Below are 55,614 nucleotides of genomic sequence, written 5' to 3'. Positions count from 1 at the left end.
CCCCAGGCGGCGCGGTCGGTGGGCAGGCACAGCATGGCCATGCCGTCGGTGGGTTCAAGCCGGGCACCGGGCAACAGGCGGATGCCGGCGTGGCGGGCCGCCCCGTGGGCGCGCACGATGCCGGCCACCGAATTGCGGTCGGTGACCGCCAGCGCCGACAGCCCCAGGGCGGCGGCGGCACTGGCCAATTCGTCGGGATGCGAGGCGCCGTGCAGGAAGCTGTAATTGCTGGTGACCTGCAATTCACAATACGGGGTCAAGACACCAACCCATGCAGGAACCAGCGGGGCGGCGGGTCGGCGCCGAACCAGCCTTCGCGGTACAGCCAGAAGCGCTGGCCGGTCTCGTCCTCGACGCAGTAATAGTCGCGGGTCGGCGCATGCTGCTTCCACCAGGCATCGGCGATGCGCTCGGGTCCGTCGGCCACGCGGATGCGGTGGGTGGTGCGCCGCCAGCGAAACAACACCGGCGGGTTGTCGGGGATGGGGGCGACGGCCTCGACCGGCTCGGGCGGGTCGAACAGGCGGATCGGACGCCGGCCCACCGGCCAGCCTGCCTGCGGGTCGAAGCCGGCCAACGGCGGCCGGCGCAGCACCGCCTGTTCCGGCACATGGCTGGCATTGGGCAACAGCCGCGCCACCCGTCCGTCGCCCAGCCGGGCGGCCAGGGCGTCGAACAGGCGGGCGCATCGGGCCTGGCCGTCGGCGGCGGCGGCGCTGGCGGCGCCCAGCCGGGTCTGTTCCGGAGCCAAGGCGGCCAGACCCAAGGCCGCCACGGCGATGGTCTCGACGCCGAAGCCGGCATCCAGGCTGTCGAGCTGGGGGCGCAGCAATTTCAGCAGATGGGGCGCGTCGCGGCTGGGCCGCCCGGTTCCGACGGCCAGGCGCAGCACCGCCGCATCGACTCGGAACAGGCTGACCTCGATCCGCCTAAGGCCCATCCCCTCGCCATCCAGGCGGCGGCACAATTCGGCCAACAGGCCTTCCAGCGCCGCTTCCACCGCCTCGGTGCGGCCGATCGGCTCGGCGAAGGATCGCTGGACCCGGTGGGGGGCGACCGGGGCCAGGGGCGAGATCGGCTCGGGCAGGTCGCCCAATGCCTGGTCCAGGCGGCGGCCCGGCTCGGGGCCGAAGCGGGCGGTGAGCGGTGCGCGGGCCATGCCCAACAGGTCGCCGATCACCCGCAAGCCCACCGCCTCCAGCCCGGCGACGGTGGCGCCGTTCAGCCGGAGCGCGGCCAGCGGCAGCGGCGCCAGCGCGTCGCGCGGCCGGCCGGGCGGCAGGATCGGGGAATTACCCCGGCCGTGATGCGCCCAGGCCCAGGCCGCCCCGGGAGTGTCGGCGATGGCGGCCCGCACGCTGAAGCCCTGGCGCGTCAGCCGGGCGGTCAGGTCGGCCAGCAATGGGGCCTCGCCACCCCACAGATGGGCGCAGCCGGTGATGTCCAACCACAGGCCGTGATCGGCCGGGGCCGCCAGCGGGCTATAGCGGGTGGCCCAGTCGGACAGTCCTTCCAGCAGGCGCTGGTCGGCCATCGGCTGGGCCGGGCGGCTGATCAGGTCGGGGGCCAGGGCCAGGGAATCGGCCAAGGTGGCGCCCGGGCGCAGCCCGGCATGACGGGCCAGCGGGTCCACCGCCACGACGCGCTGGACCTGGCCGGCGGCCATCGTCAGGGCCAGCGGCCTATCCGGCGGCGCGCAGCCAGTGCGGCGCAGCCGCTCGGTCGCCAGATCCGGCAGCCAGACGAAGATTACCCGTCGCATCACACCACTCCACATCCCAGGACAAGGCGGAATCGGCGGCCAGGGCGGTGCCCCGGCAGCGGGTCAGGGCCAGCCGCCACACCGCCCGGCCCGGCGCCGGGGCACGGGCGTCGGTCGGGCGCGGATCGACCCGCCAGCGGGTCAGGGCGTTGGGCACCGGCGCGCCGCGATTGAGCAGCACCAGCATGGTGCCGCCGGCCTGGGCGGCCAGGTGCAGGCGCCGCGCCGCGATCAGGTCGGGCACCGCCAGTTCGGCGATGATGGCGGCCAGGCCAGGGCAGCGCGCCGCTTCCTCGGTCGCCCACAGGGCGTCGGCGGGGCGCCGGGCCTGAACCGTCACCAATCGGCGCGGCGGCAAGCCCAGGGCGGCCAGGGCCGGGGCATAGGGCAAGGAACCGGCCGCCAGCCACAGGACCGGACGGCGCAGCGCCTGGGCGGCCCGGCCCGCCAGCCAGGCGCAAAAGCCCGGCGCGCACGCATCGCCCGGATCGGCGACGTCGTGCAGCCCCCCCAGCGCCAGCCCGCCCCACGGCAGGGCGCGGTCGATCGCGGGCAGGCCCAAGGGCAGGGCCTTGTGATCGTCGCCCCGGTCCTGGGGCGCGAAGCGGGCGCGCAATTGGGCGAAATCGGCATTCGGCATGGCGGTTCACGAATCTGTTCACGGAACATTCTGCGAACAATTCGACTTTCGAGTCAAGGGGGCTCGACACGGGCGCCCTTGACCGGAACCGGGGGGCTGGTTAGGGTTTGCCAGTCCTTTCATCCACTTTCCGAAAGACGGCGATTCTCATGGGCCACAGCGGTACGAAGAAGCCCAGCTTCCAGCAACTCATCCTGACCCTTCAGAATTTCTGGGCCGAGCAGGGCTGCCTGATCCTGCAGCCCTATGACATGGAAGTGGGCGCCGGAACCTTTCATCCGGCGACGACCCTGCGGGCCTTGGGGCCGAAGCCCTGGAAGTGCGCCTATGTCCAGCCGTCGCGCCGGCCCAAGGATGGCCGCTATGGCGAGAATCCCAACCGTCTGCAGCATTACTATCAGTATCAGGTGCTGCTGAAGCCCAGCCCGCAGAATTCGCAGGAACTGTACCTGGAAAGCCTGAAGCGCCTGGGCATCGACCCGTTGTCGCACGATATCCGCTTCGTCGAGGACGATTGGGAAAGCCCGACCCTGGGCGCCTGGGGTCTGGGCTGGGAAGTGTGGTGCGACGGCATGGAGGTGACGCAATTCACCTATTTCCAGCAGGTGGGCGGCATCGAGTGCGACCCCGTCGCCGTCGAGCTGACCTATGGGCTGGAGCGTCTGGCCATGTACATCCAGGGCGTCGAGAACGTCTATGACCTGGATTTCAACGGCGACGGCGTTTCCTATGGCGACGTCTTCCTGCAGGCCGAGCAGGAATATTCCGCCCATAATTTCGAACATGCCGACACCGACATGCTGTACCAGCACTTCGTCGATGCCGAAAAGGAATGCCAGGCCCTGCTGCGGGCCAATCTGGCGCTGCCGGCCTATGACCAGTGCATCAAGGCGTCGCATCGTTTCAATCTGCTGGACGCGCGCGGCGTCATCTCGGTGACCGAGCGGCAAAGCTATATCGGCCGGGTTCGCGCGCTGGCCAAGGCTTGCTGCGAAGGCTGGCTCGCCACCCAGGCGAAGGGGGCCTGACCGATGGCTGAATTGCTGCTGGAAATCTTTTCCGAGGAAATCCCCGCCCGCATGCAGGCCGGTGCTTCCGAGTCCCTGCACAAGCTGGTGACCGACGGGCTGGCCAAGAACGGCCTGACCTTCGACGCCGCCAAAAGCTTCGTCACCCCGCGCCGTCTGGTGCTGGTGGTCGAGGGACTGCCGCTGGCCGGCCCCGACGTCAAGGAAGAGCGGCGCGGCCCGCGCGTCGGCGCGCCTGAGCAGGCGATGGCCGGCTTCCTGGCTTCGACCGGCCTGACGCTGGAGCAGCTGGAAAAGCGCGACACCGGCAAGGGCGAGTTCTGGTTCGCCAATATCGAGAAGAAGGGCCGCGCCACGCCCGAGGTGATCAAGGAAGCGGTCGAGACGGCGATGGCCGAGTTCCCGTGGCCGAAATCCATGCGCTGGGGCGCCAATTCCGTGCGCTGGGTCCGGCCGATCCAATCGATCCTGTGCCTGTTCAATGGGGCCGTGGTGCCGGTGTCGTTCGGGCCGATCCAGGCTGGCGACAGCACCGAGGGCCATCGGTTCCTGGCTCCGGCCCGCTTCGCGGTCAAGGATTTCGCCGATTATGCCGCCCGGCTGGCCAACGCCAAGGTGATGCTGGACCCGTTCGAGCGCCGCCACGACATCCTGCGCCAGGCCGAGGCGGCGGTGGCCAAGGAAGGCCTGACCCTGAAGGTCGATGACGGCCTGCTGGCCGAGGTCACCGGCCTGGTCGAATGGCCCACCATCCTGGTCGGCACCATCGATTCCAAGTTCATGGGCGTGCCGGCCGAGGTGCTGATCACCTCGATGCGGGCGCACCAGAAGTATTTCTCGGCCCTGAAGGCCGACGGTTCTCTGGCGCCGCGCTTCCTGGTGACCTCGAACATGGTCACCGCTGATGGCGGCGCCCAGGTGGTGGCCGGCAACCAGCGGGTCCTGCGCGCCCGTCTGTCCGACGCCGCCTTCTTCTGGGACACCGACCGCAAGGCCCGGCTGGATTCGCGCCTGCCCAAGCTGGCCGAGCGGCTGTTCTATGCCAAGCTGGGCACCATGGCCGACAAGGTCGCCCGCATGGTCGAACTGGCGCGTCACCTGACCGCCTTCGTGCCTGACGCCCACGCCAACGATGCGGCGCGCGCAGCCCAACTGGCCAAGGCCGACCTGTCGACCGAGATGGTCGGCGAGTTCCCCGAACTGCAGGGCATCATGGGGCGTTACTACGCCCTGCATGACGGCGAGAAGCCGGACATCGCCGACGCCATCGCCGCCCATTACTCGCCGCAAGGCCCAAGCGACGGCGTGCCGACCGCGCCGCTGTCGGTGTGCGTCGCCCTGGCCGACAAGATCGACAGCCTGGTCGGCTTCTTCGGCATCGACGAAAAGCCGACCGGCTCGAAGGACCCGTTCGCGCTGCGCCGCGCAGCCCTGGGCATCATTCGCCTGGTGGTGGAAAACGGCCTGCGCCTGCCTTTGTTCCAGCTGTTCCAGTTCGCCCACGCCCAGTATTCGCCGGGCCAGTTGAACGGCGAGGCCAAGATGGTCGCCAACGACCTGTTGGACTTCTTCGCCGATCGCCTGAAGGTGCACCTGAAGGAAAAGGGCGTGCGCCACGATCTGGTCAACGCGGTGTTCAGCCTGGGCGACGAGGACGATCTGGTCCGCCTGCTGGCCCGGGTCCAGGCCTTGTCGGATTTCCTGGCCTCGGATGACGGCTCGAACCTTCTGGTGGCCTATCGCCGCGCAGCCAATATCGTGCGGATCGAGGAAAAGAAGGACGGCGTGTCCTATGTCGGTTCGGCCGATGCCAAGGCCCTGAAGCAGCCCGAGGAAACCGCCCTGGCGGCGGCCCTGGCCGAGGTTCGCCAGGCGGCGGCCCTGGCCTTGAAGGCGGAAGATTTCTCGACGGCGATGGCGGCTCTTGCAAGGTTGCGCCGTCCGGTGGATGCTTTCTTCGAAAGCGTGACGGTCAATGCCGACGAACCGGCATTGCGCGTCAACCGTCTGAAGCTTCTGGCCGAGATCGGCGCCGCGCTGGGCGAGGTGGCCGATTTCTCGAAGGTCGAAGGCTGATCATAATATCGGATGCGGGGGAACCAACCCCCGCCACCCCTTGGGACGCCGGATAACGCTTAAGGAAGGGACGTACCATGAGCAGTAAGTGGGTCTACAGCTTCGGTGGTGGCCGCGCCGAGGGGCGCTCGGACATGAAGAACCTGCTGGGCGGCAAGGGGGCCAATCTGGCCGAAATGGCCAATCTGGGCATCCCGGTGCCGCCGGGCTTCACCATTCCCACCGAGGCTTGCACCTTTTACTACCAGAACGGCAACACCTATCCCGAGGGATTGCAGGATCAGGTGATGGCGGCGCTGGCCACCGTCGAGCAGATCATGGGCGCCAAGTTCGGCGACCAGGTCAATCCGCTCTTGGTGTCGGTGCGCTCGGGCGCCCGGGCCTCGATGCCCGGCATGATGGACACCATCCTCAATCTCGGCCTGAACGACGTGTCGGTCGAAGGTCTGGCCAAGCGCTCGGGCGATGCCCGCTTCGCCTATGATTCCTATCGCCGCTTCATCCAGATGTATTCCGACGTGGTGTTGGGCGTCGACCATCACCATTTCGAGGAAATCCTGGAAGAGGCCAAGGACGACCGGAACGTCAAGCTGGACACCGAACTGTCCGCCGACGATTGGAAGAAGGTGGTCGCCAAGTACAAGGACAAGGTCAAGGCCGCCCTGGGCCGGCCGTTCCCGCAAGACGTCCATGAACAATTGTGGGGCGCCGTCGGCGCGGTGTTCGGCAGCTGGATGAACCAGCGCGCCATCACCTATCGCCGCCTGCACGACATTCCCGAAAGCTGGGGCACCGCCGTCAACGTCCAGGCCATGGTGTTCGGCAATATGGGCGAGGATTGCTGTACCGGCGTGTGCTTCACCCGCGACCCCTCGACCGGCGACAACGATTTCTATGGCGAGTTCCTGATCAACGCCCAGGGCGAGGACGTGGTCGCCGGCATCCGCACGCCGCAGCAGCTGACCATCCACGGCCGCGAGCTGCAGCGTTCCGACCTGCCCAGCATGGAAGAGGCGATGCCGGTGGTGTTCAAGGAACTGAACGCCATCCGCCACAAGCTGGAAGCCCACTACAAGGACATGCAGGACATGGAGTTCACGGTCCAGCAGGGCCGCCTGTGGATGCTGCAGACCCGCACCGGCAAGCGCACCACCAAGGCGGCCTTGAAGATCGCCGTGGACATGGCCCGCGAAGGCCTGATCACCCGTAAGGACGCCATCGGCCGCATCGATCCGGCGGCCTTGGACCAGTTGCTGCACCCGACGCTCGACCCCAAGGCGTCGCGCACCATGCTGGCGCGCGGCCTGCCGGCCAGCCCGGGCGCGGCTTCGGGCAAGGTGGTGTTCTCGGCCGAGGACGCCGAGAAGTGGGTCAAGGACCGCAAGGAGAAGGTCATCCTGGTCCGCATCGAGACCAGCCCGGAAGATATCGGCGGCATGCATGTGTCCGAAGGCATCCTGACCACCCGGGGCGGCATGACCAGCCACGCCGCCGTGGTGGCGCGCGGCATGGGCACGCCTTGCGTCGCGGGCGCCGGCGATATCCGCGTCGATTACGCAGCCAAGAGCTTCAAGGTCGCCGGCAAGGTGGTGGCGGAAGGCGACGTCATCACCCTGGACGGCGGCACCGGCGAGGTGTTCCTGGGCGCGGTGCCGACCATCCAGCCGGAACTGACCGGCGATTTCGCCACGCTGATGGAATGGGTCGATACCATCCGCACCATGAAGGTGCGCACCAACGCCGAGACGCCGTTGGACGCCGCCACCGCGCGCAAGTTCGGCGCCGAGGGCATCGGCCTGTGTCGCACCGAGCACATGTTCTTCGCCCCCGAGCGCATCCTGGCGGTGCGCGAGATGATCCTGGCCGCCGACGAAAAGGGCCGCCGCGCTGCCCTGGCCAAGCTTTTGCCGTTCCAGCGCCAGGACTTCATCGATCTGTTCACCATCATGCAGGGCCTGCCGGTGACCATCCGCCTGCTGGACCCGCCGCTGCACGAGTTCCTGCCCCACACCGACGCCGACATCGCCGAGATCGCCAAGGCGGCCAATGTCGATGTGGCGGCGGTCAAGGCACGCAACGCGTCCTTGCATGAATCCAACCCGATGCTGGGCCATCGCGGTTGCCGGCTGGGCATCACCTATCCGGAAATCTACGAGATGCAGGCCCAGGCCATTTTCGAGGCCGCGGTCTCGGTCTCGCAGGAAACCGGCCGTACGGTGACGCCCGAGGTGATGATCCCGCTGGTCGGCGCCAAGAAGGAACTGGACCTGATGAAGGATGCGGTCGACAAGATCGCCGCCGAGGTGTTCGCCGCCATGGGCCAAAGCGTCAAGTACCATGTCGGCACCATGATCGAGCTGCCGCGTGCGGCGTTGATGGCCGGCGACATCGCCAACACCGCCGAATTCTTCTCGTTCGGCACCAACGACCTGACCCAGACCACCTTCGGCATGAGCCGCGACGATTCCGGCCCGTTCCTGGAAGTCTATCGCGCCAAGGGCATCTACGAGCACGATCCCTTCGCCCAGTTGGACCAGGACGGTGTGGGCGAGCTGATCAAGATCGCCGCCGAGCGCGGCCGTGCCACTCGGCCCGGTCTGAAGCTCGGCATTTGCGGCGAGCATGGCGGCGACCCCAGCTCGGTCGGCTTCTGCCAGAAGGTCGGGCTGGATTACGTGTCGTGCTCGCCCTATCGCGTGCCGATCGCACGGCTTGCCGCCGCCCAGGCGGTGCTGGGCAAGGAAGGCGGCAGCGGGACGAAGTAAGGCGGCCGTCGCCCGGAAACGAAGAAGCCCCGGCCGCAAGGTCGGGGCTTTTTCGTTTGGTGTGTAACGTTGACACTGGCGGCGGCGCCGTGTAGCGTCAGGGGTCATGAAAAGCGCCGAGCTGATCCGCCTTCTGGAAGGCGATGGATGGGTCCTGGACCGGGTTCGGGGCTCGCATCATGTGTTCCGGCATCCGATCAAGTCCGGCATCGTGGTCGTTCCACATCCGAAGAAGGATCTCGGGACCGGGCTGGTCGTGGCGATCCGCAAACAGGCAGGTGTTTGATGCGCTATCCCATCCTGATCGAGGAAGGCTCGGACAATGCGGCGTTTGGCGTGGTCGTTCCCGATCTGCCGGGCTGCTTCTCGGCCGGCGACACCCTGGACGAGGCGATGGAGGTGGCCGTGGAAGCGGCGGCGGCATGGATCGACGCGGCTCTGGATGCCGGGGTGGAAATTCCCGCGCCGTCTCGGCTGGCCGACGCGCGCTCGCTGCCGGGTTACGAGGGATGGAGCGTCGGCATCATCGAGCTCGATTCCGCCTTGTTCGATGACAGCATCGAACGGGTCAACATCACCTTGCCCAAGCGGGTCTTGCGTCGGCTGGACGATCTGGCGGCCGCGCGCCACCAAAGCCGGGGCGCGTTCATCGCCGAACTGACCATGCACAAGCGCTAATCCGCCCCCTCAATCCCTAAAATTGACGAATTGCAGCGGGCGGTCATGCTCGCCCTTGCGCAGCAGGGCGATCACTTCCTGCAACTCGTCGCGCTTCTTGCCGGTGACCCGCAATTCGTCGCCCTGGATGGCGGCCTGGACCTTGATCTTGCTGTCCTTGATCAGCTTGACCAGATTCTTGGCCAGGTCCTTGTCGATGCCTTCCTTGATGGCGATCTCGTGCCGAAGCGTGTTGCCCGAGGCCTTTTCCGGCGCCTTGGTGAAATCCAGCGACTTGGGGTCGACGTTGCGGCGGGTGAAATAGACCTTCACCAGTTCATGCATCTGCTTCAGCTTCAGATCGTCGTCGGCGATGATGGTGATCAGCTGTTCCTTGCGCTCGATGGTGCATTTCGAGCCCTTGAAGTCGAAGCGGGTGGCGACTTCGCGGACGATGCCGGCCAGGGCGTTGTCCACCTCGGCCATTTCGGTCTTGGAAACGATGTCGAACGACGGCATGGATCTGGCCTTCCTCTCTGGCAAGTTTTCAGCACGATGGGCGAAGCGGGCGGCTTGATCAAGTCCGCCATTCGCGCCAGGCGTGGCCCAGCACCTGGATTGATCCCCAAAGCGCCAGCGCCGCCATGATGGCCGCGACCGCGAAGTCGGGCCAGCCCGTTTGCGAGGCCAAGACGCCGCCGGCCGCCGCCATCACCGCGACGTTGCCCAAGGCGTCGTTGCGCGAACAGATCCACACCGAACGCATGTTGCTGTCGCCTTCGCGGAAGGCGTACAGCATCACCGCCACGCCGACATTGGCCATGAAGGCCAGCACGCCGATGGCGCCCATGACCGGGGCCTCGGGCACGGTGCCGGCGACCGCGTGCATGAGGGTGTTGCCCGCCACCCACAGACCGAACGCCGCCATGGTGGCGCCCTTCAGCATCGAGGCCGCCGCCCGGCGGCGCAGGCTCATGCCCAGCACGAACAGGCTGACGCCGTAATTGGCGGCGTCGCCCAGGAAGTCCAGGGCGTCGGCCTGCAGCGACGAGGATTCCGAGGCGATGCCCGCGCCGATTTCCACCAGGAACATCAACGAGTTGATCGCCAGGGCCACCCACAGGGCCCGGCGGAACCGCCCCGAGCCGGACGGGGGCGGGCTGCCGCATTGATCGCCGCAACAAGATCCCATGGCTGCCTCCGCTATTGGCCGAAGCTTGGCATGAATCCCATCAGGGTCAAGATTCCCAGCAGAACGAAGATCGCGGCCGCGACGGCATGGACCAGCTTCAGGGGCAGCTTCTCGGCGGCGACGTTGCCCAGCAGCACGGCCGGGACGTTGGCGATCATCATGCCCAGCGTGGTGCCCATCGCCACCACCACCACATCAAGATAGCGCGCCGCCAGGGCGACGGTGGCGATCTGGGTCTTGTCGCCCATTTCCAGGGTGAAGAAGGCGATGGTGGTGGCCAGGAACACCGACGCATGCGAGCGTTTGACCGGGTCGTCCTCGTCATCGACGCTGTCGGGCACCAGCATCCACAGGCCCATGGCAATGAAGGACAGACCCAGAACCCACCGCATGATCTCGGGCCCCACCGCCATCGACACCACTTGCCCGACCAGGGCGGCCAAGGCGTGATTGGCGATGGTGGCGACAAAGATGCCGGCGATGATCGGGATGGGGCGACGGAACCGCGCCGCCAGCAGCAGGGCCAGCAACTGGGTCTTGTCCCCGATTTCGGCGATGGCGACGATGGAGGTCGAGACGAGAAAGGCTTCCACGGGGCAGGTCCCTGATTGTTCCCCGCGAGAAGGGGCGGGCGGAGACTACCGCCCGTCCATGCTCTTGCGCAAGAAGGCGATGGAATCGGCCAGCGAGCGGTCGCGCACGGTCAGGGCCAGAATGCGCATGCGGTTCACCCAAGGTTAAGGGGCTGTGTGCTATAACCGGCGGAAGGAATGTCAACACGCCTTTGATTGGGGTTTTTCATGGCTGAAATCAACCGTGTCGGTGGTTCGTCCACCGGTTCGGGTCTGGAATCGATCCGCCAGTCGTTGGGCCTGGGCACGCCGGTCGCGCAGGCTCCAGCCGCCAGCGGGCGGAATCTCGGGGTGGCCGCGATCGGCGGCCGGGTCGATCCCGGCGCCATCGGCGGACCGCGCGGCAACCGCATCCTGCCGGCCGATTTCCCGCTGGATCAGCTGGATCGCCGCGCCGCCCGCGGCACCTATCTGGATATCCTTGTTTAGACCGATACGCCTTGCCTGATGGGCGGGGCTTGGTCACACTGACGGCCATGCAGTTCCAAGGACCCACTTCCCGTCTGGTTCCCGAAGGCGACGACCGCGAGCGTCTGGTCTGCCGCGATTGCGGCTTCGTGCTGTACGAGAACCCCAAGGTCATCGTCGGTGCCGTCTGCACCTGGGAAGACCGCTATCTGCTGTGCCGGCGCGCCATCGCGCCGCGCATCGGCTTCTGGACCATGCCGGTCGGATACATGGAACTGCACGAGACGACCGAGCAGGGCGCCATCCGCGAAGTATGGGAAGAGGCCCGCGCCACCATCGAGGTCGATGCCCTGCTGGGCCTGTACGCCATTCCGGAAATCAGCCAGGTCCACATGATCTATCGCGGCCGGATGACCAACCCCGATTTCGCCGCCGGCCCCGAAAGCCTGGAGGTCGGGCTGTTCACCTGGGACGAGATCCCGTGGGACGAACTGGCCTATCCCAACGTGCGGTGGTCGCTGGAATACGAACGCGAGATGAAGGGGCGGTCGGGCTTTGCCCCGCGCGGCCGGCCCGAGCGCCATGCTGCGACGCAAAAGGTTGACAAGGACAGCCCTGCGGTGTTGATACAGCCGTGATGTTTCACACCTTGGAAGGGCTCTGATGCGTAACGCGTTCCTTGCCGCCATGCTGGCTGTTTCCGTCGCGTCTCCGGTTCTGGCCGACGACACCAAGCGTCTGGTCGCCGTCGGTGCGTGGGAGGCCTATGCCTATACCGACCAGACCGGCAAGGTGTGCTATGCCGCAGCCAGGGCCGATCGCACGGTGGGCGGCGAGCGCGAGCGCCAGGGAACCGCTGTGGCGGTCAGCCACCGCCCGAAAAGCCCGGGCGAGGTCAGCATCATGGCCCCCTACGGCCTGAAGAAGGATTCCGAGGCGGAACTGCAGCTGGGCGCCATGAAGCACAGCTTCGTCCCCAAGGGCACGGTGGCCTGGGCCAAGGATGCCAAGGCCGACCCGGCCATCCTGGCGCAGATGCTGAAGGGCCGCGAGGTGACGGTGAAGGCGGTGCCGGCCAAGGGCCAGCCGATCACCGACACCGTCCCGCTGCGCGGTTTTCCCGAGGCCCTGGCCGCCATCGACAAGGCCTGCGGCGTCAAGCGCTGAGCGCATTTCGTTGATTTCCCGGCGCGGAATGCTTATCTGTCCCCTTCATGACCGATAGCACCTCCAAGATCGACCTGATCGGCCTGTCGCGTGAGCAGCTGGCCGCCGAGATGACCGCCATCGGCGAGAAGCCGTTTCGCGCCAAGCAGCTGTGGCACTGGCTGTATAATCGCGGCGAGACCGACTTCTTCAAGATGAGCTCGATCTCGAAGACCATGCAGGCCGCCCTGGACGAGCGCTACACGGTCGGCCGGCCGCTGGTCGAGCGCGACCTGATCAGCGTCGATACCACCCGCAAGTGGCTGCTGAAATTCCCCGACGGCAACGAGGCCGAAACGGTCTATATCCCCGACGAAGGGGAGGCCAGGGGGGCGGTGTGCATCTCGTCGCAGGTGGGCTGCACGCTGACCTGCAAGTTCTGCCATACCGGCACCCAATTGCTGGTCCGCAACCTGACCAGCGCCGAGATCGTCGGCCAGTTCCTGGTGGCGCGCGATTCCTATGGCGAGTGGCCGACGCCCGACGACAGCACCCGCCTGTTGTCCAACATCGTCATGATGGGCATGGGCGAGCCGCTTTATAATTTCGACAATGTCGCCACCGCCTTGAAGATCTTGATGGATGGCGACGGAATCGGCATCTCGAAGCGGCGCGTCACCCTTTCGACCTCGGGCGTGGTGCCGATGATGAAGCGCTGCGGCGAGGAACTGGGCGTCAACCTGGCGATTTCCCTGCATGCGGTGACCGACGAGGTGCGCGACCGCATCATGCCGATCAACAAGAAGTACCCGCTGAAGGAACTGATGGCCGCCTGCCGCGATTATCCCGGCGCCTCGAACGCCCGGCGCATCACCTTCGAATACATCATGCTGAAGGGCATTAACGATTCGCTGGTCGATGCCCGCCAATTGCTGAAGCTGGTCAAGGGCCTGCCGGCCAAGTTCAACCTGATCCCGTTCAATCCTTGGCCGGGCTCGGAATTCGAATGCTCGGACATGAAGATTGTGCGGGCCTTCTCGGATTTCCTGCAAGATAACGGCTATTCGGCGCCGATCCGGAAATCCCGGGGCCAGGACATCCTGGCCGCCTGCGGCCAGTTGCGCTCGGAAAGCCAGCGCCAGAAGCAATCGCGCATGGCGGCCCGCATCGCGGCGGGTATTCCCGACGACCACGCGGTATAGCACCGAGCCCGGAATGGACGCGAGTCGTCGCCCCACACTCCGTCATGCCCGTGCTTGACACGGGCATCCATGTGGCGCCGCGCAAAAATCGAATGGAAACAGCGCGTTATGCGGATACGCGTGGATGGCCGGGTCAAGCCCGGCCATGACGACGAGCGGTGTGGATGGAGCCGCGAAAATTTAACCGAACAGAAGTGGATCAAGTTCGGGGGCGGCGCCCTAATTCGTCAGTGACCCCGGCTTGGTCCCGCTGGCCATGGCCAGGCGGGACGAGGGCGGAATCTTGGACATCAGCGTCTCGGTGTCCTTCTTGATGCCCTTGAAGCGGTCCAGCTCGCGGCCGGCCAGCTTGGTGTTGGTCGGCATCTTGACCGACAACGGGTTGATCTGGGCGTGGCCCTGCAGCACCTCGTAATGCAGGTGCGGGCCGGTCGAGCGGCCGGTCGAGCCGACGAAGCCGACGATCTGTCCTTGTGACACGCGGCGCCCGTTATGGACGCCCTGGGCGATGCGGCTCATATGGGCATAGGCGGTGGCGAAGCCCGAGCCGTGGCGGATGCGGACGTAATTGCCATAGGCGCCGTTGAAGCCGGCCATCTCGATGGTGCCGTCGCCGGCGGCCTGGATCGGCGTTCCCACCGGCACCGCGAAATCGACGCCCTTGTGCATCTTGGTGAAGCCCAGGATCGGATGGTTGCGCATGCCGAAGCCGGAACTGATCTTGGCGCCGTCGACCGGGGTCTTCAGCAGGGCCTTCTTGATGCTTTCGCCCTTCTCGTTGAAATATTCGACGGTGCCGCCGTCGGTCTCGAACCGGTACATGGCGATCGGCTTGCCCGACAGGCTGACCGAGGCGAACAGCATCTCGCCGGTGCGCACCAGCTTGCCCTTGGTGTCGTAATAGCCCTCGAACATCACCTCGAAGCCGTCGCCCGACTGGATGTCGCGCTGGAAATCGACGTCGTAGGACAGCGCCTTGATCATCGCCATCACGATCGGGATCGGCACGCCGGTCGATTGGGCGCTTTCGAACAGGCTGGAACGGATCTGGCCGACATAATGGGCGATTTCGCGGCTGACCTGGCGCCGGCTTTCCTTGCCCATGAAGGTGCCGCCGCCGCCGCGCAGGGCGAAGACTTCGCGGATCGGGTCGGCGTTCAGCGAGACTTTCTGGAAATCGCCGTGGCCGAAGCCGTGCGGCGAGCTGTCGAAGGTCACCTGAACCTTCTGGCCGGCCTTCAGGGCGCGCGGGTTGAAAACCGCCCGCAGGGCGTCGATGGCCTGGGTGGCTTCGGCGCTATCGACGCCGGCGCGGATCAGCACGTCGCCCAGCGTATCGCCCGAGGCGACCTGGACGTTGCGTTCGACCGGGCGGCCGGCGCGGTCCTCGAGCTCGCTGTCCGAGGCCAAGCCATCGGCCAGGGCCTGGCCCTCGGCCTCGTAATCGATATAGACCGGCCGCACCGGGTCCAGGGGCTGATTGCCCTCGACGAAGCGAACCAAGGGTTTGGCGGCGAACATCGCGATGACGCCAAGCACAGCGACGACACCGAAGGCTTTCAATGTTCGTTTGATCTTGCCGGTGACCAGACAGCCCAATGGCCGGCTCCCCTTGGAGTGCAAGCGATTCCGGTTTATGCCAGCTTCACCGGGGCGAAGGCAAGAATTTCCGCCTGTTCTGGTCGTTTGACTTTGGTCTGGGTGGGGGCTGTTTATGGTGATTGATGCTGCTCGAAATTAGTCTAAGTCCGAGATCGCGAATCTTTCCAGACAGATAGCGTCGCAAGAGCGGCACTTGCCACGCCGCGCGCGGCACATTAAAGCTTGTCCGCTTTCGCCGCAGCCCACGAAGGTCATTCTTCCATGGATCACGTCCTTACCCTCATCGCCGGCACCCAGGCGGAGCCGCTTTCCGACAGCCTGATCGCCGACCTGCGCCGCCAGTTGCACGGGTTGGGCGCCGATGTCGGCCAACCCGATTGGCTGGCTGTGGGCCGGGCCGTCGATATCGCCTTCGGCCATCTCGCCGCCGAGCAGGCTGACGGCGCGGCGCGCAAAATCCTGGCCGGCGCCCCGGTCGACGTGGTGGCGCAAATGGCCGAGGGGCGCAAGAAGAAGCTGCTGGTGGCCGACATGGACGCCACCATGGTCCAGGGCGAGACCCTGGACGAACTGGCCGAATTCGCCGGCATCAAGGACCGCATCGCCGCCATCACCGCCCGGGCGATGAATGGCGAGCTGGGCTTCGAAGCGGCGCTCAAGGAACGGATCGGCCTGTTGTCGGAATTGAAGGAATCGGCGCTGGAAAAGTGCTGGGCCAAGGTCGAATTGATGCCCGGTGCTCAAGCATTGGTGCGCACCATGAAAGCTGGGGGCGCGGCGGCCGTGCTGGTGTCGGGCGGTTTCACCTTCTTCACCTCGCGGGTGCGCGAACTGTGCGGTTTCGACGAGGACCGCGCCAATCGCTTCATCTTCCAGAAGGGCAAGCTGGCCGGGGTGGAAGAGCCGATCCTGGGCCGCGAGGCCAAGCTCGCCACCCTGCTGGCCAAGGCCGGCGAGATGCGCATCCCGCTGTCGGCCACCCTGGCGGTCGGTGATGGCGCCAACGACTTGGACATGATCAAGGCCGCCGGCCTGGGTGTTGCCTATCATGCCAAGCCGGTGGTGGCGGCCGAGGCTCGGGTGCGGATCGACCATGGCGACCTGACCGCGCTGTTGTTCGCGCAAGGTTGGCGTCTGGACGAGTTCGTTTCCTGATACGATCTGGCGTGGTGCTTGCATCGCATCCACCGATAGACAGGGTGCGGAGTGACGATGGGCCTGCGGGTCATCCTGGTTGACGACGAACGCGAACGGGCAGAATCCGTTCGCATCGCGCTGGATGCCAACGGCTTTCAGGTGGTGGCGGTCGTCGCCACAGGGTCGGGGCTGGAAGCCCAAGTGCGCGCCCTGGCCGCCGACATCATCATCTGCGACATCGACGCCCCGGACCGCGACACCCTGGAAGACATGGGCCGGGTCAGCCTGGACCAGCACCGGCCGGTGATCATGTTCGCCCAGGACGGCAAGCCGGAAACCATCAAGGCGGCGATCGAGGCTGGCCTGGCCGCCTATGTGGTCGATGGCCTGAAGCCCGAGCGGGTCCGCCCGGTGGTCGATGTCGCCATCGCCCGCTTCGCCCAGTTCCAGGAATTGCGCGGCGAGCTGGACAAGGCCCGCGCCACCCTGGCCGAGCGCAAGCTGGTCGAGCGGGCCAAGGGCATCTTGATGAAGCGCCGCGGCATCGACGAGGAAGCCGCCTATGCCCAAATGCGCGGCATGGCGATGAACCAGAAGCTGCGCCTGATCGACATCGCCAACAAGATCATCGAGGCGGCGGAATTGTTGGGCTAATTCAGCCGCCGGGCGATGTCGGCCGGATCGGCCGGATAGTCGGCGGAAACGGGCGGGCATTCGAAGCTATTGGCCGGCTGCGCCCATGGCTGGTTGACGAAGACCTGCCAGCCCTTGGGATTGGCGCCGTATTGTTCCGGCCCGGCCGGGTTCTTGCACAAATCGACCGACACCGACTGGCCCGGCCCGATCGCCACCACCGCGCCGGCCTTGACCGTGCAGGTCGCCACCCAGGTCAGGTCGTTCCAGCTCAGGCAGATTTCGTAATCGTTGCGATAGCTGCTGACCGCGCCCCTGGGCGGGTCGAACGACCACCACGAGCCCAGGCGGTTGGTCTGGCCGCTGGCATTGACCTTGGTCGGTCCGCTCCACAGGCGATAGACCGGCAGATCGCGGGTCAGCCGGACCACCTGGACCTCGGATACGCCGCCCTGACCGGGCGCCTTCTTGACCTGATCCAGCGGCACCGTGCCATAGGCCGGATCGGACGGCGACAGCACCTCGATGGCCGAACGCCAGGGCGGGCCGGCATCGGGCGTGGCGCAGGCAGAGACCAACAGCAGGATGGTAAGGGCGGTCAAGGCGCGCATGGTACACCTTATGGAACGTTGAGTTCCAAAAGTAAGCCCGTAAAAAGAGAATTTGTCCAGAGGGCGCAGTGCCTGCCTAAAAAATAGTCTGTACAAAACCTGCAGCTTAAAAAATAGACACTTGTCCGGAATTGGTCTTCGCAAATGCGGCGGAATTCCGCCAATCTCGGCTTGGCACGCTGTTTGCCTCTAGGAAGGCGAGCGGCACCGCCTCAACGGCGAGGGGGTTGCCCAAACAGATAGACGGCCCCTTGGGGCCCGAAGGGAACAACGGCGTTCCCGTGGATCGGTCAGGCCATATGGCCCGACCAGACCCGCGGGGACGCCGTTTTTTTGTGCTTTCGCCACACCGGACGACACGACGAAGGGTAACGGACATGACAGCCAAAGCAGCGTTTCTGAAGTGCAGCCGAAAGATCGGCCTGGGTCTGGCGGCCGCCGCCTTCCTGGTTCCGATGGTCGCCCAGGCCGGCCCGAAGCTGGAAAAGGACGAGTTGAAGCTGGGCTTCATCAAGCTCACCGACATGGCGCCCTTGGCCATCGCCAAGGAAAAGGGCTTCTTCGAGGATGAAGGGCTGTTCGTGACCCTCGAGCCGCAGGCCAACTGGAAGGTGCTGCTGGATCGCGTCATCTCGGGCGAGCTGGACGGCGCCCATATGCTGGCCGGCCAACCGCTGGGCGCCACCATCGGCTTCGGCACCAAGGCCGATGTCGTCACCGCCTTCTCGATGGATCTGAACGGCAACGGCATCACCGTCTCGAACGACGTGTGGGCGGCGATGAAGCCGTTTCTTCCCAAGGACAAGGACGGCCGTGTCGCCCACCCCATCAAGGCCGACGCCCTGAAGAAGGTGATCGACAAGCTGAAGTCGGAAGGCAAGCCCTTCAACATGGGCATGGTCTTCCCGGTCTCGACCCACAATTACGAACTGCGTTATTGGCTGGCCTCGGGCGGCATCCATCCCGGCTTCTACTCGCCGGAAAACATCACCGGCCAGATCGGTGCCGACGCGCTGTTGAGCGTGACGCCGCCGCCGCAGATGCCGGCCACCCTGGAAGCCGGCACCATTTCGGGCTATTCGGTCGGCGAGCCGTGGAACCAGCAGGCGGTGGCCAAGGGCATCGGCGTGCCGGTGATCACCGATTACGAGATCTGGAAGAACAACCCGGAAAAGGTGTTCGGCGTCACCAAGGAATGGGCCGCCAAGAACGCCAACACCCATGTCGCCCTGGTCAAGGCGCTGATCCGCGCCGGCAAGTGGCTGGACGAGAACAACAACGCCAACCGCGCCGAGGCGGTCAAGATTCTGGCCAAGCCGGAATATGTCGGCGCCGATCCGCAGGTGATCGCCAACTCGATGACCGGCACCTTCGAATACGAGAAGGGCGACAAGCGCCCGGTGCCCGACTTCAACGTGTTCTTCCGCTATTACGCCACCTATCCCTATTACTCGGATGCGGTGTGGTACCTGACCCAGATGCGCCGTTGGGGCCAGATCACCGAGGGCAAGCCGGACAGCTGGTATGCCGACATCGCCAAGAAGGTCTATCTGCCCGACGTCTACAACCAGGCCGCCAAGGCGCTGGTGGCTGAAGGCAAGGCCAAGGCCGACGAGTTCCCCGCCGCCACCGACGGCTATCGCCCGGCGACCGCCGACTTCATCGACGGCATCGCCTATGACGGCAAGAAGCCCAACGCCTACCTGGAAAGCCTGGCCATCGGCCTGAAGGGTGGCCAGACCGTGACCGGCAACAAGGTCGCCGGCAAGTAAGCCCTGGCCGTCATGGCCGGGCTTGACCCGGCCATCCACGCACGGCGAAGCCGCTTTCGGCAGCATGGACCCCCGGGTCAAGCCCGGGGGTGACGACAGAAAGACAGACGTGAAACGATGAAGGACGCTCCCATGACCAGCATCAGCCAAACCGCCGGCCCCGCGCCCGCTCAGCCGACCAAGGTGCCGTTCACGCGCAGCCCCGCTTTCACCCGCGCCGCCCATATCCTGACGGTGGCCGGCCTGGGCTGGATCACGCCGCTGGTCCGTATCCTGGCCGGCGACAATCCGCGCCAGCAGATGGGCGAGCTGTGGCGCCAGTTGGGGGTGCCCCTGGCCGCCATCCTTTTGTTCCTTCTCGCCTGGGGGACGCTGGCCCCGAAGGTGCAGACCTCGCTGGGCGCGGTGCCCGGCCCGGCCCAGGTGTGGGAGCAGGTGACGGTGCTGGCCAACGACCATGTCGCCGAGCGGGCCAAGGAAACCGCCTTCTACGAACGCCAGGCCAAGCGCAATGCCGAGGCCAAGGCCGCCGATGCTGGCGCCGACACCAAGGTCCGCAAATATACCGGCAAGCCGACCTATCTGGACCAGATCGCCACCAGCTTGAAGACGGTGTTCATGGGCTTCCTGCTGGCCTGCGTGTTCGCGGTGCCGCTGGGCGTGATGTGCGGCCTGTCCAAGACCGTCAGCGCCGCGCTGAACCCCTTGATCCAGCTGTTCAAGCCGGTGTCGCCGCTGGCCTGGCTGCCCATCGTGACCATGGTGGTCAGCGCCCTTTACGTCTCGGACGACCCGATGTTCGACAAAAGCTTCCTGAACTCGGCCATTACCGTGACGCTGTGCTCGCTGTGGCCGACCCTGATCAACACCGCCATCGGCGTGGCCTCGATCGACAAGGATCTGGTCAATGTCGGGCGCGTGCTGAACCTGTCGACCATCACCACCATCCGCAAGCTGGTGCTGCCTTCCGCGCTGCCCTTCATCTTCACCGGCCTCAGGCTGTCCTTGGGCGTGGGCTGGATGGTGCTGATCGCCGCCGAGATGCTGGCGCAGAACCCGGGCCTGGGCAAGTTCGTGTGGGACGAGTTCCAGAACGGTTCGTCGCAATCCTTGGCCAAGATCATGGTGGCGGTGCTGACCATCGGCCTGATCGGCTTCCTGCTCGACCGCCTGATGCAGGCGCTGCAGGTCACCTTCTCGTTCTCCGCCACCCGCTAAGATCGGAGCTGCCGCCATGGCCATCCTCGAACTGTCCGGCGTTTCGAAGTCCTACGGCCCGACCTCGGTGCTCAAGCATATCGACCTGGCCATCGAGGATGGCGAGTTCATCGCCATCGTCGGGTTCTCGGGCTCGGGCAAGACCACCCTGGTTTCGCTGATGGCCGGGCTGACCAGCCCCGACCAGGGCACCATCACCTTGAAGGGCAAGCCGGTGACCGGGCCGGGTGCCGACCGTGGCGTGGTGTTCCAGTCCTATTCCCTGATGCCGTGGCTGACGGTCGAGGGCAATGTCGCCCTGGCGGTCGATGCCACCATGAAGGGGGCGTCCAAGGCCGAGCGGGCCGAGGCCTTGAAGAAGTACATCGCCATGGTTGGCCTTTCGCACGCCGTCGATCGCCGCCAGGCCGAGCTGTCGGGCGGCATGCGCCAGCGGGTGGCGGTGGCCCGCGCGCTGGCGATGCGGCCGGAAATCCTGCTGCTGGACGAGCCGTTGAGCGCGCTGGACGCCCTGACCCGGGCCAAGCTGCAAGACGAGATCGAGGCGATCTGGTCGGGCGACAAGAAGACGGTGGTGCTGATCACCAACGACGTCGATGAAGCCCTGCTGCTGGCCGACCGCATCATCCCCTTGAACCCCGGCCCGGGCGCCACCCTGGGGCCGGCCTTCAAGGTGACGCTGCCGCGCCCGCGCGACCGCGCCGCCATCAACCACGATCCGGAATTCAAGCGCCTTCGCGCCGAGATCACCGAATATCTGATGGGTGTCGGCCTCGAGCGCAGCGCCGGGCTTGAAACCCGCGATCTGCCCAACGTCACCCCCATCACCCAGATGCCGCCCAAGGCCTATCAGCAGGCGGCGGCCCAGGTGAACAACCCCGAGCGTTATCTGGAATTCTCGCAGCTCAAGAAGATCTACTCGACGCCGAAGGGGCCGCTGACGGTGGTCGATGGCTTCGACCTCAAGATGGCCAAGGGCGAGTTCATTTCGCTGATCGGCCATTCCGGCTGCGGCAAGTCCACCGTGCTGACCATGACCGCCGGCCTGACCGAGGTGTCGGAAGGCGGCATCATCCTCGACGGCCGCGAGGTCTCGGTGGCCGGTCCAGACCGCGCCGTGGTGTTCCAGGCCCCCAGCCTGTTCCCCTGGTTGACCGCCATCCAGAACGTGGCGCTGGGCGTCGATCGCGTCTATCCCCACGCCAGCACAGCCGAACGCTTCGACATCGTCGCCTATTACCTGGAACGGGTCGGTCTGGGCGATGCCATGAACAAGAAGGCGTCCGAGCTGTCCAACGGCATGAAGCAGCGGGTCGGCATCGCCCGGGCCTTTGCCCTGTCGCCCAAGCTTTTGCTGCTGGACGAGCCGTTCGGCATGCTCGACAGCCTGACCCGGTGGGAATTGCAGGAAGTGTTGATGGAAGTGTGGGCCAGGACGCAAGTGACCGCCGTCTGCGTCACCCACGACGTCGACGAGGCGATCTTGCTGGCCGACCGCGTGGTGATGATGACCAACGGCCCCAATGCCCGGATCGGCAAGGTGCTGGACATCGACATCCCGCGGCCGCGCACCCGGCGCGCTCTGCTGGAACATCCGCGCTACTACGAATATCGCGAGCAGGTCTTAAGCTTCCTCGACGAATACGAACACGGCGCCCACGCCAAGGCCGGCTGAGGAAAGGGGAAACATCATGGCTGTCGAACGCAACCGTCTGAAGCTGGGTATCGTCCCCCTGATCGACTGCGCGCCGATCGTGGTCGCCAAGGAACGCGGCTTCTTCGCCGAAGCCGGCCTGGAGGTCGAGATCAGCCGCGAGCCCAGTTGGGCCAACATCCGCGACAAGCTGGCGGTCGGCGCCCTGGACGGCGCCCAGATGCTGGCGACCATGCCGCTGTCCATGAGCCTGGGCCTGGGCGCCATCCGCGCCCCGGTCCTGGCGGTCGCCGGCCTGAATCTGGGCGGCAACACCATCGCCCTGTCGGCCGGCCTGGCCAAGCGGATGGAAGATCACGGCGGTTTCGACGGCCCTGCGCTCAAGCGGGTGATCGATGCCGACCAGGCCGCCGGGCGCCTGCCGATGGCCTTCGCCATGGTCTATCCGTTCTCGACCCATCATTACGAACTGCGCTATTGGCTGGCCGCCGCCGGCATCGACCCCGACCGCCATATCCGCCTGACGGTGGTGCCGCCGCCGCAGATGGTCGGCCATCTGTCGGCCGGCAACATCTCGGGCTTCTGCGTGGGCGAACCCTGGGGCACCCTGGCCGCCGGCATGGAACTGGGCCGCATCGTCGCCACCAGCGACGACATCTTCGCCAATCGCCTGGAAAAGGTGCTGGGCGTCACCCGCGCCTTCGCCGAGGCCAACCCCGAGACCGTCACCGCCATGATCAAGGCGGTGGTGGCCGCCGCCCGGTGGTGCGACCACAACCCGGCCGAACTGGCCGAGATCTTGTCGCAGCCGGCCTATGTCAACGTGCCGCTGGATGTGGCCCGGCGCTCGCTGGAAGCGCCCAGCCGCCCGGTCTTCCACGCCCATGCCGCCAACTTCCCGTGGCGCAGCCAGGCCTTGTGGTTCCTGAGCCAGATGCAGCGCTGGAATCAATTGGGTGCGGGCGTCGACACCCGCCGCGTCGCCGAAGACGTCTACCGCCCCGACCTTTATCGGCTGGCCGCCCTGGAAATGGGGCTGCCGGTGCCGCTGGTCGATCACAAGACCGAGGGCAGCCATGCCGGACCGTGGGTCCTGGACAAGGCCACCGCCCCCATCGCCATGGGCGCCGACACCTTCCTGGACGGCGCTCGCTTCGACCCCCTGGCCGCGCCGAAAGCTGACGCGCAGGCGCTGAAGGAGACCAAGTGATGAACGCTCAACCCCGCAGCCGACTGGTGGTCATTGGCAACGGCATGGCCGGCATGCGCACCGTCGAGGAGTTGCTGGCCATCGCCCCGGTGCGCTATGACATCACCGTGTTCGGCGCCGAGCCGCATCCCAACTACAACCGCATCATGCTGTCGTCGGTCCTGGCCGGCGAGAAGGGCGTCGATGACATCGTCATCAATCCCCGCCAGTGGTACGCCGACAACCAGATCACGCTGCATACCGGCGATCCGGTGGTGTCCATCGACCGCGCCGCCAAGACGGTGACCGCCGCCTCGGGCCTGGTGGTGGCCTATGACAAGCTGCTGATCGCCACCGGCTCGAAGCCGTTGATGCCGCCGCTGCCGGGCCTGGACCTGCCGGGCGTGGTCGCCTTCCGCGACATCCACGACGTCGACAAGATGCTGGCCGCCGCCAAGGCTGGTAGCCGCGCCGTGGTGATCGGCGGCGGCCTGCTGGGCCTGGAAGCCGCTTGGGGCCTGAAGCGCCAGGGCATGCCGGTGGCGCTGGTCCATCTGATGCCGACCCTGATGGAGCGCCAGCTTGATGTCGAGGCAGGAAGCATGCTGCAGCGTGACCTGACCGATCGCGGCCTGCATTTCTTCACCTCGGGCCAGACCGAGGAAATCACCGGCACCACCCACGCCCAGGGCGTCAAGCTGGCCGACGGCCGCTTCGTGCCGGGCGAGTTGGTGGTGGTGGCCATCGGCATCCGCCCCAATGTCGATCTGGCCAAGGCCGCCGGCCTGGCCATCAATCGCGGCATCGAGGTCGGTGACGACATGGCGACCTCGGACCCCGATATCTTCTCGGTCGGCGAGTGCGTCGAACATAACGGCCAGGTGTTCGGCCTGGTGGCGCCTTTGTGGGAACAGGCCAAGGTCTGCGCCGCCCAATTGGCCGGCGACCGCGCCGCGTCCTATGTCACCCCGGCCCTGTCCACCCGGCTGAAGATCACCGGCATCGACGTGTTCTCGGCCGGTCAACTGACCGCCCAGGACGAGGCCGATTCGGAAATCGTCTTCCGCGACGCCGCCAAGGGGGTCTATCGCAAGCTGGTGATCCGCGAGGACCGGCTGGTCGGTGCGGTGATGTATGGCGACGTCGCCGACGCCAATTGGTACTTCCAACTGCTGCGTCAGGAAACCGATGTCAGCCCGATGCGCGACCGCCTGATCTTCGGCCAGCAATTCGCCGATGCCTGCTGCGGCGGCGCCAAGGGGGGCATGGATGTCGCCGCCATGGCCGACGACACCCAGGTCTGCGGCTGCAACGGCGTCTCGAAGGGGGCAATCGTCAAGGCCATCACTGCCAAGGGCTTGACCAGTCTGGACGAGGTGCGCGCCCACACCAAGGCATCGGCCTCGTGCGGGCAATGTTCCGGCGTGGTCCAGGCCATCCTGGCCCATGTCACCGGCGCCGATGTGGCCGCCTCGGAAGCGATGTGCAAGTGCACCGAGCACGGCCACGCCCATGTCCGCCAGGCCATCGTCGAGCAGGGCTTGAAGACGCAAGGCCAGGTGCGCCAGGCCTTGGGCTGGAAGACTGACGACGGCTGCGCCAAGTGTCGGCCGGCGCTCAATTACTACCTGCTGTGCGCCTGGCCGGGCGAGTATCTCGATGATGCCCGCTCGCGCTTCATCAACGAGCGGGTCCACGCCAACATCCAGAAGGACGGCACCTATTCGGTGGTGCCGCGCATGTGGGGCGGGCTGACCACGCCCGACGAACTGCGCGCCATCGCCGACGTCGCCGACAAGTTCAAGGTGCCGATGGTCAAGGTCACCGGCGGCCAGCGCATCGACCTGTTCGGCATCAAGAAGGAAGACCTGCCGGCGGTGTGGGGCGACCTGAACAAGGCCGGGCTGGTGTCGGGGCATGCCTATGCCAAGGGCTTGCGCACGGTCAAGACCTGCGTCGGCTCGGAATGGTGCCGCTTCGGCACCCAGGATTCGACCGGCCTGGGGGTCAAGTTGGAAAAGCTGTTGTGGGGCAGTTGGACCCCGCACAAGGTCAAGCTGGCGGTGTCGGGCTGCCCGCGTAACTGTGCCGAGGCGACCATCAAGGATTTCGGCATCGTCTGCGTCGATGCCGGCTATGACATCGTGATCGGCGGCAATGGTGGTATCGAGGTGCGCGTCACCGACCAATTCACCCGGGTCGCCACCGAGGTCGAGGTGCTGGAAATCATCGCCGCCCTGATGCAGCTCTATCGCGAGGAAGGCTTCTATCTGGAGCGCACCGCGCCGTGGGTCGAGCGGGTGGGGATGGCCCATATCAAGGCCCGGGTGCTGGACGACGTGGCGGGCCGCAAGGCCCTGGAAGCCCGCTTCCTGTTCTCGCAGAAATACGCGCAGATCGACCCGTGGGCCGAACGGGCCGAGGGTGGCGTCGACGCCCACGAATTCCAACCCCTGGCCGTGGTGGAGTAGGACCGATGGACTGGATCAATATCGGCACGCTGTCGGACATCCCCCCTCTGGGGGCGCGCACCGTCGAGACCAGCCTGGGCGAGGTGGCGGTGTTTCGCACCGCCGCCGACGAGGTGTTCGCCCTGATCAACCGCTGTCCGCACAAGGGCGGGCCGCTGTCGGAAGGCATCGTCTCGGGCCGCAAGGTCGCCTGTCCGCTGCACAATTGGGTGATCGACCTGAACAGCGGCGCGGCCGACGCCCCCGACGAGGGCTGCACGACCGTCGTACCTGTGCGCCGGGATGGCGGTGCGATCTTCCTGGGCCTGGAAGCGGCCCGGAAGGTGGCCCATGGCTGACGGCGGGGTCAGGACCACCTGTCCCTATTGCGGCACCGGCTGCGGCCTGGTCGTCACCCCACAGGCCGACGGCTGGAAGGTGGCGGGCGATCCCCAGCATCCGGCCAATTTCGGCCGGCTGTGCTCGAAGGGCACCGCCTTGGCCGACACCCTGGCCCCCGACAGCCGCCTGCTCGGGCCCGAGGTCGATGGCCGCGCCGTCGACTGGACGCACGCGACCGCCGAGGCGGCCGGGCGCATCCGCTCGGTGATCGAGCTGCACGGCCCCGACGCCTTCGCCTTCTATCTGTCCGGCCAGTTGCTGACCGAGGATTATTACGCCGCCAACAAGCTGGCCAAGGGGTTCTTAGGGACCGCCAACGTCGATACCAATTCGCGCCTGTGCATGGCGTCCACCGTCGCCGGACATCGCCGCGCCTTCGGGTCCGACAGCGTGCCGCAATGCTATGACGATCTGGAGCTTGCCGATCTGGTGGTGCTGGTCGGCTCGAACCTGGCCTGGTGCCATCCGGTGCTGTTCCAGCGCCTGAAGAAGGCACGGGAAGACCATGGGACCCGGGTGGTGGTGATCGATCCGCGCCGCACCGATTGCTGCGACATCGCCGACCTGCATCTGGCCCTGGCGCCCGGGTCCGACGTCGCCTTGTGGAACGGTCTGCTGGCCCATTGCGAGGCGGCCGGCCTGATCGACTTCCCCTTCGTCGATGCCCACACCGAAGGCTTCACCGAGGCGCTGAGCGCCGCCCGCGCCGCCGATACCAGCCAGACAGGGCTTTCGCCCACCGACATCGCTACCTTCTTCCAGTGGTTCGCCGCCACCTCCAAGGTGGTCACAATGTTCAGCCAGGGCGTCAATCAGTCGGCTTCGGGGACCGACAAGGTCAACGCCATCTTGAACGTCCATCTGGCGACGGCGCGCATCGGCAAGCCGGGCTGCGGTCCGTTCTCGGTGACCGGCCAGCCCAACGCCATGGGCGGGCGCGAGGTCGGCGGCCTGGCCAACCAGCTGGCGGCCCATATGGGGTTCGACCAGGCCTCGGTCGATCGGGTCGGGCGTTTCTGGAACGCGGCGCGCATGGCGTCGTCCGAGGGCTTGAAGGCGGTCGATCTGTTCCGTGCCGTCGATGCCGGCAAGGTCAAGGCCATCTGGATCATGGGCACCAATCCGGCGGTCAGCCTGCCGGAAGCCGATCTGGTGCGCCGGGCCTTGGCCAAATGCCCGGTGGTGATCGTCTCGGATTGTGTCGCCGATACCGACACCATGCGCTTCGCCCATATCAAGCTGCCGGCCCACGGCTGGGGCGAGAAGAACGGCACGGTGACCAATTCCGACCGCACCATCAGCCGCCAGCGCCCGTTCCTGAGGCCGGTGGGCGAAGCCCGGTCCGACTGGCAGGCGATTTCCGCGGTGGCGGGCCATCTGGGTTTCGGTTCCGCCTTCGCCTGGAAGGATTCCGCCGCCATCTTCGCCGAATATGCCCGCCTGACCGCCTTCGAGAATGGCGGCAGCCGCGACCTTGACCTGACCGACTGGATCGGCGGTGATTACGACGCGATGGTGCCGGCCCAGTGGGGCGGCAAGCGCCTGTTCGCCGATGGCCGGTTCTTCACCGCCGATGGCAAGGCCCGACTGGTGGCGGTGACCGCCAGGCCCCCGCGTGAGGTGCCCAATGTCGATTGGCCGCTGCGCCTGAATACCGGGCGCTACCGCGACCAATGGCACACCATGACCCGCACCGGCCTGTCGGCCCGGCTGTCCGGTCACCGTTCGGAACCGTTGCTGGACATCAACCCCGTTGACGCCGCCCGGCTGAACCTGATGGACGGCGCCCTGGTCCGGGTGAAAAGCCGACTGGGCGATTATGTCGCCCGCCTGCGTGCCACCACCGACCAGCGCCCGGGCGACGTGTTCCTGCCGATGCACTGGACCGACCGATTCGCGGCGCGGGCCATCGTCGGCCGGTTGCTGGCCGGCCATGTCGATCCGGTGTCGGGCCAGCCGGAATCCAAGCATATGCCGGTTAGGGTCGAGCCGTTTGCCGCCGATTGGAGCGCGGTCCTGGTGGCCGCCGATCCCTTCGACCTGCCCGATCTGCCGTGGTGGGTGCGCCATGCCGCCGACGGCGCCCAGATCACCGAACTGGCCGGCGATTCCCCGGCCCAGGTCCAGGCCTTGGTCGCGGTTCTCGATGCCCGGTTCGGGCGGAATCGGCTGGAAGTGTTGGACCCGACGCGCGGCATCGCCCGCTATGCCTGGATGGACGGCGAACATCTGGCGGCGGCCCTGTTCGTCGGCCGCGACCGGCCCGACGTGGTGCGGGCCTGGGTGGCCCGCCTGGTCGGCCGCGCCGTCGCCTCGGCGTCGGAACGCGCCGCCGTGCTGGCCGGCAAGGCCCCGGCCGGGCAGACCGACCAGGGGCCGATCGTCTGCGCCTGCTTCTCGGTCGGACTGGCGGCCATCGAGGCGGCGATCCGCGATCAGCATCTGACCAATGTCGCCCAGATCGGCGCCGCCTTGAAGGCCGGCACCGGCTGCGGCTCGTGCATTCCCGAACTGAAAGGCCTGCTGGCCCGCAAGGTCGCGGCGGAATAGCCCGCCCCCCAAACCACCGTATGGTTGTTCGCCTGCCCATCCATGCCGAATTGACAGGTGTGGGGTGACGCCCTAAACCACGTGGTGTCGCTGGGGGGCGGGCCGATGAATCGTCCGACGTTGCATCGTTTCTATGGCTGGGTGTTGCTGGGCGCGCTGACCGCGGCGATCCTGGCGGTGTTTTCCTTCCTGGCCTGGAAGGATTTCGACGGCCGCATCACGGCGGCCGCGCGCCAGGGCCATGACACGACCTGGTTTCTTGCTCGCTCGGTATCCGAACGCTTTCGCCAATTCGACCGCGAGCTGTCCGACCTGGTCGGCCGCATCGAGGCGGCGGGGCCGGCCAGCATGAAAAGTCCGGATGTGTGGGAGCGTATGATCCACACCACCCAGTCGGTCGAGCATCTGCGGACCATCGGGCTGGTCGATCATTCCGGCCGCGTCGTCAGCCACACCGACTATCGCGACCAATTGCCGTCCATCAAGGTGGCCGATCGCGCCTATTTCAAGTTCTTCGCCGAAGGCGGCGTCCAGCGTTCGCTGTTCATCTCGCCGCCCTTTGTCACCCGGGTCTCGTCGGAAACAGCGCTGGCCCTGGTGCGCGGCATCTATCGTCCCAACGGTGCGTTCGCCGGGCTGGTGGTGATGACCATTTCGCCCGACGCCTTCGACCTGCTGGGCGGCATGCCCAATCTGCCGTCCGGCAGCGCCATCGCCATTCATCGCCGCGACGGCATCAACCTGTTCCGCGTTCCGCCGCTGCCCGGCCAGCTTGGCCAGGACCTGTCGCGCACCGCCTTGTTCACCCAATCCCTGCCGCAGGCGCCGTTCGGTGTCGCCTGGACCCGGCCGGAAGGCAGCGTCGTCGATGGCACCGAGCGGTTGTTGGCCTATCGCTCGCTGGATGAATGGCCGCTGGTGGTGGTGGTCGGCGTCCTGCGGCGGGAAATCGTTGCCGGCTGGCGCGCCGACTGGATGCGCAACGCCCTGCTGGTCGGCATCGCACTGGTCGGATTCTCGTGGCTGGCGGTGGTGGTTCAGCGCCAGATCACCAGCCGGCTCGAGGTGGAACTGGCCCTGACGCAGATGGAAATCGGCCACCGTTTGAAGATCGAAGAGGAATTACGGGTGTGGGCGACCACCGATTCCCTGACCGGAATCGCCAATCGCCGCCATTTCCTGGACATTGCCGACCGCGAGATCCAGCGAACCCGACGCTATGGGCGGCCCTTGTCGGTGCTGATCATGGATGCCGACCACTTCAAGTCCATCAACGATGGCTACGGCCACGCTGTCGGTGACGAGGCCCTGAAGGCCATTGCCCGGGTGGCGGCGACCTGCCTGCGCGACGCCGACCTGCTGGGCCGCCTGGGCGGCGAGGAATTCGGCGTGCTGCTGCCCGAGACCGACCTTGCCGGGGCGCGCGAATTGGCGGAGCGCCTGCGCGCAGCCGTCGCCGAAATCGACCTGACGGTCGCAGGCGGCTCGGTCCGGCCGACCATCAGTATCGGCGGCGCCGATTTGTCGGCCGAGGGCGAGGGGATCGATTCCGTGCTGGCCCGCGCCGACCAAGCCCTGTACCGCGCCAAGGAGCGCGGGCGCAATTGCGTCGAGCTGGTGGCCCTCGCCGCCGTTTGATGCGGCTTCTGATCTATGTCAAGGCAAGCGCCTGCCGATCAGCTTATGGTGGCGATCCGTACAAAGTACCTTCGAGGGGGAGGAACGTATGGTTCTCGATAATGAAGCGGTGATCGCTCTGGGTTTTCTGGCCGCCATCATTGTGGTGACCGCCGGGTTGCTGGTGTTCGTGGTCGGCCGCCTGAACCGCTGATCGGCGCCGCGCCAATAGATTTGCTCTTGTCTGCCGCCGCCAGGGTACCCCTGGCGGTTGACCGGGTGTCGAGCTTCCACTGCGAAGCCCGGCGCTTCGGTGCGTCTCGAGTTCCGGGGCCGGAGTTCGATGGCTAATCCTTCCTGGCTTCGTTCCGCAGATGCTCGAGAACGAAGACCCGAAGCGCCGACGACAGGTTGCCGGCCCGGTCGCTGTCGATTTCCGCCGCCATCTGGTTGATCGACTGACCGCGCAGGGCGGCGATCCGCTTCAGTTCAACCCAGAACTCCTCCTCCAGCGTGACGCTGGTCGAATGGCCGGCGACGACCAGCGATCGCTTCTTCAGCATGAGCGTAACTGGGGCAAAAGTCCGGGCACGCAGCTGCAGCAATTGCGGCGTTTTCCCTCTCCCCTTGTGGGAGAGGGGGGCCGCGAGGCGGCCGGGTGAGGGGCGCGCGCGTCGGCGCGCCATATGATGTGCTTGATACAAAGACGTTTCTTACGCGCTCGCCGCGCGTAAGACCCCTCACCCCCGCGCGTCGCGCGGACCCTCTCCCACAAGGGGAGAGGGTTGTGCTGCACGTGCCTGCCCGGACTTCTGCCCCGCTTACGCATGAGATGGGTAACCCCCTTGTTTTAAAACGGTTATTTCACCGAACGGTAACCGTTGCGGGCTTGCGAGTCCAGGTCGGTCCAGCCATACATCCAAGGTGACTAAGCGTTCACCCTGATTGCCGTCAGGGGCGAAGATTCGTACACTCGCCTGCGGTTGGGGTGGGCGAAGATTATGCTCTCGCAGGGGAGGATCTCATGTCGTTCGCAGCCATTCCTGTCCGTCTTTCCCTCGAGGAAAGCAGCGCCGTCGCCCTGCTGGAAGCCGCCGAAGAATTATCGACCGCACACGATGCGGAACGCTTTGTCGCCGCCCTGGACACCAATCATCGCGTATGGATGGCGCTGTCCGATGTTGCCCGGCGGTCGGCCTGGAAGGTGTTCGAGCGCAGGCTGGCCGATTTCGTGATGACCACCACCCGCAAGGCCGGCAAGGGCGTGCGCGACGACGACGTGGAAACGCTGATCGGGATCAACCGTGACCTGTCGTCGCGCCTGGCCAACGGGCGTGATCTCGGTGCGATCAGGCGCCGCGCCCACCTGGCCTGGCAAGAGGGCGGCAAGGGTCGTGGATTGTCGCTGGATCGCTGGCTTATCGCCGAGATGGAGCGCAAGGCGCAGGCGCACTGACGGCCCCGCCCGGATCGTTCGAGATTCGCGCTAGACGTCGCGCTCGGGATCGATGTCGTGGGCGCGCTTGCCGTATTTGTCGGTAAAGGACGCCCCGGTGGCGATCTCGACATGGTCGCGGTGATATTTCGACACCTGATGCAGCATGCGATGTTGCGCCTCGAACAGGTGTTTCCACATCTCCAGGCTTTGACGGGAGGCCGTGGCCCACGCCTGGAACCATGCGGCCTGGAATGCGTTCAAGTCCTTCATGGGATCAGGCATGGCTTTCCTCCCGCTATAGTGGGTCGGACCATTGTATCAGAGGATACCGGCCCCGACCAGCCCGCCCCCCTAGGCCGGGGGCATGGCCGCGACGGCGGCCGCGCGGTCGGGATGAATCTGCAAGATCTTGGCGAAGCCCGAGACGTCGAAGATTTCGCGGATATGCGGCTTCATCGAGCACAGGGCGAACTTGCGCGGTGCGCGGGTCATCTTGGCGCCGACCAGCACGACGCGCAGGCCGGCGCTGGAAATGTAATCCATTTCGGCGAAATCGATCAGGATGCGCGGCGCGCCGGAATTGACCACCGCCACCACCTTGGCTTCGAAGGCCTTGGCCGTGGCGCTGTCGACACGGGCGATGGGAACCAGCACCGTCACGCCTTCGCTCACTTCTTCCCGGATTTCCATAATCTCAACTCTCCTGTTCCGCGGTACCCTTCCACAGGGTCACGACGTTGCGCCCGTCTTCGCGGCGATACTCGGTTTTATCCATAAACTCCTTCACCAGGAAGACCCCCAGCCCGCCGATGGGGCGGTCGTCCACCTCCAGGGCCAGGTCCGGCTCGGGGGCGTCGGTGAAGGGATTGTATTCGGCCCCGTCATCGATGATTTCGGTCATCAGCGTGCCGTTGTCTAGCACGAACCGGACATGAATGTCGTGATGATGATCATCTGAATACCCATAGGATATGATATTGGTGATCAGTTCATCCAGGCAAAGGTTCAGGTTGAAGGCGATTCGTTCGGGCATGCCGTGCCGCTCGACGAAGGAATCGACCAGCCCGGCCAGGCGTTCCAGTTCAGCCAGATCGTTGCTGATGACCACCTTCAAGACGTTGTGATCGTGGTGTTGCATGGCCGTCGCGGCAACCGGGGGCGTCGCGGCAACCGGGGCCGGCGTCGGAACAGGTGCGGGTGGCGGCGGGGCAACGGCTGCGATCTTCGGCTTGTTGATGATGCGGATGGCCGGCTTGGCCGAGACTTGGGCCGCAGGCGCAGGCGCAGGGGCAGGGGCGGGCTTTTTGACGGCGACCGTCACCGGGGGCTTTGGTTTGGTCACGATTGTCGGCCGGATCACCTTTACCGCCGGGGCGGCGGTCGGCGGAGCCGGTGTCGGAACCGGCTCTGGGGACGGCGTGACGGGCGGGGGGGCGGCATCCATGCTTATGACCTCGACCGACGGGGTGGCCTTGAAACCTGTCAGCATCAACCGGCGATCCGGTTCGTCGAAGGCTTCCAGGTCGGTGCTGACCCGATCGAAGCTCAAGGACAGCATGGTGATGTCGTCGAATTGCGGCGCTTCGCCGACGAAGGCTTCGACCGCGCTGTGCACCTCGGCGATGATGTCCTGCGGGGCATATCCCCCCAGGGTCCCCAGCTTCTCGATCAGGCGTGGTTCGTCGTAGAGGGCCGAGACGACGTCCTGAGCTTCGGTGACGCCATCGGTATAAAGCAAGATGGTGTCGCCGGGGTTCAACTGGAAGGTACCGGTTTCGTAATCCAGCCCTTCCATCACGCCCAAGGCGACGCCCGAGACATCGCGGATGGCATCGACCTCGCCGCTGGTGCGCAGGATCAAGGACGGCGGATGTCCGGCATTGCAATAGGCCACCTGGCCGTCACGGGTGTCGAGCACCGCATAGAAGCAGGTGGCGAACAAGGTGTGCGGGTTGTCGGCCGACAACATGGTGTTGACGAAGGCCAGGCACTCGCCGGGGCTGGACGACAACGGCGCCACCGCCTTGATCAGCGAGCGGGCGATCGAGATGAACATCGCCGCCGGGACGCCCTTGCCCGAGGCGTCGCCGATGACGAAGCCCAGATGGTACCGGTCGATCAGGAAGAAATCGTAGAAATCGCCGCCGACCTCCTTGGCCGGGACCATGCCGGCATGGATGCGGAACTCGTCGCGGTCGGGGAAGGGCGGGAACACCTGGGGCAGCGACGACAATTGCAGTTCGCGGGCGAAATCCAGTTCCTGGCGCAGCGCGTCCAACTGTTCGCGGGTCCGCAAGGCTTCGCGCAGCACTTCGGCTTCGCGGGTCCGTTGCGTGATCAGTTCCTGCAAGGACAGATGCTGTTCGCGGATGCGGTCCGACATGGTCTGGAACGCCACGCCCAGCACTTCCAGCTCGCCCTTGCCGGAATCGGTGTCGCCCGCTTCCTCGGGACCGCGTTCGGCCATGGCCTCGATCTGCTTGAGGTCGGCCAGCACGGCGGCGCGGGCTTCTTCCTCCAGCATTTCGCTCATCTTCAGCATCTGCAGGCGGATATACAGTTCCTGGCGGCGGCGCTGACGTTCGCGGCGCTGCTGCATCAGTTCCAGCTTGACGACGTTGTCGCGGAACACGCCGACCGTACCGGCGATGCGGCCGATTTCGTCCTGGTCGTTCTTGACCTCGAGGGTGACCGAGGTGTCGCCGCGCGACAGCGCGTTCAGCACGGCGATGGCCTCGTCCAGCGGGTGGAAGGACCGGCGCAGATAGACGGTGAACAAGGCCAGCAGCACCACCAGGAAACCGCCGACCGAGCCGATGGCGATCTGGCGGATCTGGCGCTGGCGGGTCTGGGTGGCGGTGACGTCGCGGGCGGTGACCAGGGCGCCGATCACCCGGGACGCGCCGTCATAGACCGGCAACACGGCGACCGAATAGAAGATTTCGCCCTGCTGCCAGGTTTCCAGCCGTGACTTGCGGACGGAAATCTTGCCTTCGAAGATTTTCCAGATGGAATCGTCGGTCCCCAGCGACAATTGGCCGATGCGGTCGACCAGGAAGATGTCGGACCCGGTCGAAATCTTGAATTCGGCCAGGGGCGGCTGCATGTCGGCGGCCAGCACGGCGACGCCGATCACCTCGCCCTTGTGCTCGATCGGGAAGGCCAGGGTGGCGGTGAAGGTGCGGGACGCGTCTTGCAGCACACCGCGCACCGATTTGTTGGAATCGACGATGGTCCGGACGGTGCCGGCATCGACCGTCGGCGGTTCCAGCAGCGAGCCGCGCGAATTGTACAAAAGCTCGCCGTCGCGGTTCATCACTTCGAAGCGGCTGACCCGGCCGCGCGCCCGCATGCCGTCGGCGATCGGCACCGCCAGGGCCAGGATTTGCGTGGGGTCGCGCTTTTCCACCGCCTGGACCAGGGATTCGTCGGTGGCGACGGCGCGGGCATCGGTTTCCAGCCGCTGCACGGTGTTTTCCACCAGCTTGCGCCAGAAGATGTCCTGTCCGTTCAGCGTCGCCTGGGCATAGCGTTCGTCGGCCAGTTCCTCGCTCTTGATGGCGGCGAAGGTCAGGCCGGCCACCAGCAGCGAAAAGCTGACCGTGACGATCAGGGTTACGCGTGTCCGCAGCAGCATGACGCCCCCACTCCTTTGGCCGCGGTATGGGCGAGATGGTCGATGCGGGCGTGCAGCGCCTCGGGGACGAAGCTGCGCAGCTCCTCTAGATAGTCCGCGGGATCGTAGATACGAAGGCCCTTGGCGGCGAAATCCTTGAACGAGTCGGCGCCCGGCAGCGACCCATAGGCCCGTTGGCTGCGATCCTGCTGGGTCAGGACCGGCTGGCGCCCCTCGCGCAGGCCGTCCAGCACCTGGAAGAACAGCTCAAGGCCGGGCCGGTAGGTCTGGGTCACATGCCACAACAGCGACCGCGCCGGATCGATGTCGATCCAGCCGATGCCGGCGATCGGGCCGGTATCGATGCCGCGATCGACTTGATGCAAGGTGCAGCCGATGCGCTTGGCCCCGTCCAGCATGCAGCGGAAGGGCGCGAACAGGCCGGCATAGCGCGGCAGCGCGCCCGGATGGACGTTGTAGGTGCCGAGCGGCGGAATTTCGAAGATGTTCGGCTTGAAGATCAGCGAGAACCGCGCCGACAAGATGATGTCGGGGGCGAAGGCGCGCACCAGGGACTCGCCTTCTGGGCCGTTGATGTCGGCGACGACCTGGATCGGGATTCCGTAGCGCCGGGCCAGTCCGTCGAAGGTGGCGTGGTGGCACGTATCGTCACCGGTGGCGTCGATCAGCGGGAAGATGGTGTCGATCGGCAGGTCGCGTTCGAGGAACTTGATCTCGGCCAGTTCGGGAACCGCGTTCTCGACCGGGCGGGTCTTGTCGGACAGCAGCACCATCACCTGGTCGCCTGCCAGATGCGCCAAGACCTGGTTCAGCACCATGGCCCCGGCCAGGTCGCGTTTGGTGCACACCAGGATGCGCAAGCCCTTCTTGGCCTGGCTGGTCATGGCTTACCCCCCGGACCGTCGATCACCTCGGCCAGGCTCAGCAGGTTCATCGGCGGATAGATGCCCAGCGCCCGCACCACCGGCATGTTCAAGATGATCGACAGCCGCTTGGGCGCGTCGATGGCGATGTCCTGGGGCGCCTTCTTGTGAACCAGGATCTGCTCGGCCTTGTAGGCGGTCAGCTGGCCGACGGTGTAATAGCGATAGACCCCGCCGATCAGCGCCTTCGAGCTCACCACCGGGTTCTCGGCCGCCGCGAAGGTCGGCAATTGCTGGTCCAGCGCCGCCTGGGTCAGGATGTCGCGGTTGACGTTCAAGAAGGTGTCCGGCGGGATATAAAGGAACCCCACGCCGGATTCCTTCAGGCTGGCGACCTTGCCGGGGATGCTGGCCGCCACCGGCTTGCCCTCGACCACATCGACCGGGGCGACGATGACCTCGAAATCCTGGGCGGCGCCCAGCTCGCGCAATTCGTCGATGGCCACCAGCGAGTTGCGCTCCAGCGGGTTGTAGACCATGCCCAGACGCTTGACCGGCAGATAGGAGCGAAGAAGGTTCACCTGGGTTTCCATCGGCACCAGATACGAGGTGCCGGTGATGTTGCGGCCCGACGAATTCAGGTTGGGCACCATCTTGGCGCCAACCGGCTGCGAGACGATGGCGAACACCGCCGGGATGTCGGTGATGTGCTTGGCCGGATCGACCTTGTCGAAGGTCCCCAGCATCTCCTGGGTGACGGTGGTGCCCCAGGTGAACACCAGATCGACCTTCATCTCCTTGGCCTCGGCGACGAAGCCGGGCAGCTTGCTCTTGTCCTGGGCGCAGTCGCGGATGATCAGCTCGACCGGGATGCCCTGGTTGGTGAAATAGTCCTTGAAGCCTTGCGAGGCCTCTTCCCAGCCGCGGAACAGCGCCATGTAGATGCGGTAGGGCCGGTGCGGTTTGGTCGGCTGCGCGGCCAGCCCCGAAGGCCAGGCCGCCACGGCACCCAATCCCCCCAGTCCGGCCAGGAAATCGCGGCGGATCATTCGCCATCCTCCTCGGCAACGAGATGCAGGCCGCTGCCGAAGGCGAACGAGCACACCACGAAGATCACCGACAACACCAGCACCACCCCGCCCAGGGCGACCACCGCCCCGGTCAGACCCCAGATCGGAATGAAGGCAGCCGCCAAGACCGGCCCGACGATCGAGCCCAGGCGTTCCACGGTGCGGACCAGGGCCAGGACCCGGGTGCGCCCGAAGGTGTGGCACTCGATCCAGCACAAATCGGGGACCAGCGCCAATTGCGGCGAGGCCGACAGACCGTGCGACACCCCCAGGGCGATGATGGCCAGCGCGACCGCCATCGACGGGTCCAGGCCCAGTTGCGGCAACGGCAGCAACAGGCCCAAGCCGCCGATCAGGCCGCCGATGGCCACCAGTCCGGTACGCCAGCCGGTCAGGTCCGAGATTCGCGACGACACCGCCGACAAGATGGCCATGATCAGCGGATACAAGACGATGGTGCGGCCGATCTCGGGCAGCGACAATTCGGCGCGCCACAGAATCACCGGGACCAGGAAGAACAGGAAGCCGGTCAGGGCCATCTTGGCCGGCACCGCCGCGAACAGCAGCAACGCGGTGAAGCGCCAGTTGGCGAACAGGCTGAACAACGACTTGCCCTTGTCCGACCCGTCGCCGTCGTCGCTGGCCTTGCCGTCATCGACGCCGGGATCGAGCAGGCGGTGGACCAGCCAGCCGGAAATCGCCGCCAGCGCCGCCGAAACGACGAAGGTGGCGTCGAAGCCGACCCGTTCGGCCAGCACGCCGCCCATGGCGGTGCCGCAGATCGAGGCGGTCAGCACGGCGCCGACATAGATGCCCAGGCCCTGGGCCCGCTTGCCTTCCAGTGTGGCGCGCGAGATGTAGGTCTGGCAGGCGACGGTGACCAGGGCGTAGCCCAGTCCCGACACGATACGCAACACGATCAGCTGAACCACCGAATCGGCGAAGGCGGTCAGGAAATAGCCGCCCGCCGCCGGAATCAGGCCGGTCAGGAACACCCGGCGGGTTCCCAGCCGGGCGATCACCGAACCGGCCCAGGGCGAGGCCACGGTGATGCCGACCATGAACATGGTGATGGGCAGGGCCATCAGCATTTCCTGGGTGAAGGGGCCGAAGCTCTGGCCGAATTCGCGGGCATAAAGCGGCATGAAGGCGCGGCCCATCTCCTCGGCGAAGACGAACAGGAACAGCGGCAGGCGGATGTCGGTGGCCAGGCGTTCGCTCAATACCGCCGGTCGGCCGGATTCGGCGAAGCGATAGAGGAACTTGACGCGGTCGGCGATCTCGGCCACCCGCTCGACCACGCTTTTGTCGAAATGGGCGGCACGGACCTCGTCGATATAGGCCATCAAGCTGCGGTACTGGTCGTCGGCGCGGCGGATGGTGGTCGACAAGGTCCGGACGAAATGCCCGACCTCGTCGCCCGACACGCCCCCGGCGACGTGGGAAAAGTCGCCGCGCCGCGCGCGATCGACCACCAGTCCGACCAGCTTCATCGGGCCGGTGACGTTGAAGAACACCACGAACAGCAAGATCTCGAAGGCGACGATCAGCGAGGCCACCAACACCACGGCGATGTCGTAGAAGATATCGGACAGCCGACTGGCGATGTAGCCCTGGTCGAAACCGACATGGACGGCCGCGACCCGCTCGCCCTTCGACTGAACCGGCAGCGCCAGATCCAGGAAGTCGCCGATGGTCAGATTGGTCGCCTGCCCGGCTTCGCGGTAATGGGGTTCAAGGTCGGCGGACGGGGCGCCGGTGACGAACAGCACGCGACCGTCGGGGGCCGAGATCGCCAGGTAGCGCAGTTCCGGATTGGCCATCAGCACCGGCCGGAAGAATTCATCGACACCCACCAGATGGTCGATGGGAATCCCCAGATCGACGGCGCGTTCGACCTGGGCGGTGATGTCGCGCCCGATGGCGGCGGCCTTCTTGTCCAGTTCCGGAACCATGCCGCGTTCGAACTCGCCCAGGGCGCGGAAGGTGATCATCGCCACCGGAGGCACCAGGATCAGGATCGCCAGGACGAACAGGCGGACCAGCAGGGGACGTGAGCGGTCGAGTCTCATCGGGGCCTCACGCCAATCGATCCAGCCGTTCGACCTCTTGGGTCGATTCGGCGATGTGTTCCACGGCCTCGCGCGTCTTGGCGACGAATTCGGCATAGCGGCTTTCGAAACCGCCCTCGTCGGTCGGGTCGGGCTCGGCATCGCCGCCCTCGGCCAGCACCGTGGCCAAGGTGCGCTCCATGGCGCGAAGGCGTCGGCCGACCGATCCCAGCAGGACATAGGACGCCACCAGGGCGATCACCGAGAACAGGCCCAGGGCGGCCAGCAGTTCGACGGCGACACGGCTGAGCAGCGGACCCAACTCGCGGTCGATGAAGGCCGACGGGAAGCGCAGCACCACGGCCCCTTCGACCTTGCCCAGATTGTTGACCAGCGGCAGTCCGACCAACTGCATGTCGTCATCCATCAGCGAGAAGGGCTGGCTGGACGGCTGGGCCAGCGGCTCCAGCCACTTGGCCGGCACGCTGATGCCGATGCCGCCGCGATCGGTGTTGAACAGCACCTCGCCCCGCGCGTCATAGATCTCGATGCCCAGAATCTGGTCGTCGCGGACCTTCTCGAGTTCGATGGTTTCCTGGATTTGCCGCAATTGGCGCAGGGCCAGGCCCAGGTTCAGGCGGTCCTCGATGTTCTTCTTGATGGTGAAGACGACAAAGCTGTAGCGCGACCTGACCAGCGAGGACAGCACGTCCTCGAATTTGAAATAGCCGAACACCGCCGTCAGCAGCCCTGTGCATAACAGGATGGCCACCAATGCCGCCGAAACCTTCCGGGCGAGAGACCACGACATCGGCTAGTCCTTTGCCGCCGAAGCGAGCGCAAGGGCAAGTCCTGCCTTCGCACGAAGCCTGAAGGTGAGCCGCATTCTATTCCCCGAACCCAATGGCACGCCGACCGAGAAGGTACATATTCCCGACAATCCCCACCTGGCTTTATAGGCTATTTGTGCGCAGGCGCCAAGCAAGCCTTGGTAGTGTGCGAAATTAGTCCCACTTGGCGGAAAAATCCGCTATTCAACCGGCGACCCTTTCTTGCCACGCGCAAAAGCCGGCTGACTATCCAGTGATCACCCTAAAAAGCCAACAAAACGCCCTGCCTGTTGGAATTTTCGACTCAGGAATTGGCGGTCTGACCGTCGCTGCCGCACTGCGTCGCCGGCTGCCCGGCGAATCACTGCTGTATCTGGGTGATGTGGCGCGTCTGCCCTATGGAACCAAGTCCCCCGAGACGGTTATTCGCTATGCCCTGCAAGGGGCCGACCATCTGCGGGGGCAAGGCGTGAAGATGCTGGTCCTGGCCTGCAACACCGCCTCGGCCCACGCCCTGGCGGCGGTTCGCGACCGTTTCCCCGATCTGCCGGTGGTCGGCGTGGTGGAAGACGGCGCAGCCCTGGCGGCCAAGGCATCGCATTCCGGCCGGATCGTCGTCGCCGCCACCGAGGGGACCTGTACGTCGGGTGCTTTTCCCAAGGCGATCCTGGCCCATCGGCCCGATGCCCGGGTGACGCAGGTGGCCTGTCCGATGTTCGTCGCCCTGGCCGAGGAAGGCATGGAAGCCGGGCCGATCGCCGAAGAGATGGCCAAGTCCTATCTGGGCGCCTTGTTTACCGGAGACCAGCCGGCCGATTGCCTGGTGCTGGGATGCACCCACTTTCCGCTGCTGCGCCCGGCCATGCGGGCGGCGCTGGGCGACGGGCCGGTCTTCGTCGATTGCGCCGACGCCGTCGCCGAGGAAGTGGCCCGCGTGCTGAAGATGCGGGGCTTGGCCGCCACGGGTGGCGAGGCGAGCGTGCGTCTGGTCACCACCGACGGACCGCACCGTTTCGCCAAAATGGCGGCGCGCTTTTTCCCCGAACTGGGGCCGGATCCGGCGGTCGAGATGGTGGATCTTTAAGCGCGAGCCGCGCTTACGACATCATCCGCCACCAGCGCCGGGCCTCGCCGGCCGGCCATTCGGGGCCATGGCCGGAAAACAGCTGGCAGGTGTCGGGCAGCAGACCCAGGAAGCGCGGGATCGATTCCCACAGCTTCTGTTCGCTGCCGCCCGGCAGGTCGGTGCGGCCGACGCCGTGGCGGAACAAGGTGTCGCCGGTCAGGGCGAAATCACCGAAATCGAAGCAGATGCCGCCGGGGGTGTGGCCGGGGGTGTGGATCACGCGGATCGCCTTGCCGCCCAGTTCCAGGTTCGGCTCGCCGCTGAAATAGGTCACGTTGCCGGGACCTTCCTGGGCCTGGCCGGTGAAGCTTTTGTTCAGGTCGCTCGAGCGGGCGATGACCGACGCTTCGTCGGCGTGGGCCACGGTCGGTATCCCCAGTTCCAACTCGAGGGCGCGGGCGGCGCCCAGATGGTCGGGATGGCCATGGGTCAGCCAGATCGCCTTGGGCGTGCCGTTCATCGCCCGCACCACTTCCAGGATGCGGTCGGCGTCGCCGCCGGGATCGACGATGGCGATCTCGCCGCTATCCTTGTGGCGGACGACATAGCAGTTCTCGTACCAGGGCGGGCTGGTGACCACCACGGTCAACGCGAATTCGCCGAAGGAATCGAACTGTTGCGCGGTCATGGGCCTACAATCCTCGTCAAAATGCACTTCTTCGGTCCCGTATAGCACGGCTCTTTACCCGCCGCTAACGAAGACCCACAACAATAGGACAGAGCAAGCGTCGAACCGAGAGCATGATGACCGAAAGCGCCGAAGCAGGTCCCTTCCCAACCGCGCGTGACGAAGCCGACACCTTCGCGCCCGAACCGCAAGTGCAAACCCCGCAGACCGAATCGCCGGCCTATCGGCTGGCTTTCGCCGACGACGACTTCCTGTTGCGGCCCGATCTGCGCGCGGTCAGGCTGCAGCTTGAATTGTTGAAGCCGGAACTGCTGCAGCAGGAAATGGGCATCCGCTCGACGGTGGCGATGTTCGGTTCGGCCCGCATCCCCGATCCCGAGACGGCGGCCCGCCACCTGGCCGAGGCCGAAGAGGCCGCACGCGACAAGCCGCGCGACAAGGACCTGGCCCGCAAGCTGACCATTGCCCGGCGCATGCTGGCCAACAGCCGTTATTACGAAGAAGCGCGGAGCCTGGCCCGCATCGTCACCAACACCTGTGTCGGCGAACATGTCTGCGATTTCGTGGTCAAGACCGGCGGTGGCCCCGGCATCATGGAGGCCGCCAACCGAGGCGCCTTCGAGGCCGGCGGCAAGTCGATCGGCCTCAACATCGTGCTGCCGATGGAACAGGCCCCCAATCAGTACATCACCCCGGAACTGTGTTTCCGCTTCCACTATTTCGCCATCCGCAAGATGCATTTCATGATCAGGGTGCGGGCGCTGGTCGCCTTTCCCGGCGGATTTGGCACGTTCGACGAGTTGTTCGAGGCGCTGACCCTGATCCAGACCGGCAAGATCGAACCGATCCCCGTCATCATGTTCGGTCGCGAATATTGGGAACGGGTGATCAATTTCGACGCCATGGCGATGGAAGGGATGATCGGTCCCGAGGACAAGGATCTGCTGAGCTTCGTCGAGACCGCCGAGGAGGCCTGGAACATCATCGCCGAGTTCTATCGCCTGCCGCACTGATCCGTCAGTTCGAAGGGGGTAGTTACGAACTATCCTAAGGTAGATACCCGATAGCACTGGCGAGCGTTCTCTTTTATCGTAACAGGCGTAGCGGGAGCGTTTCGAGAGACCGGTAAGCCGGTCCGGGGCAAGGGGGGCTTGGCCCGATCGGAACGGACTCTTACGGGTGGGGCCGCCCTTGGGCGGTCCCGCATCCCGCAAAAGACTTCCCCGGGGGGGGAGGGGGGACGGCGCCTCGGTCTCGCACATATGCGACGGACCGGGCGCCGGGGTTCCCCGCCGCAAAGCCCAATCCCAGCAGCTTGATCTATCTCGGCAGCGCGAAGGCCATGACGGTTCTGCGGCCGCCCCGGCGGATCGCCAGGTCCTGGCAGCAGGCGCGAATCATCGCCAGGCCATTGCCGCCGCCGGCCGACAAGATGATGTCGCGGGGCGCGACCGGGGTGAAACCACGTCCGCAATCATCGACCCAGATCACCATCCGGTCGCCGCAGGTTTTGGCTCCGACCGTCACCGGGCGGAACGCGTAGGCCGGCTCGGCGGTTCGGCGCTCCATCTCGGCGGCGAATTCGACCAGCCCCTCCAGGTTCCCGCGCTGGGCGGTCTTCAGGTCCAGGTTGCCGTGCAGGACGGCGTTGCCGATGGCTTCCTGCAGGGCCATGGCGATCTTGCCCTCGATCGGGGCCAGGCGGGGCTGACGGCAGATCAGCGCCTTGGTGAAGGCGTTGGCGCCGTCGATCTTCAAGGCGGTACGGGTGGCAAGCCGCCACACCAGCACGTCTGGGCGCAGGGGCAGGGCGTGCCGCGCCGACAGGCAGGCGACGTCCAGCGCCGCCGATATCGGGTTTGTCAGAAGTGCGTCGAAGTCGGCGTTGTCGCCGTCGAACAAGGCGATCCTAAGGGCGCCGCGCCGGCCCGAGGTCAGCCTGGACAAGGATTGCCGCGCCACCTCGCACATGGCGGCGGGAACGCCGCAGGCGATCAGTTCGATGGCGGGCGGCGAGGCCATGACGTCACGCGAACGGGAACAGATCCTTGAAGCCGGCGCGGCTCAGGACCTCGTGCACGGGACCGGCGGCCCCTTTCAGGGTGACGGTCACATTGGCGGCGCGGGACTGGTCATAAACATGGATGAACAGGCTCATGCCGGTGGAATCGATGAATTCCAGGCCGGACAGGTCGATGGTGCACGACTGGGTTTCTTGCATCACCTCGCGCAGGAACTGCGGAAAATGCGGCGCGTCGGCGAAGGTCAGGCGCCCGGTAATGCCGGCGGTGACGGCGCCGCCGTTGCGGTTGACGGTATATTTCATGGCTCGCTCTCGCTCTTTGCACGGTGGCTCGGCGTTACGCCGACCGGATGGTGGTCAGGAAGACGTTGACCTGGTCACGCAGCGACGTCGCCCGGTTCGACACCGACCGCGCGGTTTCCAGGACGTCGGATGCCGCCTTGCCGGTTTCGTCGGCCGCCTGGTTGACCCCCATGACGTTCGAGCTGACCTCGGCGGTGGCCTGGGCCACCTGCTGGGCGTTGGTGGCGATTTCCGCGGTGGCGGTGTCTTGCAGGTGAACCGATTCGGCGATGCCGGACGAGATCGTGCTCATTTCCTCGATGATCCCGGTGATCTCGCCGATGGCGCCGACGGCGCTGCGGGTCTCTTGCTGGACGGCACGGATCTGCGTAGCGATTTCCTCGGTGGCGCGCGCCGTCTGGTTGGCCAGGCTTTTGACTTCGTTGGCGACGACGGCGAAGCCCTTGCCGGCGTCGCCGGCCCGGGCCGCCTCGATGGTGGCGTTCAGGGCCAACAGGTTGGTCTGGCTGGCGATGGCGTTGATCAGCTCGATCACCTCGCCGATCTTGCTGACCGTCGTCGACAGCGCCTGGACCGAATGGTTGGTGGACAGCACGCGGGACTTGGCGGTGTCGGCGATGGTCACCGATTCACCCACGCGGCGCTTGATGTCCTCGACCGAGCCGGCCAATTGTTCGGCGGCGCCGGCGACGGTGCGCATGTTGACGGCGGTTTCCTCGACCGCGGCGGCGACCACGGTGGCCTGGTTCGAGGTCTCCTCGGCGGTGGCGCTCATCGCCTGGGCGGTGGCGTCCAGTTCGGTGGCCGACGATGACATGGTCTCCAGCACCTCGGCGACTTCCTGGTTGAAGCGTTCCAGGATGCCGTCGATGACGCGGGCGCGCCGATCCTTGACCTGCTGCTCGGCCTCTTGCTGCCTTTGCAGATCGTCGGCGCGGATCAGTCCCTGGCGGAACACCTCGACGGCGCGGGCCATGTCGCCGATCTCGTCCGAGCGGTCGCCGTCGCTTTCCACCGGGTCGCGACCGCCCTTGGACAGCAGGTTCATGGCGGTGATGACCTTGGCCAGCGGACGGGTGATGTCGGTGGCGATGAACCACGCAATGCCCAGACCCGCCACCATCAGGACCAAGGTGCTGATCACGGTGGCGTAAAGGCTGCGCTCGGCCCGATCATGGACCGCGCCGGCCAGTTCGGCCAGGTCGGCCGCGACCCGGTCCTCGACGCCCTTCATCAGGTCGATCTTCTTGGTGATGGTGTCGAACCACACCGGTCCCTCGATGCCGCCGGTGTCGCCGCTGAACGCGCTTTCCATGGCGACCAGGCGCATGCGATCGACCTCTTTCGAGATCGGATCGACCAGCACCTTGTCCAGCATCGCCTTTTGGTCGGCGGTGGCATAGGCGGCGAAATTGGCGAAGAAGGTTTCCTGGCGGGCGATCAATTGGGTGAAGCGACGCAGGATCACCCCTTCGAATTTCTTGGCGCCGAAGCCGGCCGAGCCGGTGGCGCGTTCCTGGCCGGCTCGTTCCTTGCCGTGCAACACCTGGGCATAGGCGATCGACGCCTTGGTCACCTCGGCGTCGGTGCTGATGGCGGCCATCCGCTCGATCAGGGCCAGCATGCGGGCGATCAGACCGGAATAATAGTCGGCCGCCTCGACGGCGGTGATCGACAGCCCGTCGACGGCGGCGCGCTTGTCGCGCAACTGTGCCAGGGCGGAATTCATGGCGGCGATGCCGTCGGCCAATTGCGCCCCGGCCGGGCCCGCCGCCACCTTCTTGATGGCGTCGTTCAAGCCGTCCGCGCGGGCGTCGGTGGCCTTGCGCACCTCGGGCAGGCGGTCGCGGAACTTCTCGCCCTTGCTGCCGATGAAGCCGGCCGAGGTGCCGCGTTCCTTTTGCAGTTCATGCACCACCGCGCCGATGACCGGGCCGATGTCCGCCACTTCCTCGAGCTGGTTCATCCGCGACGCGAAGGCTGCCTTTTCGACAACCGCCGCGCCGGCATACCACAGCATCCCGAGAATCGGGACCAGCATGGCCAGACCAATCCTGGGGCCGATACGGAGTTTGTGCAGCAGGCTCAACATTGTCGGCTCCATAAAACTCGACGGGGGCGGGAATGGTACAATGCCTAAAGCCCAAGATAGCGGCCAAAAGGATCGCATCCTTGATCTTGATTAACCACCGATCGAATTCGGTGTCGATAAGGAATTCGGTTTCGATCCATGGTTCCAAAGAGGTAGGCGAAGGATCAAGGGAATACAGCAATATCCGCAATTACCGAGGCGCCGGGTTCGGTGTACATTAAGGCCATCTAATCAATGGAGGCTGTAATGGATCGTTTCACCGTTTCAGAAGCCCGGCTGCTGTTTTTCCATCGCGTGCTGATCGAGCAAGCGATCGCGACGCCCGGCTTGATCGAACGGGCGCTGGCGCGGTTGCGGCCTGCCGGAGACGAGGCGTGGCGGGATCTGTTGGACGGCCCCTTCGAGCGCCTGGCCGAAGCGGTGCTTGAGGCCAGCCCGCAAGGTGGGCTTCTGCGGGCGCAATCGCCGTTGATGGCGGCGCTGTCCGACCAGGAACGAAACGCTTTGTGGCAGCGGGTCGGATTGCAGCAGGTGGTGGCCTACGCTCAGGCCGCTTGCGCCGACCTTGGCTTGAGTCCCGAGGAAGAACTGGCGGTGATGGGCGAGGAGGCCTCGCGCTGGCATCAGGCGCCGCCGCAGGCCTTGACCGCCCAGCAGCTCGAACCGCTCAAGCAGATCATCGCCATCCAGCGTGCCCTGGCGACCCTGGAGCCGGACCATCAGCGCCGCCGCGACTGGCTGCGCCAGCCGCATCCGGCCTTCTCGGTGGCCCCCATCGACATCCTGGTCAATGGCGGTGGCGAATTCTTGCAGCACGGACTGGCCGAAATGGTTCGCCCGCACCTGTCGGCCGGGGACGTTCCGGCGCATTAAGCGGAGCGTGATTCGGTTGAATCACGCCTTGTCGGTGAGGTGAAACAGGCATAGCCTTTCTGTACCTAAGGTGTGCGGGGCAAAGGGGGGGATCCTATGTTCGAGGCAGCGGAACTCGGTCGCAAGATCAGCCGGGAGGAATTCGACGCCATGGCTCCGGTCCTCAGGACCGAGCTTTTGGACCTGCAGCAACGCCTGCGCGAGGCCGACTTTCCCGTCATCATCGTGTTCGGCGGCGTCGATGGCGCCGGCAAGAACGAAACGGCCAACCTCTTGAACGAATGGATGGATCCGCGCTGGATCGTCACCCGCGCCTATGGCCGTCCGTCGGACGAGGAGGCCGATCGTCCCGAATATTGGCGGTACTGGCGTGACCTGCCGCCCAAGGGCAAGATCGGCATGTTCCTGTCGTCGTGGTATCACCGGCCGCTGCTGGACCGCGTGCACGGGGTGATCTCGATCCCCGAGATGGACGAATTGCTGGAACGGATCGTCCATTTCGAGAAGGCGCTGGCCGACGAGGGCGCCTTGATCATCAAGTTCTGGATGCATCTGTCGGAAAAGGCGCAGAAGAAGCGCCTGAAGAAGCTGGAGGACGATCCGCTGACCGCCTGGCAGGTCACCGACGTCGATTGGCAGCATTTCAAGATGTACGACAAGTTCGTCGGCACGGCCGAGCGTCTGATCCGCCACACCTCGAAGGGCCACGCCCAGTGGCACCTGGTCGAAGGCGCCGATCCGCGCTATCGCTCGGCGGTGGTGCTCAATACCATCAAGGACGCCATTCTCAAGCATTTCGACGAACGCGAGGCGGTCAAGAAGGTCGCCGCCGAGCTGAAAAAGCCCGCCAAGTCGAAAAAGATCGAAAAGCCCAAGGCGCTGGCCTGCCAGCCGTCGATCCTGTCGTCGCTGGACATGACCCAGTCCGTCGAGGGCGAGGAATACAACCGCCAGATCCAGGAGCAGCGCGGCCGACTGTCGCAATTGTACCGCAAGGCCAAGGAGCGGGGCGTCTCGACGGTTCTGGTGTTCGAAGGCTGGGACGCCGCCGGCAAGGGCGGCACCATTCGCCGCATGACCAACGCGTTGAACGCGCGTGACTATCAGGTCATTCCCATCGCCGCCCCCACCGAGGAAGAGCGCGCCCAGCATTACCTGTGGCGCTTCTGGCGCCACCTGTCGCGGGCAGGCCGCGTCACCATCTTCGATCGCTCGTGGTACGGCCGCGTCCTGGTCGAGCGGGTCGAGGGCTTCTGTACCGAGGAGGCGTGGCGGCGCGCCTATGGCGAGATCAACGATTTCGAGGAGCAGATCGTCGAAGCCGGCCATGTCCTGTGCAAATTCTGGCTGCACATTACGGCGGAAGAGCAGTTGGCCCGCTTCAACCAGCGCAGCGAGATCGAATACAAGAAATGGAAGCTGACCGACGAGGACTGGCGCAACCGCGAGAAGTGGGACGTCTATGAAGCGGCGGTCAACGACATGGTCGAAAAGACCTCGACCGGATTGGCGCCGTGGACCCTGGTCGAGGCCAATTCCAAGTCCTTCGCCCGCGTCAAGGTCCTGCGTACCGTGTGCGACAGCCTTGAAGCCGCCTTGAGGAAGAAAAGAGGCTGACTACCTAAAAGTATAGGCCACTTGGAAAGTCTCTAAACGAAGGTTGACATCGTACCGCAACATTCGAATACTCCCCCGGTTAGCAACTGATAGTTACGCACAGCTAGCCGTGGGGGGTTGAAGGATGCGTATAGGTGTTCGGCTGGGACTGATCGTCGTCACTGCGCTGATGGGCCTGCTGGCCGTTTCGGTGGTCAGTCTTTTGCGAACCCGGGCCGATCTGATGGCCGACCGCGAGGTCAAGACCCGCCATATCGTCGAGGTCGGACAATCCCTTCTGAACCATTTCCAGGCCGAGGAGGCCGCCGGACGGCTGAGCCGCGAGGAGGCGCAGGCGCGCGCCCTGGCCGCCATCGGCGCCGCTCGCTACGAGACCACCGAATATCTGTGGATTCACCGCCGCGACGGCTCGGTGATGTTGTCGCATCCCAATGCCAAGCTGATCGGCAATTCGGTCGATTCGATGCAGGACCCCTCGGGGCGCTATCTGTTCCGCGAGATGAACGACACCGTCGACAAGGCCCGGGCCGGCTTCGTCAATTACATGTGGCCCAAGCCCGGCCAGTCCCAGCCGATCGCCAAGCTGTCCTATGTCGCCGGTTTCGCCCCGTGGGGCTGGGTGATCGGCTCGGGGATCTATATCGACGACGTCGACGCCGCCTTCCGCGCCAGCGCGCTGGTCTTCGCCCTGTGGGGTGTCGGCATCATCCTGGCGGTCAGCCTGATCGCCTGGTGGATCGGGCGCACCATCACCGTTCCGCTGGGCAACATCACCGTGGCCATCGGCCGGCTGACCAACGATGAACACGGATTCGAGATCAAGCACACCGAGCGGCCCGACGAAGTGGGCGAACTGGCCCGCGGGCTGGTGGTGTTCCGCAATCATCTGGAGGCGGCGGAAGCCGCCAACGCCGAACGCATGGCCGCGCAAGAGGCGCAGTTGGCCCGTCAGCGCCGGATCGAGGAACTGGCCACCACCTTCGACAGTTCGGTGGCCACGGTGATCAAGTCGGTGTCAGCGGCGGCCACCCAGATGCAGGCGGCCAGCCAATCGATGTCGGCCATCGCCGAACAGACCAGCCGCCAATCCTCGGCGGTGGCGGAAGCGGCCGGCAACGCCGCCATGAACGTTCAGACGGTGGCCGCCGCCACCGAGGAATTGTCGGCCTCGGAAGGTGAAATCGTCCGCCAGGTCGAGACCTCGACCGCGATCGCCGACGCCGCCGCCGACCAGGCCAAGCGCTCGGGCCGCATCGTCGCCGGTCTGACCGATGCCGCCGGCCGGATCGGCGAGGTGGTCAGCCTGATCAACAACATCGCCAGCCAGACCAATCTGTTGGCCCTGAACGCCACCATCGAGGCCGCGCGCGCCGGCGAGGCCGGCAAGGGCTTCGCCGTGGTCGCCAACGAGGTGAAAAGCCTGGCCAACCAGACCGCCAAGGCCACCGACGAAATCTCGGCGCAAATCGCCGCGCTGCAGGCCTCGGCCCGCGAGGCGGCCGACGCCATCGGCTCGATTTCCGGCACCATCGACGCCATCAACCGCGCCTCCGCCGAGGTGGCCGCCGCCGTCGAGCAGCAGACCGCCGCGACCAACGAAATCGCCCGCTCGATCGAAGAGGCGGCGGCCGGCACCCAGCAGGTGTCGTCGAACATCGTCGAGGTCAGCCAGGCCGCCGAGACCGCGGGTTCCACCGCCAACGAGGTGCTGACGGCGGCCGGGGAATTGTCGAGCCAGGCCGAACTGCTGCGCTTCGAGGTCGAAGCCTTCCTGAACGACGTCAAGGCCGCCTGAGCGGTTGACATCCACGCCATGTCCGCTATGTCAGTCCCCGAATGAATGGGGACTGACATGGCCTTTCTTGAAAACGTGATCGAACGCTTCCTGTTCTGGGGTCGCTGGCTGCTGACCCCGCTTTATGTCGGCCTGACGCTGCTGCTGCTGGCGTTCGCCTTCAAGTTCTTTCAGGAACTGGTCCATCTGGTGCCGCGCCTGCCCGACTTGGCCGAGGCCGATTTGGTGCTGGTGGCCCTGGGCCTGATCGACCTGGCCCTGGTCGGCAATCTGGTGGTGATGGTGATCCTGGCCGGCTATGAAAGCTTCGTCTCGCGCATCGAGGCGGCGCGCGAGGGCGACCAATTGTCGTGGATGGGCAAGGTCGATGCCGGAACCTTGAAGATCAAGGTCGCCGCCTCGATCGTGGCCATTTCCTCGATCCATTTGCTGAAGGCCTTCGTCAACGCCGAAAAGATCGCCAACGACAAGCTGGTGATGCTGGTGGTCATCCACATGACCTTCGTGGTGTCGGCACTGCTGCTGGCGTATGTCGACAAGCTGGCCTTCGCCGCGCATCGGGAGCACTGAATCATGGATGGCGAAAGCATCAATTTCCTGGCCGCGCCGGCCGCCTTCCTGCTGGGCCTGATCTGCGGCCCGCTGGCCTTTCGCAAGGCCGGCTTCGGCTGGGCCAAGACATTGTTCGGAACCCTGACGCTGGCGGTGGCCGGCCTGGCGGTGGCCGGCATCGTGGTATCGATCCAGAAGAAGGCGGGAATTCCCGAATTGCCGCTGGCGTGGGTGTCAGTGGTCCTGGCGGTCGTCGCCGCCTGGCGCATCTCGAAGGCCCAGGCCCCCGACTGAGGCCTGATTGTCCAGCGCGATCCGCACATTGCGGGCCATCCGAATGACGCCGATGCGCTTGACCGGCGAGCCCGAAAACACCTCGCGGAACGACGCATCGTCCAACTGGGCCAGGTCGGCCAGGCGCGGCATGGTCAGTTCGATGCGCGGGCTGAAATCCGCCTCGCGCGTCGGCGGCGCGAACTTGTTCCACGGACAGGCCGCCATGCAATCGTCGCAGCCATAGACGCGGTTGCCCATCAAGGCCGCCAGTTCGGGCGCGATGTCGCCTTGATGCTCGATGGTCAGATAGGAAATGCAGCGCCGGGGCTCGATCCTGCCGCCTTCCAGCGCACCGGTCGGGCAGGCGGTCTCGCAGGCCCGGCACGATCCGCAATGGTCGGGCTCGGGCGGGTCGGGTTCCAGGTCCAGCGGGGTATAGATCTCGGCCAGGAACAGCCAGCTGCCGAAGCGGCGCGAGACGATGTTGGTGTGCCGGCCCTGCCAGCCGATGCCAGAGCGGGCGGCCAGCGGCTTTTCCATCACCGGGGCGGTATCGACGAACACCTTCAGGGGCTGGTGGTAACGCTCGGCCAGCCAGCGGCCCAGGGCCTTCAGGCGCTTCTTGATGGTGTCGTGATAGTCGCGCCCGCGGGCATAGACACTGATGGTGGCGCGATCGGCCGGCGCCAGGCCAGCGCCGCCGGCCGGGGCGTAATTGGTGCCCAGCACGATCACCGAGCGGACCTCGGGCCACAAGGCCTGCGGGCTGGCCCGCTGGTCCATCCGCTCGGCCATCCAGCCCATGGTGCCGTGACGGCCATCGGCGACGAACCGGTCCAGCGCGTCGCGCCAGGCGGGATCGGTGTGGGCCGAGGCGAAGCCCACGGCATCGAACCCCAGCTCCAGCGCCTTGGCGCGGATTTCGGATTTGTTCATCCGGCTTTGCGGTGGGCCTTCACATAGGCCTGCAGCACGGCGTTGATGCGCGACTGGTATCCGGTTCCCTGACCCTTGAACCAGTCAAGCACCTCGCGGTCCAGCCGGATCGAGATGGGAACCTTCGGCTCCGGCTGCACCAGCTGGGCATTGGCGAACCATTCGGCATCCAGGACGGGGGCCGCATCGGGATCGGCAGCGACGTCATGCTCGACTTCCTGATCCGAGCGTGCGTCAACCTTGCTCCAGTCCGTTCGTCCCTGACGAATGTCGGCCAAGGACCTGCGCGTGATATGCTTTCCGCTCATTCGTTCGTGCCTTTCGGGCCGAGATGACTCGGCACCTGCCGCTGCGCATGGTGTAAACCACCGCGATGACGTGACCGGCCGCCGTGCCGACAGCGATGTGCCGTTCTTCGTCTCCCATACTCCGTGCCGCCACAATTAGGGGCGACAGGAAAACCTCGATGGCATCCTCGAAGTCGATGCCGTGCTTGTCGATGTTGGATAGGCGCTTGCTCTCGTCCCATTCGAACTCGGTTAAGAACATATCTACGTAATCCCCCAGGAACTACGCCCCATACACACTGTATATACAATGACTGAATTCGTCAACCCCGCCCACGGTACGGCGCCACGCCCTGGTCGGGCAGCCACAGCCCGTCGGGCGGGGTGCCGGTCTGCCAGAACACATCGATGGGGATGCCGCCGCGCGGATACCAATAGCCGCCGATGCGCAGCCAATGGGGCCGGCAGGCTTCCACCAGCCGCTTGGCGATGCCGATTGTGCAGGCCTCGTGGAAGGCGCCGTGATTGCGAAACGAGGCCAGGAACAGCTTCAGCGACTTCGATTCGATCAGGCTGGCACCCGGGACATAATCGATGACCAGATGGGCGAAATCGGGCTGGCCGGTGATCGGGCACAGCGAGGTGAATTCCGGGGCGGCGAAGCGGACCAGATAGGTCGTGCCCGGATGGGGGTTGTCGACCACCTCGATCACCGCCTGGTCGGGATCGGCGGCGGCGGTGACCGATTGGCCTAATTGGGTCAGGTGCGAGGGAGAGGTGCTCATGCCGGCGAACCTTTTTGCCAAACGACACTATCGCCGGCATGCGGCCGCCATTGAGGCGGCGGCCAAGCGCCCGCATGGGCGCGCCCGGCGAGGGGCGACAAGGCCGGGCGCCGGAAGGCGGCCAGCCGAAACACTCAAACGCTCATCTTCTTGATGGTGTTGGTGGTGCTTTGGCCGTCCACCAGATTGGCCAGCACCACCCGGCCGCCCCAGCCGATGACGTCCTCGGCACCGACCACGGTGGCGACGGTGTAGTCGGCACCCTTGACCAGCACGTCGGGCTTCAAGGTGCGGATCAGGTCCAGCGGCGTTTCCTCGCCGAAGATCACCACCAGATCCACGGTAGCCAGCGAGCCCAGCACGGTGGCCCGGGCCGCTTCCGACTGGACCGGTCGGGTCGGCCCCTTCAGGCGCGCCACCGAGGCGTCGGAATTCAGGCCGACCACCAAGCGGTCGCAGGCGGCGCGGGCCTGGGCCAGCAGCGAGACATGGCCGGGATGCAACAGGTCGAAACAGCCGTTGGTGAAACCGACCTTGACGCCCTTGCGGCGCCAGCGATCGACCATCTCGGCCGCCGCGTCCCAGCCCAGCAGCTTGGATTCGCCAGCGGCCAGATCGTCGTGGTGCAGGGCGCTGGCAACCTCGTCGGCATAGGCGACGGCGGTGCCGACCTTGGCCACCACGATCCCGGCGGCGACGTTGGCCAGCTTGGCCCCTTCCAGCAGCGAGGCCCCCGAGGCGATGGCGGCGGCCAGGGTGGCGACCACGGTGTCGCCGGCGCCCGAGACGTCAAACACTTCCTGCGCCTGGGCCGGCAGGTGGTGCACGTCGCCGTCGGCGGTGACCAGGCTCATGCCGTCCTGGCTGCGGGTGGCCAGCACTGCTTCGACGGCGCAGGTTTCGATCAGCTTGCGGGCGGCGGCGACGATGGCCTGGTCGGTGTCCACCGCCATGCCGGTCGCTTCGTGCAGTTCCTTGCGGTTGGGGGTCAGCAAGGTGGCGCCCTTGTACTTGGTGTAATCGGTGCCCTTGGGATCGACGATCACCGGCTTGCCGGCGGCGCGGGCCATGGCGATCAGCTCGGCGGCGGCGGGGTCGGCCAGCACGCCCTTGCCGTAATCCGACAAGACCACGCAGGCCGCCTCGGCGATGCGGGCCTGGGCCCGGCTTTTCAGCTGGGCCCGGCTGGAGGCCGACAGCGGGGTGCGGGTTTCGCGGTCGGCGCGCAGCAATTGCTGGTTCGACGCGAAGAAGCGGGTCTTGATGGTGGTCTGGCGGCCGGTTTCGACCACCAGGCAGGGATCGACATCGGCATGGGCGCCCAGCTGGCGACCGACCTCGCGGCCGGCATCGTCGTCGCCGACCACCGCCAGGAAGGTCGGCCTGGCCCCCAGCGCCACCAGATTGCGCACCACGTTGCCGGCGCCGCCCAGCATGGCGTTCTCGCGCTCGATGCACAGGACCGGGATCGGCGCCTCGGGCGAGATGCGGTCGGCGTTGCCATAGATGAAGCGGTCCAGCATGGCGTCGCCGATGCACAGCACCGGGGTCCCGCGCATGGTGTCCAACCGCTCTACCAACGCCGAAAGTTCCGTCATGGCCGTCGCCCCAGTTTTTCCCTGTCGGTCAGCTAACCCAAGCACAGCCGGCTTGCAAGACAAATGGTCAGGTGGACAGGAAGTGCTGCGTGCTTCCGTCCAGGACCAGGGCGGTCAGAACGCCCGAGCGATAGGCCCCGGTGTCGATGCCGATTCGGTTCGCGCGCACTTCCGGCAGCGGCCGTTGCGAGTGGCCATGCACCACCACCCACGGATGGGGGGTGGGGTCGAACAGAAACTCGTCCCTGATCCACAGCATGTCGCCGGGATCCTGGTCTTCCAGGCGGATGCCCGGCCGGATGCCGGCATGGACGAACAGATAGTCGCCGATCATGTGCCACAAGGGCAGCCGCGACAGAAAGCGCAGATGGGTGCGCGGCAAGGCCCGGATGAAGGCCAATTGCAGCGCGGCCAGGTCGGTACGCTGCTCGTCGGTCAGCGGGCCGGCATAGGATTCCACCGTCGCCACCCCACCATTGGCGCACCACGCC

General features: G+C 65.9%; 53 protein-coding genes (2 of these 53 running past the window's edge). 27 read left to right on the top strand and 26 right to left on the bottom strand.

Annotated elements, in window-relative coordinates; all coding sequences use genetic code 11:
* The 3 genes in view from MTBLM5_RS12710 to MTBLM5_RS12700 are tightly spaced (each overlapping or abutting the next) and all read right to left on the bottom strand, a layout consistent with a single transcriptional unit that may run on beyond the window.
* Positions 1-260, bottom strand: the beginning of a protein-coding gene (locus MTBLM5_RS12710) for an error-prone DNA polymerase (RefSeq protein ID WP_173976462.1). The gene continues 2,827 nt to the left of window position 1, outside the view; the window shows 260 of its 3,087 coding nt (coding positions 1-260); the start codon lies at positions 258-260; its stop codon lies off the left edge, out of view.
* Positions 257-1,762, bottom strand: a complete 1,506-nt coding sequence (locus MTBLM5_RS18935; RefSeq protein ID WP_173976461.1) for a DNA polymerase Y family protein — start codon at positions 1,760-1,762, stop codon at positions 257-259. The genes MTBLM5_RS12710 and MTBLM5_RS18935 overlap by 4 nt, the downstream gene beginning before the upstream one ends.
* Entirely contained in the window at positions 1,683-2,402 is a 720-nt protein-coding gene (locus MTBLM5_RS12700) for an ImuA family protein (RefSeq protein ID WP_173976460.1), read from the bottom strand. The genes MTBLM5_RS18935 and MTBLM5_RS12700 overlap by 80 nt, the downstream gene beginning before the upstream one ends.
* 149 nt (positions 2,403-2,551) lie before the next feature.
* Between MTBLM5_RS12700 and MTBLM5_RS12695 the strand changes: the two genes are divergently transcribed.
* The 5 genes from MTBLM5_RS12695 to MTBLM5_RS12675 all read left to right on the top strand — a co-directional run bounded on the left by MTBLM5_RS12695 (position 2,552) and on the right by MTBLM5_RS12675 (position 8,949).
* Positions 2,552-3,430 (top strand): glycine--tRNA ligase subunit alpha, encoded by an 879-nt coding sequence (locus MTBLM5_RS12695; protein ID WP_068500701.1) that lies wholly within the window; start codon positions 2,552-2,554, stop codon positions 3,428-3,430.
* 3 nt (positions 3,431-3,433) lie between these two features.
* The gene (gene glyS, locus MTBLM5_RS12690; RefSeq protein WP_173976459.1) at positions 3,434-5,506 is read left to right on the top strand and encodes a glycine--tRNA ligase subunit beta; all 2,073 of its coding nucleotides are present in this window, start codon (positions 3,434-3,436) and stop codon (positions 5,504-5,506) included.
* A gap of 77 nt (positions 5,507-5,583) precedes the next feature.
* A complete protein-coding gene (gene ppdK, locus MTBLM5_RS12685; protein ID WP_173976458.1) occupies positions 5,584-8,271 on the top strand; it encodes a pyruvate, phosphate dikinase in 2,688 nt (895 codons plus the stop codon).
* Positions 8,272-8,377: 106 nt separating this feature from the next.
* Positions 8,378-8,557 (top strand): type II toxin-antitoxin system HicA family toxin, encoded by a 180-nt coding sequence (locus tag MTBLM5_RS12680; protein WP_173976457.1) that lies wholly within the window; start codon positions 8,378-8,380, stop codon positions 8,555-8,557.
* On the top strand, positions 8,557-8,949 hold the full coding sequence (locus tag MTBLM5_RS12675) for a type II toxin-antitoxin system HicB family antitoxin (RefSeq protein WP_173976456.1): 393 nt from the start codon (positions 8,557-8,559) through the stop codon (positions 8,947-8,949). The genes MTBLM5_RS12680 and MTBLM5_RS12675 overlap by 1 nt, the downstream gene beginning before the upstream one ends.
* Positions 8,950-8,958: 9 nt before the next feature.
* Here MTBLM5_RS12675 and MTBLM5_RS12670 read toward each other — a convergent pair whose 3' ends face one another.
* Genes MTBLM5_RS12670 through MTBLM5_RS12660 form a run of 3 tightly spaced genes read right to left on the bottom strand, consistent with a single transcriptional unit; the run spans position 8,959 to position 10,713 of the window.
* The gene (locus tag MTBLM5_RS12670; protein ID WP_173976455.1) at positions 8,959-9,447 is read right to left on the bottom strand and encodes a YajQ family cyclic di-GMP-binding protein; all 489 of its coding nucleotides are present in this window, start codon (positions 9,445-9,447) and stop codon (positions 8,959-8,961) included.
* A gap of 58 nt (positions 9,448-9,505) precedes the next feature.
* A complete protein-coding gene (locus tag MTBLM5_RS12665) occupies positions 9,506-10,120 on the bottom strand; it encodes a cation transporter (RefSeq protein WP_173976454.1) in 615 nt (204 codons plus the stop codon).
* A gap of 11 nt (positions 10,121-10,131) precedes the next feature.
* Positions 10,132-10,713 carry a TMEM165/GDT1 family protein gene (locus MTBLM5_RS12660; RefSeq protein WP_173976453.1) on the bottom strand — a complete coding sequence of 194 codons (582 nt, stop codon included), beginning with the start codon at positions 10,711-10,713 and terminating at the stop codon, positions 10,132-10,134.
* A 207-nt stretch (positions 10,714-10,920) separates the two neighbouring features.
* On the opposite strand from MTBLM5_RS12660, the gene MTBLM5_RS12655 reads away from it, so the two are divergent.
* Genes MTBLM5_RS12655 through rlmN form a run of 4 tightly spaced genes read left to right on the top strand, consistent with a single transcriptional unit; the run spans position 10,921 to position 13,508 of the window.
* Positions 10,921-11,181, top strand: a complete 261-nt coding sequence (locus MTBLM5_RS12655) for a hypothetical protein (RefSeq protein WP_173976452.1) — start codon at positions 10,921-10,923, stop codon at positions 11,179-11,181.
* A gap of 47 nt (positions 11,182-11,228) precedes the next feature.
* Positions 11,229-11,798 carry an NUDIX hydrolase gene (locus MTBLM5_RS12650; protein WP_173976451.1) on the top strand — a complete coding sequence of 190 codons (570 nt, stop codon included), beginning with the start codon at positions 11,229-11,231 and terminating at the stop codon, positions 11,796-11,798.
* 25 nt (positions 11,799-11,823) lie between these two features.
* Complete coding sequence (locus MTBLM5_RS12645) at positions 11,824-12,327, top strand: invasion associated locus B family protein (RefSeq protein ID WP_173976450.1); 504 nt, start codon at positions 11,824-11,826, stop codon at positions 12,325-12,327.
* Positions 12,328-12,374: 47 nt separating this feature from the next.
* Positions 12,375-13,508 carry a 23S rRNA (adenine(2503)-C(2))-methyltransferase RlmN gene (gene rlmN, locus MTBLM5_RS12640; RefSeq protein ID WP_173976449.1) on the top strand — a complete coding sequence of 378 codons (1,134 nt, stop codon included), beginning with the start codon at positions 12,375-12,377 and terminating at the stop codon, positions 13,506-13,508.
* Between the two features lie 219 nt (positions 13,509-13,727).
* Here rlmN and MTBLM5_RS12635 read toward each other — a convergent pair whose 3' ends face one another.
* Complete coding sequence (locus MTBLM5_RS12635) at positions 13,728-15,107, bottom strand: peptidoglycan DD-metalloendopeptidase family protein (protein ID WP_173976448.1); 1,380 nt, start codon at positions 15,105-15,107, stop codon at positions 13,728-13,730.
* A 264-nt stretch (positions 15,108-15,371) separates the two neighbouring features.
* Between MTBLM5_RS12635 and serB the strand changes: the two genes are divergently transcribed.
* On the top strand, positions 15,372-16,265 hold the full coding sequence (gene serB / locus MTBLM5_RS12630) for a phosphoserine phosphatase SerB (RefSeq protein WP_173976447.1): 894 nt from the start codon (positions 15,372-15,374) through the stop codon (positions 16,263-16,265).
* Between the two features lie 57 nt (positions 16,266-16,322).
* Positions 16,323-16,901, top strand: coding sequence for an ANTAR domain-containing response regulator (locus MTBLM5_RS12625; protein ID WP_254431033.1), 579 nt, complete (start codon positions 16,323-16,325; stop codon positions 16,899-16,901).
* Here the strand turns inward: MTBLM5_RS12625 and MTBLM5_RS12620 are convergent.
* Positions 16,898-17,491 carry a hypothetical protein gene (locus tag MTBLM5_RS12620; protein WP_173976446.1) on the bottom strand — a complete coding sequence of 198 codons (594 nt, stop codon included), beginning with the start codon at positions 17,489-17,491 and terminating at the stop codon, positions 16,898-16,900. The genes MTBLM5_RS12625 and MTBLM5_RS12620 overlap by 4 nt on opposite strands.
* A gap of 377 nt (positions 17,492-17,868) precedes the next feature.
* Between MTBLM5_RS12620 and MTBLM5_RS12615 the strand changes: the two genes are divergently transcribed.
* The 8 genes from MTBLM5_RS12615 (at position 17,869) to MTBLM5_RS12580 (ending at position 30,364) form a co-directional block, all read left to right on the top strand.
* Complete coding sequence (locus MTBLM5_RS12615; protein ID WP_173976445.1) at positions 17,869-19,263, top strand: CmpA/NrtA family ABC transporter substrate-binding protein; 1,395 nt, start codon at positions 17,869-17,871, stop codon at positions 19,261-19,263.
* Between the two features lie 132 nt (positions 19,264-19,395).
* Positions 19,396-20,481 (top strand): ABC transporter permease, encoded by a 1,086-nt coding sequence (locus MTBLM5_RS12610; RefSeq protein WP_173976444.1) that lies wholly within the window; start codon positions 19,396-19,398, stop codon positions 20,479-20,481.
* A 16-nt stretch (positions 20,482-20,497) separates the two neighbouring features.
* Entirely contained in the window at positions 20,498-22,156 is a 1,659-nt protein-coding gene (locus MTBLM5_RS12605; protein ID WP_173976443.1) for an ABC transporter ATP-binding protein, read from the top strand.
* A gap of 16 nt (positions 22,157-22,172) precedes the next feature.
* Entirely contained in the window at positions 22,173-23,345 is a 1,173-nt protein-coding gene (locus tag MTBLM5_RS12600; protein WP_173976442.1) for a CmpA/NrtA family ABC transporter substrate-binding protein, read from the top strand.
* On the top strand, positions 23,345-25,795 hold the full coding sequence (gene nirB / locus MTBLM5_RS12595) for a nitrite reductase large subunit NirB (RefSeq protein WP_173976441.1): 2,451 nt from the start codon (positions 23,345-23,347) through the stop codon (positions 25,793-25,795). Before MTBLM5_RS12600 ends, nirB begins: the two co-directional genes overlap by 1 nt.
* 5 nt (positions 25,796-25,800) lie before the next feature.
* A complete protein-coding gene (gene nirD, locus MTBLM5_RS12590; protein ID WP_173976440.1) occupies positions 25,801-26,133 on the top strand; it encodes a nitrite reductase small subunit NirD in 333 nt (110 codons plus the stop codon).
* Entirely contained in the window at positions 26,126-28,726 is a 2,601-nt protein-coding gene (locus MTBLM5_RS12585) for a nitrate reductase (protein ID WP_173976439.1), read from the top strand. The genes nirD and MTBLM5_RS12585 overlap by 8 nt, the downstream gene beginning before the upstream one ends.
* Positions 28,727-28,831: 105 nt before the next feature.
* Positions 28,832-30,364: a sensor domain-containing diguanylate cyclase gene (locus tag MTBLM5_RS12580; protein WP_173976438.1), complete on the top strand. Its 1,533-nt coding sequence runs from the start codon at positions 28,832-28,834 to the stop codon at positions 30,362-30,364.
* Between the two features lie 326 nt (positions 30,365-30,690).
* Here MTBLM5_RS12580 and MTBLM5_RS12575 read toward each other — a convergent pair whose 3' ends face one another.
* Positions 30,691-30,906 (bottom strand): ribbon-helix-helix domain-containing protein, encoded by a 216-nt coding sequence (locus tag MTBLM5_RS12575; RefSeq protein WP_173976437.1) that lies wholly within the window; start codon positions 30,904-30,906, stop codon positions 30,691-30,693.
* A 461-nt stretch (positions 30,907-31,367) separates the two neighbouring features.
* Between MTBLM5_RS12575 and MTBLM5_RS12570 the strand changes: the two genes are divergently transcribed.
* The gene (locus MTBLM5_RS12570; RefSeq protein WP_173976436.1) at positions 31,368-31,799 is read left to right on the top strand and encodes a DUF2934 domain-containing protein; all 432 of its coding nucleotides are present in this window, start codon (positions 31,368-31,370) and stop codon (positions 31,797-31,799) included.
* A 30-nt stretch (positions 31,800-31,829) separates the two neighbouring features.
* Here MTBLM5_RS12570 and MTBLM5_RS12565 read toward each other — a convergent pair whose 3' ends face one another.
* From MTBLM5_RS12565 to MTBLM5_RS12535, 7 genes are all read right to left on the bottom strand, one after another.
* Positions 31,830-32,063, bottom strand: a complete 234-nt coding sequence (locus MTBLM5_RS12565) for a hypothetical protein (protein ID WP_173976435.1) — start codon at positions 32,061-32,063, stop codon at positions 31,830-31,832.
* Positions 32,064-32,132: 69 nt separating this feature from the next.
* Positions 32,133-32,471, bottom strand: a complete 339-nt coding sequence (locus MTBLM5_RS12560) for an STAS domain-containing protein (RefSeq protein ID WP_173976434.1) — start codon at positions 32,469-32,471, stop codon at positions 32,133-32,135.
* A 4-nt stretch (positions 32,472-32,475) separates the two neighbouring features.
* A complete protein-coding gene (locus MTBLM5_RS12555) occupies positions 32,476-35,418 on the bottom strand; it encodes a SpoIIE family protein phosphatase (protein ID WP_254431032.1) in 2,943 nt (980 codons plus the stop codon).
* Positions 35,397-36,302: a formyl transferase gene (locus MTBLM5_RS12550; protein ID WP_173976433.1), complete on the bottom strand. Its 906-nt coding sequence runs from the start codon at positions 36,300-36,302 to the stop codon at positions 35,397-35,399. The genes MTBLM5_RS12555 and MTBLM5_RS12550 overlap by 22 nt, the downstream gene beginning before the upstream one ends.
* Positions 36,299-37,330, bottom strand: coding sequence for an ABC transporter substrate-binding protein (locus MTBLM5_RS12545; RefSeq protein ID WP_173976432.1), 1,032 nt, complete (start codon positions 37,328-37,330; stop codon positions 36,299-36,301). Before MTBLM5_RS12545 ends, MTBLM5_RS12550 begins: the two co-directional genes overlap by 4 nt.
* Positions 37,327-39,423, bottom strand: a complete 2,097-nt coding sequence (locus MTBLM5_RS12540; RefSeq protein WP_173976431.1) for an MFS transporter — start codon at positions 39,421-39,423, stop codon at positions 37,327-37,329. The genes MTBLM5_RS12545 and MTBLM5_RS12540 overlap by 4 nt, the downstream gene beginning before the upstream one ends.
* Positions 39,424-39,430: 7 nt before the next feature.
* Positions 39,431-40,213: a hypothetical protein gene (locus MTBLM5_RS12535; protein ID WP_173976430.1), complete on the bottom strand. Its 783-nt coding sequence runs from the start codon at positions 40,211-40,213 to the stop codon at positions 39,431-39,433.
* A gap of 272 nt (positions 40,214-40,485) precedes the next feature.
* Between MTBLM5_RS12535 and murI the strand changes: the two genes are divergently transcribed.
* The gene (murI, locus tag MTBLM5_RS12530) at positions 40,486-41,316 is read left to right on the top strand and encodes a glutamate racemase (protein ID WP_254431031.1); all 831 of its coding nucleotides are present in this window, start codon (positions 40,486-40,488) and stop codon (positions 41,314-41,316) included.
* 13 nt (positions 41,317-41,329) lie between these two features.
* Here the strand turns inward: murI and MTBLM5_RS12525 are convergent, their stop codons facing one another.
* Positions 41,330-41,986 carry an MBL fold metallo-hydrolase gene (locus MTBLM5_RS12525; protein WP_173976429.1) on the bottom strand — a complete coding sequence of 219 codons (657 nt, stop codon included), beginning with the start codon at positions 41,984-41,986 and terminating at the stop codon, positions 41,330-41,332.
* A 113-nt stretch (positions 41,987-42,099) separates the two neighbouring features.
* Here MTBLM5_RS12525 and MTBLM5_RS12520 point away from each other — a divergent pair, with 113 nt between their 5' ends.
* A complete protein-coding gene (locus MTBLM5_RS12520; RefSeq protein ID WP_371814019.1) occupies positions 42,100-42,999 on the top strand; it encodes an LOG family protein in 900 nt (299 codons plus the stop codon).
* Between the two features lie 307 nt (positions 43,000-43,306).
* On the opposite strand, the gene MTBLM5_RS12515 is transcribed toward MTBLM5_RS12520, so the two are convergent.
* Genes MTBLM5_RS12515 through MTBLM5_RS12505 form a run of 3 tightly spaced genes read right to left on the bottom strand, consistent with a single transcriptional unit; the run spans position 43,307 to position 46,404 of the window.
* Positions 43,307-44,008, bottom strand: a complete 702-nt coding sequence (locus tag MTBLM5_RS12515) for an ATP-binding protein (protein WP_173976428.1) — start codon at positions 44,006-44,008, stop codon at positions 43,307-43,309.
* 4 nt (positions 44,009-44,012) lie between these two features.
* The gene (locus tag MTBLM5_RS12510) at positions 44,013-44,312 is read right to left on the bottom strand and encodes a lipid asymmetry maintenance protein MlaB (RefSeq protein WP_173976427.1); all 300 of its coding nucleotides are present in this window, start codon (positions 44,310-44,312) and stop codon (positions 44,013-44,015) included.
* A gap of 34 nt (positions 44,313-44,346) precedes the next feature.
* On the bottom strand, positions 44,347-46,404 hold the full coding sequence (locus MTBLM5_RS12505) for a methyl-accepting chemotaxis protein (protein WP_254431030.1): 2,058 nt from the start codon (positions 46,402-46,404) through the stop codon (positions 44,347-44,349).
* A 246-nt stretch (positions 46,405-46,650) separates the two neighbouring features.
* On the opposite strand from MTBLM5_RS12505, the gene MTBLM5_RS12500 reads away from it, so the two are divergent.
* The 5 genes from MTBLM5_RS12500 (at position 46,651) to MTBLM5_RS12480 (ending at position 51,535) form a co-directional block, all read left to right on the top strand.
* Entirely contained in the window at positions 46,651-47,277 is a 627-nt protein-coding gene (locus MTBLM5_RS12500) for a hypothetical protein (protein ID WP_173976426.1), read from the top strand.
* Positions 47,278-47,373: 96 nt separating this feature from the next.
* A complete protein-coding gene (gene pap, locus MTBLM5_RS12495) occupies positions 47,374-48,894 on the top strand; it encodes a polyphosphate:AMP phosphotransferase (protein WP_173976425.1) in 1,521 nt (506 codons plus the stop codon).
* A 124-nt stretch (positions 48,895-49,018) separates the two neighbouring features.
* Positions 49,019-50,689: a methyl-accepting chemotaxis protein gene (locus tag MTBLM5_RS12490; protein ID WP_173976424.1), complete on the top strand. Its 1,671-nt coding sequence runs from the start codon at positions 49,019-49,021 to the stop codon at positions 50,687-50,689.
* A 57-nt stretch (positions 50,690-50,746) separates the two neighbouring features.
* Entirely contained in the window at positions 50,747-51,259 is a 513-nt protein-coding gene (locus MTBLM5_RS12485) for a TIGR00645 family protein (RefSeq protein WP_173976423.1), read from the top strand.
* A 3-nt stretch (positions 51,260-51,262) separates the two neighbouring features.
* Entirely contained in the window at positions 51,263-51,535 is a 273-nt protein-coding gene (locus MTBLM5_RS12480; protein ID WP_173976422.1) for a hypothetical protein, read from the top strand.
* On the opposite strand, the gene queG is transcribed toward MTBLM5_RS12480, so the two are convergent.
* The 6 genes from queG to MTBLM5_RS12450 form a co-directional block, all read right to left on the bottom strand.
* Positions 51,476-52,453: a tRNA epoxyqueuosine(34) reductase QueG gene (gene queG / locus MTBLM5_RS12475; RefSeq protein WP_173976421.1), complete on the bottom strand. Its 978-nt coding sequence runs from the start codon at positions 52,451-52,453 to the stop codon at positions 51,476-51,478. The two genes, MTBLM5_RS12480 and queG, sit on opposite strands and share 60 nt — an antisense overlap.
* The gene (locus tag MTBLM5_RS12470) at positions 52,450-52,761 is read right to left on the bottom strand and encodes a BrnA antitoxin family protein (RefSeq protein ID WP_173976420.1); all 312 of its coding nucleotides are present in this window, start codon (positions 52,759-52,761) and stop codon (positions 52,450-52,452) included. Before MTBLM5_RS12470 ends, queG begins: the two co-directional genes overlap by 4 nt.
* Positions 52,688-53,002: a BrnT family toxin gene (locus MTBLM5_RS12465; protein ID WP_173976419.1), complete on the bottom strand. Its 315-nt coding sequence runs from the start codon at positions 53,000-53,002 to the stop codon at positions 52,688-52,690. Before MTBLM5_RS12465 ends, MTBLM5_RS12470 begins: the two co-directional genes overlap by 74 nt.
* 61 nt (positions 53,003-53,063) lie before the next feature.
* Positions 53,064-53,525 (bottom strand): preQ(1) synthase, encoded by a 462-nt coding sequence (queF, locus tag MTBLM5_RS12460; RefSeq protein WP_173976418.1) that lies wholly within the window; start codon positions 53,523-53,525, stop codon positions 53,064-53,066.
* A 134-nt stretch (positions 53,526-53,659) separates the two neighbouring features.
* Positions 53,660-55,123: a D-glycero-beta-D-manno-heptose-7-phosphate kinase gene (gene rfaE1 / locus MTBLM5_RS12455; protein WP_173976417.1), complete on the bottom strand. Its 1,464-nt coding sequence runs from the start codon at positions 55,121-55,123 to the stop codon at positions 53,660-53,662.
* Between the two features lie 67 nt (positions 55,124-55,190).
* Positions 55,191-55,614, bottom strand: partial view of a metallophosphoesterase family protein gene (locus MTBLM5_RS12450; protein WP_173976416.1) — the 3' portion only. 326 nt of this gene lie beyond the right edge of the window; only the last 424 of its 750 coding nucleotides appear in the window; its start codon lies off the right edge, out of view; it ends in the stop codon at positions 55,191-55,193.

The sequence above is a fragment of the Magnetospirillum sp. LM-5 genome, assembly GCF_902729445.1.
Lineage (GTDB): Bacteria > Pseudomonadota > Alphaproteobacteria > Rhodospirillales > Magnetospirillaceae > Magnetospirillum.
This window is presented reverse-complemented; position numbering and strand designations above follow the sequence as displayed.

What these genes read in the sequence shown, in the direction of transcription:
- MTBLM5_RS12655 (WP_173976452.1), top strand. Translation starts at nt 10,921, where the DNA reads ATGGCTGAAATCAACCGTGTCGGTGGTTCGTCCACCGGTTCGGGTCTG.
- MTBLM5_RS12505 (WP_254431030.1), bottom strand. Translation starts at nt 46,404, where the DNA reads ATGTTGAGCCTGCTGCACAAACTCCGTATCGGCCCCAGGATTGGTCTG.
- MTBLM5_RS12560 (WP_173976434.1), bottom strand. Translation starts at nt 32,471, where the DNA reads ATGGAAATCCGGGAAGAAGTGAGCGAAGGCGTGACGGTGCTGGTTCCC.
- MTBLM5_RS12500 (WP_173976426.1), top strand. Translation starts at nt 46,651, where the DNA reads ATGGATCGTTTCACCGTTTCAGAAGCCCGGCTGCTGTTTTTCCATCGC.
- MTBLM5_RS12545 (WP_173976432.1), bottom strand. Translation starts at nt 37,330, where the DNA reads ATGATCCGCCGCGATTTCCTGGCCGGACTGGGGGGATTGGGTGCCGTG.
- MTBLM5_RS12665 (WP_173976454.1), bottom strand. Translation starts at nt 10,120, where the DNA reads ATGGGATCTTGTTGCGGCGATCAATGCGGCAGCCCGCCCCCGTCCGGC.
- MTBLM5_RS12510 (WP_173976427.1), bottom strand. Translation starts at nt 44,312, where the DNA reads ATGAAATATACCGTCAACCGCAACGGCGGCGCCGTCACCGCCGGCATT.
- MTBLM5_RS12465 (WP_173976419.1), bottom strand. Translation starts at nt 53,002, where the DNA reads ATGTTCTTAACCGAGTTCGAATGGGACGAGAGCAAGCGCCTATCCAAC.
- MTBLM5_RS12680 (WP_173976457.1), top strand. Translation starts at nt 8,378, where the DNA reads ATGAAAAGCGCCGAGCTGATCCGCCTTCTGGAAGGCGATGGATGGGTC.
- MTBLM5_RS12625 (WP_254431033.1), top strand. Translation starts at nt 16,323, where the DNA reads ATGGGCCTGCGGGTCATCCTGGTTGACGACGAACGCGAACGGGCAGAA.
- queF (WP_173976418.1), bottom strand. Translation starts at nt 53,525, where the DNA reads ATGAGCACCTCTCCCTCGCACCTGACCCAATTAGGCCAATCGGTCACC.
- MTBLM5_RS12610 (WP_173976444.1), top strand. Translation starts at nt 19,396, where the DNA reads ATGACCAGCATCAGCCAAACCGCCGGCCCCGCGCCCGCTCAGCCGACC.
- MTBLM5_RS12570 (WP_173976436.1), top strand. Translation starts at nt 31,368, where the DNA reads ATGTCGTTCGCAGCCATTCCTGTCCGTCTTTCCCTCGAGGAAAGCAGC.
- MTBLM5_RS12540 (WP_173976431.1), bottom strand. Translation starts at nt 39,423, where the DNA reads ATGAGACTCGACCGCTCACGTCCCCTGCTGGTCCGCCTGTTCGTCCTG.
- MTBLM5_RS12645 (WP_173976450.1), top strand. Translation starts at nt 11,824, where the DNA reads ATGCGTAACGCGTTCCTTGCCGCCATGCTGGCTGTTTCCGTCGCGTCT.
- nirB (WP_173976441.1), top strand. Translation starts at nt 23,345, where the DNA reads ATGAACGCTCAACCCCGCAGCCGACTGGTGGTCATTGGCAACGGCATG.
- nirD (WP_173976440.1), top strand. Translation starts at nt 25,801, where the DNA reads ATGGACTGGATCAATATCGGCACGCTGTCGGACATCCCCCCTCTGGGG.
- MTBLM5_RS12650 (WP_173976451.1), top strand. Translation starts at nt 11,229, where the DNA reads ATGCAGTTCCAAGGACCCACTTCCCGTCTGGTTCCCGAAGGCGACGAC.
- MTBLM5_RS12620 (WP_173976446.1), bottom strand. Translation starts at nt 17,491, where the DNA reads ATGCGCGCCTTGACCGCCCTTACCATCCTGCTGTTGGTCTCTGCCTGC.
- ppdK (WP_173976458.1), top strand. Translation starts at nt 5,584, where the DNA reads ATGAGCAGTAAGTGGGTCTACAGCTTCGGTGGTGGCCGCGCCGAGGGG.
- MTBLM5_RS12555 (WP_254431032.1), bottom strand. Translation starts at nt 35,418, where the DNA reads ATGCTGCTGCGGACACGCGTAACCCTGATCGTCACGGTCAGCTTTTCG.
- MTBLM5_RS12605 (WP_173976443.1), top strand. Translation starts at nt 20,498, where the DNA reads ATGGCCATCCTCGAACTGTCCGGCGTTTCGAAGTCCTACGGCCCGACC.
- serB (WP_173976447.1), top strand. Translation starts at nt 15,372, where the DNA reads ATGGATCACGTCCTTACCCTCATCGCCGGCACCCAGGCGGAGCCGCTT.
- MTBLM5_RS12600 (WP_173976442.1), top strand. Translation starts at nt 22,173, where the DNA reads ATGGCTGTCGAACGCAACCGTCTGAAGCTGGGTATCGTCCCCCTGATC.
- MTBLM5_RS12525 (WP_173976429.1), bottom strand. Translation starts at nt 41,986, where the DNA reads ATGACCGCGCAACAGTTCGATTCCTTCGGCGAATTCGCGTTGACCGTG.
- MTBLM5_RS12550 (WP_173976433.1), bottom strand. Translation starts at nt 36,302, where the DNA reads ATGACCAGCCAGGCCAAGAAGGGCTTGCGCATCCTGGTGTGCACCAAA.
- MTBLM5_RS12535 (WP_173976430.1), bottom strand. Translation starts at nt 40,213, where the DNA reads ATGTCGTGGTCTCTCGCCCGGAAGGTTTCGGCGGCATTGGTGGCCATC.
- MTBLM5_RS12490 (WP_173976424.1), top strand. Translation starts at nt 49,019, where the DNA reads ATGCGTATAGGTGTTCGGCTGGGACTGATCGTCGTCACTGCGCTGATG.
- MTBLM5_RS12700 (WP_173976460.1), bottom strand. Translation starts at nt 2,402, where the DNA reads ATGCCGAATGCCGATTTCGCCCAATTGCGCGCCCGCTTCGCGCCCCAG.
- MTBLM5_RS12520 (WP_371814019.1), top strand. Translation starts at nt 42,100, where the DNA reads ATGATGACCGAAAGCGCCGAAGCAGGTCCCTTCCCAACCGCGCGTGAC.
- queG (WP_173976421.1), bottom strand. Translation starts at nt 52,453, where the DNA reads ATGAACAAATCCGAAATCCGCGCCAAGGCGCTGGAGCTGGGGTTCGAT.
- MTBLM5_RS12565 (WP_173976435.1), bottom strand. Translation starts at nt 32,063, where the DNA reads ATGCCTGATCCCATGAAGGACTTGAACGCATTCCAGGCCGCATGGTTC.
- MTBLM5_RS12675 (WP_173976456.1), top strand. Translation starts at nt 8,557, where the DNA reads ATGCGCTATCCCATCCTGATCGAGGAAGGCTCGGACAATGCGGCGTTT.
- MTBLM5_RS12615 (WP_173976445.1), top strand. Translation starts at nt 17,869, where the DNA reads ATGACAGCCAAAGCAGCGTTTCTGAAGTGCAGCCGAAAGATCGGCCTG.
- glyS (WP_173976459.1), top strand. Translation starts at nt 3,434, where the DNA reads ATGGCTGAATTGCTGCTGGAAATCTTTTCCGAGGAAATCCCCGCCCGC.
- MTBLM5_RS12470 (WP_173976420.1), bottom strand. Translation starts at nt 52,761, where the DNA reads ATGAGCGGAAAGCATATCACGCGCAGGTCCTTGGCCGACATTCGTCAG.
- MTBLM5_RS12480 (WP_173976422.1), top strand. Translation starts at nt 51,263, where the DNA reads ATGGATGGCGAAAGCATCAATTTCCTGGCCGCGCCGGCCGCCTTCCTG.
- rfaE1 (WP_173976417.1), bottom strand. Translation starts at nt 55,123, where the DNA reads ATGACGGAACTTTCGGCGTTGGTAGAGCGGTTGGACACCATGCGCGGG.
- MTBLM5_RS12485 (WP_173976423.1), top strand. Translation starts at nt 50,747, where the DNA reads ATGGCCTTTCTTGAAAACGTGATCGAACGCTTCCTGTTCTGGGGTCGC.
- MTBLM5_RS12695 (WP_068500701.1), top strand. Translation starts at nt 2,552, where the DNA reads ATGGGCCACAGCGGTACGAAGAAGCCCAGCTTCCAGCAACTCATCCTG.
- MTBLM5_RS18935 (WP_173976461.1), bottom strand. Translation starts at nt 1,762, where the DNA reads ATGCGACGGGTAATCTTCGTCTGGCTGCCGGATCTGGCGACCGAGCGG.
- MTBLM5_RS12585 (WP_173976439.1), top strand. Translation starts at nt 26,126, where the DNA reads ATGGCTGACGGCGGGGTCAGGACCACCTGTCCCTATTGCGGCACCGGC.
- rlmN (WP_173976449.1), top strand. Translation starts at nt 12,375, where the DNA reads ATGACCGATAGCACCTCCAAGATCGACCTGATCGGCCTGTCGCGTGAG.
- MTBLM5_RS12575 (WP_173976437.1), bottom strand. Translation starts at nt 30,906, where the DNA reads ATGCTGAAGAAGCGATCGCTGGTCGTCGCCGGCCATTCGACCAGCGTC.
- MTBLM5_RS12580 (WP_173976438.1), top strand. Translation starts at nt 28,832, where the DNA reads ATGAATCGTCCGACGTTGCATCGTTTCTATGGCTGGGTGTTGCTGGGC.
- MTBLM5_RS12670 (WP_173976455.1), bottom strand. Translation starts at nt 9,447, where the DNA reads ATGCCGTCGTTCGACATCGTTTCCAAGACCGAAATGGCCGAGGTGGAC.
- pap (WP_173976425.1), top strand. Translation starts at nt 47,374, where the DNA reads ATGTTCGAGGCAGCGGAACTCGGTCGCAAGATCAGCCGGGAGGAATTC.
- MTBLM5_RS12515 (WP_173976428.1), bottom strand. Translation starts at nt 44,008, where the DNA reads ATGGCCTCGCCGCCCGCCATCGAACTGATCGCCTGCGGCGTTCCCGCC.